Annotated in this window: 48 protein-coding genes (2 of these 48 running past the window's edge); 28 read left to right on the top strand and 20 right to left on the bottom strand. The window is 67.3% G+C overall.

The genetic code is table 11. The features are described 5' to 3' along the window. Nucleotides 1-1,811 carry the 5' portion of an MMPL family transporter gene (locus AAFP35_RS00835; protein ID WP_419219945.1) on the bottom strand. The gene continues 415 nt to the left of window position 1, outside the view, so 1,811 of the gene's 2,226 nt are visible here — the first part of the coding sequence; its start codon is at nucleotides 1,809-1,811; the stop codon falls past the left edge of the window. A 158-nt stretch (nucleotides 1,812-1,969) separates the two neighbouring features. Between AAFP35_RS00835 and AAFP35_RS00840 the strand changes: the two genes are divergently transcribed. Then, a complete protein-coding gene (locus tag AAFP35_RS00840; protein WP_419219946.1) occupies nucleotides 1,970-3,250 on the top strand; it encodes an alpha-hydroxy-acid oxidizing protein in 1,281 nt (426 codons plus the stop codon). Between the two features lie 193 nt (nucleotides 3,251-3,443). Here the strand turns inward: AAFP35_RS00840 and AAFP35_RS00845 are convergent, their stop codons facing one another. Beyond that, on the bottom strand, nucleotides 3,444-4,367 hold the full coding sequence (locus tag AAFP35_RS00845) for an oxygenase MpaB family protein (protein ID WP_419219617.1): 924 nt from the start codon (nucleotides 4,365-4,367) through the stop codon (nucleotides 3,444-3,446). 124 nt (nucleotides 4,368-4,491) lie between these two features. Between AAFP35_RS00845 and AAFP35_RS00850 the strand changes: the two genes are divergently transcribed. The 5 genes from AAFP35_RS00850 (at nucleotide 4,492) to AAFP35_RS00870 (ending at nucleotide 8,978) form a co-directional block, all read left to right on the top strand. Continuing rightward, nucleotides 4,492-5,157 (top strand): TetR/AcrR family transcriptional regulator, encoded by a 666-nt coding sequence (locus AAFP35_RS00850; protein ID WP_419219618.1) that lies wholly within the window; start codon nucleotides 4,492-4,494, stop codon nucleotides 5,155-5,157. Nucleotides 5,158-5,235: 78 nt separating this feature from the next. Beyond that, nucleotides 5,236-5,874 carry a TetR/AcrR family transcriptional regulator gene (locus AAFP35_RS00855; protein WP_419219619.1) on the top strand — a complete coding sequence of 213 codons (639 nt, stop codon included), beginning with the start codon at nucleotides 5,236-5,238 and terminating at the stop codon, nucleotides 5,872-5,874. 114 nt (nucleotides 5,875-5,988) lie between these two features. Next, on the top strand, nucleotides 5,989-7,206 hold the full coding sequence (locus tag AAFP35_RS00860; RefSeq protein WP_419219620.1) for an acyl-CoA dehydrogenase family protein: 1,218 nt from the start codon (nucleotides 5,989-5,991) through the stop codon (nucleotides 7,204-7,206). Further along, nucleotides 7,203-8,237 (top strand): phosphotransferase family protein, encoded by a 1,035-nt coding sequence (locus AAFP35_RS00865; RefSeq protein ID WP_419219621.1) that lies wholly within the window; start codon nucleotides 7,203-7,205, stop codon nucleotides 8,235-8,237. Before AAFP35_RS00860 ends, AAFP35_RS00865 begins: the two co-directional genes overlap by 4 nt. A gap of 3 nt (nucleotides 8,238-8,240) precedes the next feature. Beyond that, entirely contained in the window at nucleotides 8,241-8,978 is a 738-nt protein-coding gene (locus AAFP35_RS00870) for an SDR family NAD(P)-dependent oxidoreductase (RefSeq protein WP_419219622.1), read from the top strand. Between the two features lie 95 nt (nucleotides 8,979-9,073). Here AAFP35_RS00870 and AAFP35_RS00875 read toward each other — a convergent pair whose 3' ends face one another. Beyond that, nucleotides 9,074-9,760 carry a histidine phosphatase family protein gene (locus AAFP35_RS00875; protein ID WP_419219623.1) on the bottom strand — a complete coding sequence of 229 codons (687 nt, stop codon included), beginning with the start codon at nucleotides 9,758-9,760 and terminating at the stop codon, nucleotides 9,074-9,076. Between the two features lie 64 nt (nucleotides 9,761-9,824). On the opposite strand from AAFP35_RS00875, the gene AAFP35_RS00880 reads away from it, so the two are divergent. Beyond that, a complete protein-coding gene (locus AAFP35_RS00880; protein WP_419219624.1) occupies nucleotides 9,825-10,265 on the top strand; it encodes a VOC family protein in 441 nt (146 codons plus the stop codon). A 15-nt stretch (nucleotides 10,266-10,280) separates the two neighbouring features. On the opposite strand, the gene AAFP35_RS00885 is transcribed toward AAFP35_RS00880, so the two are convergent. After that, a complete protein-coding gene (locus tag AAFP35_RS00885) occupies nucleotides 10,281-11,312 on the bottom strand; it encodes a sigma-70 family RNA polymerase sigma factor (protein ID WP_419219625.1) in 1,032 nt (343 codons plus the stop codon). Between the two features lie 496 nt (nucleotides 11,313-11,808). Here AAFP35_RS00885 and AAFP35_RS00890 point away from each other — a divergent pair, with 496 nt between their 5' ends. Continuing rightward, nucleotides 11,809-13,116: an ROK family transcriptional regulator gene (locus AAFP35_RS00890; protein WP_419219626.1), complete on the top strand. Its 1,308-nt coding sequence runs from the start codon at nucleotides 11,809-11,811 to the stop codon at nucleotides 13,114-13,116. Between the two features lie 136 nt (nucleotides 13,117-13,252). Here the strand turns inward: AAFP35_RS00890 and AAFP35_RS00895 are convergent, their stop codons facing one another. Together AAFP35_RS00895 and AAFP35_RS00900 are read right to left on the bottom strand one after the other, a co-directional pair. Next, the gene (locus tag AAFP35_RS00895) at nucleotides 13,253-14,098 is read right to left on the bottom strand and encodes an ABC transporter permease (RefSeq protein ID WP_419219627.1); all 846 of its coding nucleotides are present in this window, start codon (nucleotides 14,096-14,098) and stop codon (nucleotides 13,253-13,255) included. After that, nucleotides 14,095-15,114, bottom strand: a complete 1,020-nt coding sequence (locus AAFP35_RS00900) for an ATP-binding cassette domain-containing protein (protein WP_419219628.1) — start codon at nucleotides 15,112-15,114, stop codon at nucleotides 14,095-14,097. The genes AAFP35_RS00895 and AAFP35_RS00900 overlap by 4 nt, the downstream gene beginning before the upstream one ends. Before the next feature lie 245 nt (nucleotides 15,115-15,359). On the opposite strand from AAFP35_RS00900, the gene AAFP35_RS00905 reads away from it, so the two are divergent. The 4 genes from AAFP35_RS00905 to AAFP35_RS00920 are packed head-to-tail and all read left to right on the top strand — an operon-like array spanning nucleotide 15,360 to nucleotide 18,454. Then, nucleotides 15,360-15,755, top strand: a complete 396-nt coding sequence (locus AAFP35_RS00905) for a TOBE domain-containing protein (protein WP_419219629.1) — start codon at nucleotides 15,360-15,362, stop codon at nucleotides 15,753-15,755. 37 nt (nucleotides 15,756-15,792) lie between these two features. Then, on the top strand, nucleotides 15,793-16,569 hold the full coding sequence (gene modA / locus AAFP35_RS00910) for a molybdate ABC transporter substrate-binding protein (protein ID WP_419219630.1): 777 nt from the start codon (nucleotides 15,793-15,795) through the stop codon (nucleotides 16,567-16,569). Between the two features lie 8 nt (nucleotides 16,570-16,577). Next, a complete protein-coding gene (locus AAFP35_RS00915) occupies nucleotides 16,578-17,396 on the top strand; it encodes an ABC transporter permease (protein WP_419219631.1) in 819 nt (272 codons plus the stop codon). Beyond that, the gene (locus tag AAFP35_RS00920) at nucleotides 17,393-18,454 is read left to right on the top strand and encodes a sulfate/molybdate ABC transporter ATP-binding protein (protein ID WP_419219632.1); all 1,062 of its coding nucleotides are present in this window, start codon (nucleotides 17,393-17,395) and stop codon (nucleotides 18,452-18,454) included. The genes AAFP35_RS00915 and AAFP35_RS00920 overlap by 4 nt, the downstream gene beginning before the upstream one ends. Before the next feature lie 2 nt (nucleotides 18,455-18,456). On the opposite strand, the gene AAFP35_RS00925 is transcribed toward AAFP35_RS00920, so the two are convergent. Continuing rightward, nucleotides 18,457-19,380, bottom strand: a complete 924-nt coding sequence (locus AAFP35_RS00925) for an adenylate/guanylate cyclase domain-containing protein (protein WP_419219633.1) — start codon at nucleotides 19,378-19,380, stop codon at nucleotides 18,457-18,459. A gap of 95 nt (nucleotides 19,381-19,475) precedes the next feature. Next, nucleotides 19,476-20,651 (bottom strand): TetR/AcrR family transcriptional regulator, encoded by a 1,176-nt coding sequence (locus AAFP35_RS00930; RefSeq protein ID WP_419219634.1) that lies wholly within the window; start codon nucleotides 20,649-20,651, stop codon nucleotides 19,476-19,478. Between the two features lie 130 nt (nucleotides 20,652-20,781). On the opposite strand from AAFP35_RS00930, the gene AAFP35_RS00935 reads away from it, so the two are divergent. The 4 genes from AAFP35_RS00935 (at nucleotide 20,782) to AAFP35_RS00950 (ending at nucleotide 26,390) form a co-directional block, all read left to right on the top strand. Beyond that, nucleotides 20,782-21,993 (top strand): acetyl-CoA C-acetyltransferase, encoded by a 1,212-nt coding sequence (locus AAFP35_RS00935; RefSeq protein ID WP_419219635.1) that lies wholly within the window; start codon nucleotides 20,782-20,784, stop codon nucleotides 21,991-21,993. 36 nt (nucleotides 21,994-22,029) lie between these two features. Beyond that, nucleotides 22,030-24,204, top strand: coding sequence for a 3-hydroxyacyl-CoA dehydrogenase NAD-binding domain-containing protein (locus tag AAFP35_RS00940; protein ID WP_419219636.1), 2,175 nt, complete (start codon nucleotides 22,030-22,032; stop codon nucleotides 24,202-24,204). Between the two features lie 381 nt (nucleotides 24,205-24,585). Then, nucleotides 24,586-25,152 (top strand): SPFH domain-containing protein, encoded by a 567-nt coding sequence (locus tag AAFP35_RS00945; RefSeq protein ID WP_419219637.1) that lies wholly within the window; start codon nucleotides 24,586-24,588, stop codon nucleotides 25,150-25,152. Nucleotides 25,153-25,697: 545 nt separating this feature from the next. Further along, on the top strand, nucleotides 25,698-26,390 hold the full coding sequence (locus AAFP35_RS00950; protein ID WP_419219638.1) for a slipin family protein: 693 nt from the start codon (nucleotides 25,698-25,700) through the stop codon (nucleotides 26,388-26,390). A gap of 159 nt (nucleotides 26,391-26,549) precedes the next feature. Here the strand turns inward: AAFP35_RS00950 and AAFP35_RS00955 are convergent, their stop codons facing one another. The 3 genes from AAFP35_RS00955 to AAFP35_RS00965 form a co-directional block, all read right to left on the bottom strand. Beyond that, the gene (locus tag AAFP35_RS00955; RefSeq protein ID WP_419219639.1) at nucleotides 26,550-27,407 is read right to left on the bottom strand and encodes an alpha/beta fold hydrolase; all 858 of its coding nucleotides are present in this window, start codon (nucleotides 27,405-27,407) and stop codon (nucleotides 26,550-26,552) included. Between the two features lie 328 nt (nucleotides 27,408-27,735). Continuing rightward, nucleotides 27,736-28,692 carry a R2-like ligand-binding oxidase gene (locus tag AAFP35_RS00960; RefSeq protein ID WP_419219640.1) on the bottom strand — a complete coding sequence of 319 codons (957 nt, stop codon included), beginning with the start codon at nucleotides 28,690-28,692 and terminating at the stop codon, nucleotides 27,736-27,738. 159 nt (nucleotides 28,693-28,851) lie between these two features. Then, nucleotides 28,852-30,906 carry an MMPL family transporter gene (locus AAFP35_RS00965; RefSeq protein ID WP_419219641.1) on the bottom strand — a complete coding sequence of 685 codons (2,055 nt, stop codon included), beginning with the start codon at nucleotides 30,904-30,906 and terminating at the stop codon, nucleotides 28,852-28,854. 164 nt (nucleotides 30,907-31,070) lie between these two features. On the opposite strand from AAFP35_RS00965, the gene AAFP35_RS00970 reads away from it, so the two are divergent. Then, entirely contained in the window at nucleotides 31,071-32,198 is a 1,128-nt protein-coding gene (locus AAFP35_RS00970; RefSeq protein ID WP_419219642.1) for an NDMA-dependent alcohol dehydrogenase, read from the top strand. 73 nt (nucleotides 32,199-32,271) lie between these two features. On the opposite strand, the gene AAFP35_RS00975 is transcribed toward AAFP35_RS00970, so the two are convergent. Both AAFP35_RS00975 and AAFP35_RS00980 read right to left on the bottom strand, forming a co-directional pair. After that, nucleotides 32,272-32,739: an ion channel gene (locus AAFP35_RS00975; protein WP_419219947.1), complete on the bottom strand. Its 468-nt coding sequence runs from the start codon at nucleotides 32,737-32,739 to the stop codon at nucleotides 32,272-32,274. A gap of 78 nt (nucleotides 32,740-32,817) precedes the next feature. Continuing rightward, the gene (locus AAFP35_RS00980; RefSeq protein WP_419219644.1) at nucleotides 32,818-34,905 is read right to left on the bottom strand and encodes a M13 family metallopeptidase; all 2,088 of its coding nucleotides are present in this window, start codon (nucleotides 34,903-34,905) and stop codon (nucleotides 32,818-32,820) included. 61 nt (nucleotides 34,906-34,966) lie between these two features. Here AAFP35_RS00980 and AAFP35_RS00985 point away from each other — a divergent pair, with 61 nt between their 5' ends. Continuing rightward, nucleotides 34,967-36,418 carry a dihydrolipoyl dehydrogenase family protein gene (locus AAFP35_RS00985; RefSeq protein WP_419219645.1) on the top strand — a complete coding sequence of 484 codons (1,452 nt, stop codon included), beginning with the start codon at nucleotides 34,967-34,969 and terminating at the stop codon, nucleotides 36,416-36,418. Between the two features lie 160 nt (nucleotides 36,419-36,578). On the opposite strand, the gene AAFP35_RS00990 is transcribed toward AAFP35_RS00985, so the two are convergent. After that, the gene (locus AAFP35_RS00990) at nucleotides 36,579-37,355 is read right to left on the bottom strand and encodes a pirin family protein (RefSeq protein WP_419219646.1); all 777 of its coding nucleotides are present in this window, start codon (nucleotides 37,353-37,355) and stop codon (nucleotides 36,579-36,581) included. 150 nt (nucleotides 37,356-37,505) lie between these two features. Here AAFP35_RS00990 and AAFP35_RS00995 point away from each other — a divergent pair, with 150 nt between their 5' ends. After that, nucleotides 37,506-39,152, top strand: coding sequence for an NTF2-like N-terminal transpeptidase domain-containing protein (locus AAFP35_RS00995; RefSeq protein ID WP_419219647.1), 1,647 nt, complete (start codon nucleotides 37,506-37,508; stop codon nucleotides 39,150-39,152). Between the two features lie 18 nt (nucleotides 39,153-39,170). Here AAFP35_RS00995 and AAFP35_RS01000 read toward each other — a convergent pair whose 3' ends face one another. Next, nucleotides 39,171-39,632, bottom strand: coding sequence for a DUF3054 domain-containing protein (locus tag AAFP35_RS01000; RefSeq protein ID WP_419219648.1), 462 nt, complete (start codon nucleotides 39,630-39,632; stop codon nucleotides 39,171-39,173). Nucleotides 39,633-39,637: 5 nt separating this feature from the next. Continuing rightward, nucleotides 39,638-40,813, bottom strand: a complete 1,176-nt coding sequence (locus AAFP35_RS01005) for a lysylphosphatidylglycerol synthase transmembrane domain-containing protein (protein WP_419219649.1) — start codon at nucleotides 40,811-40,813, stop codon at nucleotides 39,638-39,640. 113 nt (nucleotides 40,814-40,926) lie between these two features. Between AAFP35_RS01005 and AAFP35_RS01010 the strand changes: the two genes are divergently transcribed. Genes AAFP35_RS01010 through AAFP35_RS01020 form a run of 3 tightly spaced genes read left to right on the top strand, consistent with a single transcriptional unit; the run spans nucleotide 40,927 to nucleotide 44,176 of the window. Beyond that, nucleotides 40,927-42,309: an AI-2E family transporter gene (locus AAFP35_RS01010; RefSeq protein ID WP_419219650.1), complete on the top strand. Its 1,383-nt coding sequence runs from the start codon at nucleotides 40,927-40,929 to the stop codon at nucleotides 42,307-42,309. After that, the gene (gene macS, locus AAFP35_RS01015) at nucleotides 42,306-43,499 is read left to right on the top strand and encodes a MacS family sensor histidine kinase (RefSeq protein WP_419219651.1); all 1,194 of its coding nucleotides are present in this window, start codon (nucleotides 42,306-42,308) and stop codon (nucleotides 43,497-43,499) included. The genes AAFP35_RS01010 and macS overlap by 4 nt, the downstream gene beginning before the upstream one ends. Continuing rightward, entirely contained in the window at nucleotides 43,496-44,176 is a 681-nt protein-coding gene (locus tag AAFP35_RS01020; protein WP_419219652.1) for a response regulator, read from the top strand. Before macS ends, AAFP35_RS01020 begins: the two co-directional genes overlap by 4 nt. A gap of 90 nt (nucleotides 44,177-44,266) precedes the next feature. Here the strand turns inward: AAFP35_RS01020 and AAFP35_RS01025 are convergent, their stop codons facing one another. The 4 genes from AAFP35_RS01025 to trmB form a co-directional block, all read right to left on the bottom strand. Further along, nucleotides 44,267-45,625, bottom strand: a complete 1,359-nt coding sequence (locus tag AAFP35_RS01025; RefSeq protein ID WP_419219653.1) for an MFS transporter — start codon at nucleotides 45,623-45,625, stop codon at nucleotides 44,267-44,269. Nucleotides 45,626-45,780: 155 nt separating this feature from the next. Then, nucleotides 45,781-49,068 carry an MMPL family transporter gene (locus AAFP35_RS01030; RefSeq protein ID WP_419219654.1) on the bottom strand — a complete coding sequence of 1,096 codons (3,288 nt, stop codon included), beginning with the start codon at nucleotides 49,066-49,068 and terminating at the stop codon, nucleotides 45,781-45,783. Between the two features lie 149 nt (nucleotides 49,069-49,217). After that, nucleotides 49,218-49,898: an NYN domain-containing protein gene (locus tag AAFP35_RS01035; protein ID WP_419219655.1), complete on the bottom strand. Its 681-nt coding sequence runs from the start codon at nucleotides 49,896-49,898 to the stop codon at nucleotides 49,218-49,220. Then, entirely contained in the window at nucleotides 49,895-50,674 is a 780-nt protein-coding gene (gene trmB, locus AAFP35_RS01040; protein ID WP_419219656.1) for a tRNA (guanosine(46)-N7)-methyltransferase TrmB, read from the bottom strand. The genes AAFP35_RS01035 and trmB overlap by 4 nt, the downstream gene beginning before the upstream one ends. A gap of 128 nt (nucleotides 50,675-50,802) precedes the next feature. Here trmB and AAFP35_RS01045 point away from each other — a divergent pair, with 128 nt between their 5' ends. The 6 genes from AAFP35_RS01045 to AAFP35_RS01070 all read left to right on the top strand — a co-directional run. Continuing rightward, nucleotides 50,803-51,693 (top strand): hypothetical protein, encoded by an 891-nt coding sequence (locus AAFP35_RS01045; RefSeq protein ID WP_419219657.1) that lies wholly within the window; start codon nucleotides 50,803-50,805, stop codon nucleotides 51,691-51,693. After that, nucleotides 51,690-53,156 (top strand): hypothetical protein, encoded by a 1,467-nt coding sequence (locus tag AAFP35_RS01050; RefSeq protein WP_419219658.1) that lies wholly within the window; start codon nucleotides 51,690-51,692, stop codon nucleotides 53,154-53,156. The genes AAFP35_RS01045 and AAFP35_RS01050 overlap by 4 nt, the downstream gene beginning before the upstream one ends. A gap of 160 nt (nucleotides 53,157-53,316) precedes the next feature. Then, complete coding sequence (locus AAFP35_RS01055) at nucleotides 53,317-53,763, top strand: DUF6802 family protein (protein WP_419219659.1); 447 nt, start codon at nucleotides 53,317-53,319, stop codon at nucleotides 53,761-53,763. Between the two features lie 167 nt (nucleotides 53,764-53,930). Then, the gene (locus tag AAFP35_RS01060) at nucleotides 53,931-55,760 is read left to right on the top strand and encodes a phosphoenolpyruvate carboxykinase (GTP) (protein ID WP_419219660.1); all 1,830 of its coding nucleotides are present in this window, start codon (nucleotides 53,931-53,933) and stop codon (nucleotides 55,758-55,760) included. A 30-nt stretch (nucleotides 55,761-55,790) separates the two neighbouring features. After that, nucleotides 55,791-56,813: an esterase-like activity of phytase family protein gene (locus AAFP35_RS01065; protein WP_419219661.1), complete on the top strand. Its 1,023-nt coding sequence runs from the start codon at nucleotides 55,791-55,793 to the stop codon at nucleotides 56,811-56,813. Nucleotides 56,814-56,882: 69 nt separating this feature from the next. Next, nucleotides 56,883-57,671 carry the 5' portion of an ABC transporter ATP-binding protein gene (locus tag AAFP35_RS01070; RefSeq protein WP_419219662.1) on the top strand. 69 nt of this gene lie beyond the right edge of the window, so 789 of the gene's 858 nt are visible here — the first part of the coding sequence; its start codon is at nucleotides 56,883-56,885; its stop codon lies beyond the right edge, outside the window.

Below are 57,671 nucleotides of genomic sequence, written 5' to 3' on the forward strand. Positions count from 1 at the left end.
AGGAAGATCGGCAGGAACGAGATGATCGGTTTGGTGTGTTCGATCAGGCCCAGGTGGCCCAGCTGGAAGATCGCGACCGTCGCGCCGAAGGTGGCGCAGACCGAGAACAGGAACCCGACCGTGGCGATCAGCGGCACCAGGATCGATCGGAACACGATCATCAGGATGATGAACGCCAGTCCCACCACGACCACGAGGAACGGGATCAGCGCCGAACTGAGCTTGGCGGAGATGTCCGACATGATCGCCGTCTGCCCACCGACGTTGATCGTCGTGCCGTCGGGTGCGCGGGCGGCGTAGTCGCGGATCTGCTCCATCAGGCGATGGGTCTCGGGGCCACTCGGCGACAGTTCCGGCGTGACCGAGATCAGCGCGGCATCGGCGCCCGCCTGTGGGTTCGCCGGGTCCGACCCGTTGCCGATCCAGACGATCTGGTTCGGGTTCGCGATGTTGTCGAGGGTCTTGACGTAGGTCACCACATCATTCGCGGCCCCCGACACGTCACCGCCGTCCGGTGCCTTGACGGTGACGAGCAACTGCCCGTTCACGCCCTCACCGAATCCGCGCTGCAGCAATTCGGTGGCGGCGTACTCGCTGTCGGTCGTCGAGGTCATGCCGAGTTCCATCTTGGTCATCGGAATGGCGACGACGGCGAGTACGGCCAGACCGACGATGGCGACGGGCAGTGGGTAGCGGGTCACGAAGCGGGCGAACCGCAAACCGTTGGACGGCTTGGTGTCCGGCTCGTCGCCATGCCGGATCCCGGGGACCCGCGGTTTGAACGCGAACCGGCCGAATGCACCCAACAGGGCGGGGATGAGCGTGATGGCGCCGAGCACGGCGATCAACACGGCCACTGCGGCCGCGACGCCCATCTGGGTGACGAACGGGATACCGACGACGGCCAGTGCCGCGACGGCGATCATCACCGTGAGGCCGGCGAACACGACGGCCGAACCTGCCGTCCCGACCGCGCGCCCGGCGGCCGCTTCGCGACTGCCGCCGAGATTCAATTCGGATCGGTATCGGGACACGATGAACAGGGCGTAGTCGATGGACACTGCGATGCCGAGCATCGTGATGATCGTCGTGGCGCTTTGTTGGACGTCGATGATCTTGGCGCTCAACGTGACCAGCAGCATGGTGATGCCGACGCCGAGGATGCCGGTGATGATCGGGATGAAGGCGGCGATCAGCGCGCCGAACGCCACGATCATGATGATGAAGGCGACCGCGAAGCCCAACAGTTCGGACACGCCACCCTGCTCGAACACCTGCATGAGCGATCCGGTGCCCTCGACCTGCAGGCCGTTGCCACGGAAATCGGCCATCAGGTCCTTGAACTGCTGCATGTCCTCGGCGCTGAGGTCCTGCACCGGGATCTGCTGATGGATCTGGATCAGGCCGACCTTGCCGTCGTCGCCGAGCACGGCAGCGGCCTTGTCGGGGTAGGCCTGCGCCGCGGTGACCGGGTTGGCGATCGTCTGCGGATCGATGACCTCGGGCAGCGTCCGTGCCTTCGCCACCAGGCCGTCGATCTGCTGCATGTGATTGGCGAGCCCGTCGTCGGCGGCCACCAGGATGCTCGTCGACGCCTCGAGCTGCTGCTCGTTGATCGCACTGAAGTCGGTCTTCATCACCGACATCGCACGATCGGAATCGGTGCCGGGCAGCTCGAAGTCGGTCGCGAACTTCGGGGCCAGCGCGCTCGTCAACACCCCGAGGACGATCAGGATGCCGAGCCACAGACTGATGAACCACCACTTGTGTCGGAACGTGAATCGGCCGAGCCGGTACAACCAGAGCGCCACGGTGGACCCTTCCTTCGCGATGTGAGTCAGCGTATCGGCGACAACAGACAGCAGGAGTGTGACGCCGGACACGAACGCCACCGGTCGAACCCTATGATGTGCTCCATGATCGTCGCGACGACCGTGGATTGCAGACCGTGACCGGGCCGGACGAACCCGTGTCACCGGGTGCCGGCCGGGCCCGGCAGAACGAGATCTACACACAGGGTATCCACGGTCGCCGACCGCGTGTGCCCACCGACCATGCCGAGCTGGAACGCCGGGCCCGCCGGGCGATGTCGGAGCGTGCCTGGGCCTACATCGCCGGAGGTGCAGGCGAAGGGCAGACCATGTCGGCCAACCGTGCCGCGCTCGATCGATGGGCGATCGTGCCGCGAGTGCTTCGCGACGTGTCGTCGCGGTCGCTGGAGGTCGAGCTGTTCGGCAGGAGACTCCCGGCGCCCGTTCTCTTTTCGCCGGTCGGGGCCGGGGCGCTGGCGGCGCGCCGCGCGGACGTGTTGATCGGTCGGGCCGCCGCCGAGCTCGGAGTCCCGTACATCTTCTCCAACCAGGGCAGCGCGCCGATGGAAGACGTTGCAGCAGAAATGGATCGGACGCGCCCCGGCGCGCCGCGCTGGTTCCAGCTCTACTGGTCGACCGACGACGACCTCGTCGACAGTCTCCTCGGGCGTGCCGAGGCGATGGGCGCGGATGCGGTCGCGGTCACCCTGGACACCACGATGCTGGGTTGGCGTCCACAGGATCTGAACCTGGGATCGCTGCCGTTCGCCCGTGGGGAAGGGATCGACCAGTACACCTCGGATCCGCGGTTCGTCGAGATCGTCGCCGAACGGGTACGTGCGGTCGCGGGCGATCGTCCGGAGATCTCGCTCGGCGCGATCCGCACGCTGTTCTCGATCGCCCGGAACGCACCGGGGCATCTGCTCCGGAATCTGGTGGCACCCGAACCGCGCACCGCGGTGCAGACATTCCTGGACATCTATTCGCGGCCGTCGTTGAACTGGGACGACATCGCGGGGCTGCGTGAACGCACGTCGCTGCCGATCGTGCTCAAGGGCGTACTGCACCCCGACGATGCGCGCCGAGCGGTCGACGTCGGGGTGGACGGCATCATCGTGTCCAACCACGGCGGACGTCAGGTCGACGGTGCCATCGCCTCGATCGATGCGCTGGCCGCGATCGCGCCCGTCGTCGACGGCCGGATGAAGGTCCTCGTGGACTCAGGACTGCACACCGGTGCCGACGTCTTCAAGGCGTTGGCCCTCGGCGCCGACGCCGCGTGTATCGGACGCCCGCACATGTACGGCCTGGCCCTCGCCGGTGCCGACGGTGCCCGCGACGTCGTCGCGAACATCATCGCCGAACTCGACCTCACCCTGGGGCTGGCCGGCCACACCCGAGTCGAGGACCTGGATCGCGACGCTCTGCAGCGCATCTGAGATGTGTGCGGATCTCGATACGCCCTCGGCCTTGCGCCTCGGGCTACTCGATCGGCAGTTGGGTGTCGCGGGGTTTCCGGTCGGGTACGCGAGGTCGGCAGTTGGGTGTCGCCGGGTTTCCGGTCGGGTAGGCGGGGTCGGCGACGAGACCTCTGTACGGGTGGGATCTCGACAAGCCTGACGGGTGTGGTCGTCAGACCAACGGTCGGCCGGTCCGGATACGCCAGCGGGTATCGGCGAGTAGCAGGTTGAAGGGGAACTCGCGCAAGGGTTTCGGCAGCCGGACCAGGATCGCGCGAGCGACCTTGTTGTGCGTGTCGAACACGCGCCGCTGCCACGGCTTGAACTCCAGCCCCATCTTGTCGCGGAAGTTCTCCGGCAGGAATCCGATGGTGAGCAGTTCGAACCACCAACCGACCGCGAGACTGAACCAGCGCGGCATGAACTCGGCACGCACGATGCTCATCAGGTGCTCACGGATGATCGGGTCGATCTCGAGTGACTCGACGGTCTCGTTCCAGTAGGTCTCGAAGTCCGCGCGGGTCGCAGGCCACATCTCGCGGGGCACCTGCAGTGTGGTGCCCAGGACCGCGCCGTGCTGGTAGGCCTCTTCGGTGATGTCGGCAGGGTCGCCGTAGATCCGCTGCATGTCCTCCCACCCCTTGTAGAGGCACGCAGCGACCCAGAGCTGCAGCTTGGGGTCGAACGCGTTGTACTTCACCGGGCTCGACTCGGTGGACCGGACCTTGGCGTGCGCCTTGCCGACCGCCTTGCGATAGGCCTTCCGGTCCTTGGGGGTGCCCATCGTCGCCACCGAGAGGTACGCGAGGGTGGTGCGGGTGCGTTTGATCGGATGCTTGAACAGGTTGCCGCTGTCGACCGTGCTCTCGTAGACGCCGTAGCCGACCGCGGGCAGCGCGAGCTGCATGATCACGTTCGCCGGACCGGCGAGCGCCGAGATGCCCTTCATCTCGTTCACCCGGCTGGGCAGGGCGTCGAGCTCGCCGCGGGTCATCCGCGCGACCTTCGGCAGGTACTCGGTGTCCGGCGCCGTTTTGGCGATGGCCCGCTCGAGTTCGTCGATCCCGTCGGGTTCGATGATCGGTTCGGTGCTCACGTGCGCCCCCTGGTCGTGAATCGGCGTCAAATCTGACAACGTGCGTTTCCGCTTACATTGAACGTTGGCACGGTAAGGGATGTCAAGTGGTCGAGCCGGGGCGGGTCGGTGCCAAGATGGACACGTGGCAGGAGCATCGGGTGACACCAGGGCGGGCGGGTCCGCCGGCGACGGTCTGCGGGCCTACGGCGGCGAAGACGGCGACATCCGTGTGGCCAGACGCCGGGCCACGCTCGTCGATGCCGCACTCGAGTTGCTCGGGGCGTCCGACGGTGGATCGGTGACGGTCCGTGGGGTGTGCCGCGAAGCCGGTCTGACAACACGCTATTTCTACGAGAGTTTCGACTCGATCGAAGCCCTCGTCAGCGCGACGTTCGACGAGGTGATCGCCGAGATCTCCGAGGACGCACTGGTCGCCTTCGCCGACGGTGACGACGTGGAGGCCAAGGTGACCGGGGCCATCCGCGCCATTGTCGGCGTCATCGACGAGGATCGACGCAAGGGTCGGCTGCTGTTCTCGCAGTCGCTGCTCAGCCCCACCATCGCGGCGAAACGGACGGAGTCGACCGATCTGTTCGCCGGACTCACGCTGCAGACAGCATCGGGTGTCATCGACGTGCAGAACCGTCCCAACGCCCTCGCGGCTGCCAACTTCCAGGTCGGCGGCTTGGCGCGGGTGCTGGCCGCCTGGCTCGACGGGCACCTCGAGCTCGATCGGGACGGGGTGGTCGAGGTCAGTGTCGGCCTGATGATGGCACTCGCCGACGGCGTGGCTCGATTCGACGTGTGAGAGGTCGCAGCCCCGCGTGAACGACAGGTCGGCCCCGCTTGAACGATCGGTCGGGACGGTGCGGCTATGTTGGAACCCATGAGCAGCGGGACCGACGAGGCGGATGTGCGCCCTGACTCCATCGGTCAATGGCGCGACTACGGGGCGTCGGAGTTGCCGGTGCCCCTCGCTGCGGCGCTGGCCGCATTTGCCGAGCATGGCTATCACGGGACGTCGGTGCGCGAGATCGCCGCGCGGGCCAACCTGTCGGTTCCCGGGCTGTATCACCACTATCCGTCCAAGCAGTCTCTGCTGCAGGGGCTGCTCGAACGGACGATGACCGATCTGCTGCATCGCTCCGAGCTTGCCATCGCCGAGGCGGGCGAGAAGCCTGTCGACCAGTTCGACGCGGTCGTGGAGTCGCTGCTGCGGTTCCACATGTACAGGCGTGAGCAGGCCTTTGTGGGCTCGACCGAGATCCGCAGCCTCGACGACACCTACAAGCAGACCTACGTCGGTCACCGGGACCGACAGCAACACATGGTCGACGAGATCGTCTTCGCCGGGGTCGAGGCGGGCGATTTCGGCACCGAGTATCCGAAAGATGCCGCCCGCGCGGTGGCCACCATGTGTGTCGGGGTCTCGACGTGGTTCAACGAGGACGGGGAGTTGGGGGCCGACGAACTCATCGCTCGGAACCTGCAACTGGCCCGCGCCCTGGTGGGGTATCGGTCGTAGTTCGTCCCCGCGCTTCGTCTCCTCGAATGGCGTGACTTGACCAGGTGATCGGTAGCTGGCAAGGTGACGGTCGCCGAACGATCGCTCGGTCGGCATTGTCGATGAGGAGATGCGATGCCTGTGGATCTGAGCTACGCCCCGGATGTCTCGGAGATCGTCGAGAAGACGACCCGATTCGTACGTGACCACGTCCTGCCGATCGAGAACCGCAACGGCGGCGACATCAACGCGGCGGGCGGCGACGATCTGCGCCGCGAGATGAACGCCGAGGCCAAGGCCGCAGGCGTGTTCGCGCCCCATGCGCCGGTCGAGTTCGGCGGACTCGGGCTGAACATGTCCGATCGTGTCCCGGTGTTCGCGGCCGCCGGCTATTCGACGTTCGGTCCGATCGCCCTGCACATCGGTGCCCCCGACGAGGGCAACGTGCACATGCTGTCCCACATCGCGAGCGTCGAGCAGAAGCAGAAGTATCTGGCCCCGCTCGCCGCAGGCGACGTCCGGTCGGCCTTCGCGATGACCGAACCGTCACCTGGCGCCGGATCGGACCCGAATGCGCTGAACACCATGGCCGTCAAGGTCGATGGTGGGTGGAAGATCAACGGGCAGAAGCGATTCATCACCGGCGCCGACGGCGCGGGCTTCTTCATCATCATGGCGCGCACGGCAGGCGAGCCGGGAGACCGAGGCGGCGCGACGATGTTCCTCGCGCCGGCAGGCACTCCGGGTATCTCCGTCGACCGGCACATCCACACCACCGATCGCGCGATGATCGGTGGTCACTGCGAGGTGAGTTTCACCGACGTCTTCGTCCCCGACGAGGACATCCTCGGTGAGGTCGACGAAGGGTATCGGTATGCCCAGGTTCGTCTCGGCCCGGCTCGGATGACCCATGTGATGCGCTGGTTCGGATCCGCCCAGCGATGCCACGATGTCGCCGTCGACTACGTGTCGAAGCGAGAAGGCTTCGGCGGCAAGCTCGGAGATCTCGGCATGATCCAGCAGATGGTCGCCGACAACGAGATCGACCTGGCCGCCAGCATGGCCCTGCTGGTCAAGGCCTGCCATGAACTGGACCAGGGCAACCATGCGTCGAACGAGACGTCGATCGCGAAGACCTTTGCGGCCGAGGCCTACACGCGGATCGCGGATCGCTCGATCCAGATGTGCGGTGGGCTCGGTGTCTCCGAAGATCTGCCGCTCGCACGTCTGCAGAACGAACTCCGCCCGTTCCGTATCTACGACGGTCCGTCCGAGGTGCATCGCTGGGCGATTGCTCGGCGCGCCATCGGTCGAGCGAAGAAGGCTGCGGCACAAGCGGAGTCGGCCCGGTGACCGAACATCGAGCCCTCCCGTCCGAGCAGCTGCGAGAATTCCTGATCGGACGTGGCGTCGCCGTCGTCGGCGACCTGCGGGTCGAGCTGATCAGCGGCGGCAAGTCCAACCTGACGTTCAGCGTGCGTGACGACGAATCGCACTGGGTGGTACGTCGTCCGCCGACCAGCGGATTGACCCCGTCGGCGCATGACATGAACCGAGAGTGGGCGGTCACGAGTGCGCTGCAGCCGACCGACGTCCCGGTGGCCCCGACGGTGGCGATCGACTCCGACGGCGCTCTGCTCGGTGCCCCGTTCACCGTCGTCGAGTTCGTCGACGGCCCCGTCATCAGGACGTCCGACGACCTGAATGCGTTGTCCGACAACGATGTCGAGCGCAACCTCGACGGCCTGGTGGAGACTCTCGCGCGACTGCATGCGGTCGACTACACCGCGGTCGGACTCGGCGAGTTCGGTCGGCCGGAAGGTTTTGCAGCGCGTCAGGTCAAGCTCTGGGCACGGCAGTGGGGTCACGTGAAGACGCGGGAACTCGACGACGTGGACCGTTTGGTCACGGCGTTGGCCAAGCGGATTCCGTCCACGGCAGAGGCCACCATCGTGCACGGTGACTACCGCGTCGACAACACCATCGTCGATGCCGACGATCCCGGAGTGATTCGGGCCGTGGTGGATTGGGAGTTGTCGACACTGGGTGATCCGCTGACCGATGCCGCGTTGATGTGTGTCTACCGTCGGCCGGGCTTCGACCGTGTCGTCGGGTTCTCGGCGGCCTGGACCAGCGATCGTTACCCGTCGGCCGACGAGATCGCGCAGCGCTACACGGTGCGGACGGGCCGCGACCTCGGTGACTGGGACTTCTACCTCGCGCTGGCCAACCTCAAACTCGGAGTGATCGCCGAGGGCATCACGCACCGTGCGTTGTCGGGCGCGGCATCCGACGGTGCCGAACGTGCCGCCGAGGCGACCGCGGAGTTCATCAGCGCCGGGCTGGCGCAGCTGTCCGGATCGAATACCACCTCAGGGAGATAAGTCATGTCGGACAACAGGGTTGCCCTCGTCACGGGTGCGTCGCGTGGCATCGGGGCGGCGATCGCCGCACGATTCGCCGCCGACGGGTGGGACCTCACCATCAGCTCGCGCGGACGAGAAGCGTTGGAGCAGCGGGCCGGAGAACTCCGCGACGCCGGTGCCGGACGTGTCGAGGTCATCCCCGCCGACATGACCGATCAGGACGCGGTGGCCGCGTTGGCGACGACGCACGCCGAGGCGTTCGGTCGCTGCGATGCGCTGGTCATCAACGCCGGGATGGGACAGAAGGGTCCGGTCGCGGACTTGCCGGTGCGACGTTTCGACCGCCTCTACCAGGTGAACGTGCGTGCCGCGTACATACTCTTGCAGACCCTGATCCCGGTGTTGCGATCCACCGCCGATGCTCATCGGGCCGCCAAGGTCATCGCGATCGCCTCGATCACCGGCGTCTATCCGGAACCCGAACTGTCCGCCTACGGTGCCACCAAGGCGGCGCTGATCTCGCTGTGCGAGACGTTCAATCTCGAGGAGTCGGGCAACGGTGTGAGCGCCACGACGATCGCCCCGGGCTACGTCGACACCGACATGTCCGACTGGCTCAAAGACCAGATCCCTGCCGACGAGATGATCACCGTCGACGACGTCGCGACAATGGCGCACGCGGTGACCCAGCTGTCCCGGTTCGCCGTGCTGCCCAACGTCGTCCTCACCCGCCCCGGGGCCAACCTGCACCGCGCCTGAGCGCTGTGTCGATCGCAGTTCCCGCTCACTGTCCTCGTTCCCGCTCACCCAGTTCAGTGAGCGGGAACGAGGACAGTGAGCGGGAACCACCCGCGCTAGCGGTAGGTGGAGATACCACCGTCACGGTCGGCGAGGTGGGCATGCTCGTTGAACGACACCACCGACACCCCACGGCGGCCGACGATCAGCTTGGACACCGACGCGTTGACCATGGTGCGCGACATAGCGGGCCAGCGTTCGGGAGGTACCCCGAGGAGGTCGGCGATCCATCGGGTGATGGTGCCGGCCGACGAGACCGCGACGACGGTCTGTCCGGAACCGGCCAGAGCCTGCGCGCGTGCCGCCGCGTCGGACACCCGATGAGCGAAGCCGACGAAGGTCTCCCCGGCGCCGTGTTCGCCTCCGCCCTCGACCCATTCGAGCAGCCCTTCGTCGAGGCGCCGCTGGTAGGCACGGCCGTCCCGGTACTCCTCGGTGGTGGCGGACCCGACCAGTGCGGGAAGTTCGTACTCGTTCCATCCCGGATCGACGATGGGCTCCGGAGCATCCGTGAATTGTCCGAGCACCCTCGCCAATGTCTGTGTCTGGCGGGGCAGATCGCCGCTGATCGCCGCGGACACCCGATCGGTGAGGCTCGCCAGCAGGGTGCCGGTGAGACGTGCCTGGATGGTGCCGGTATCGGTGAGACCGCCGGGCCCGTTCGGAGCGGGCTCCGAGGCATCGGAGATGCCGTAGGCGTTCGGGTCTGCTTGTCCGTGCCGGACCAGGTAGATGACACCCATGCGCTCAGCCTATTGGGCGTGCACCGGGGGCGATGAGTTCGGGTCGTCGGCCGTGTCTGTCCTGATGGGATCCCATGCAATGGAGGTGTGCGACGTGCCGACGATGCTGTTCGTCAATCTGGCGGTGGCTGATGTGAGCAGATCGCGGGCGTTCTACACCGGGCTGGGTGTCCGGTTCGACGCGTTGTTCTGCGACGAGGGCACACTGTGCTTCGCCGTCAACGACAACTGCCGTGTGCTGCTCCATCGGGAGGAACGTTTCGCCGGCTACGTGGCGGGCGAGATCGCCGATCTCCGTTCCGGTCGGGAAGCGGTGGTGGCGGTGTCCGCCGCGTCGCGCGCGGCCGTCGATCGATGCGCCGACGCCGCGCTCGAGCAGGGCGGCACGTTACTGCGATCGCCCGAGGACCTCGGCTTCATGTACTCCCGCAGCTTCTGCGATCTCGACGGTCACGCCTGGGAGATCGTCTGGATGGACCCCTCGCAGATTCCGTCCGACGACTGACGTCGACGACCGTGGTCAGACGGTGCCGGACTGCCGGTCGTACGGAGTCGCGGGTAGTCCGAACCGGGCGAAATCGTCGGTCATGGTGTCGCTGAAGAACGCGACCACATGGCCGACCGCACCGCTGGAGTCGAAGTCGAGCACCTGGAGGTGGAAAGGACGGTGCACGCCGTCGGCTTCGCGCATGTACAGCCCGAACGCGGGCTGACCGTTGGCGACGGTCGGCAGCATGATCTGGTCACCGTCTTTCTCGGCCGGACAGTTGCGTCGGATGAGCGTGCCGATCTGCTCGGCGCCTTCGTACCAGCCGGTGAAGGGCGGCATCTCCCAGATCGACTTGTCGGTGAACAACTCGACGATGGCGTCCACGTCGTAGCGTTCGAATGCCGAGACGTAGCGGGCCAACAGTTCCCGCTTGGCGTCGTCTTCGAGCTCGCGAGGGGAATCCTCTTGCGGTGCCGCATCCTTCAACTGTTGCCGGGCTCGCTGCAACAGGCTGTTGACGGTGGCGGTGGTGACCCCGATGGTGTCGGCCACCTCGGCCGCCCTCCATTGCAGTACGTCGCGCAAGATCAACACCGCGCGTTGCCGCTCGGGGAGGTGCTGGAGGGCGGCGATGAAGGCCAGCCGGATGGACTCGCGTGCGCCCACCACGAACGCAGGGTCGGCATCGGCGCCGGGGGAGATCTCGTCCACGGTGCCCGCGAACGGTTCGAGCCACGGGACCTCGTGATCTTGGAGCAGATCGTCGGTCGGATCGAACGCGTCGCCACCGATTCCCGACGGCAGCGGGCGGCGCTGCCTGCTCTGCAGGGCGGTGAGGCACGTGTTGGTCGCGATCTTGTGCAGCCAGGTCCGTACGGAGGCACGACGGTCGAACTTGTCGTAGCCACGCCACGCCCGGAGGTACGTCTCCTGCATGAGGTCCTCGGCGTCGTGGTGCGACCCCATCATCCGATAACAGTGCGCGAGGATCTCGCGACGGAAGGGCTCGGCGGCATCGAGGAACTCGGTGTCGGAGGCGGTACCGGTGGTCGTGGTGGACATGTGATCAAGATTACGTCAGGACTCCGACAGACTCATCGCCATGACCGTGACGGATGTGCGGCCTTCGGGGCGTCCGGGTTCGCGCAGGTCCGTGGACACCGACTGCCGAGGGGTTCGGATCAGCGTGCGCAGAACCTCCCGTGCAGGTTGTGGCAGACCTAGAATCGCCGGTGGACGCGTATATCGAGATGCCCCGCGGCACCCTGACCACGGTGTCCCCGGGGTTGCCACGGCAACTTGCGCGTTGGTAGCTTGATCCGCATGACGAGCCCGCAGTCCTACGTCCCAGAGGTCACCTACGTGACAACTGCTCTGGGCTGTCGGCTGCCGCTCGTCCGTGTTCTGTGTTGTCGCCGAATGCGCTGAACCAGCATTCACCCCGGGCCATGGCGGCCCATTCATCTTTTCTGCTCATCCGAGCCGACTGTCGGCGCACACCTCGTGTGCAGCGCGGGTCCCCGCCGGATGTGGCACATTCGACGAGGACACACTCCACATGACCGCAACGCTGGACCACATCACTACCGCACCCGTCCGCCCGCAGGGCCACCGACCCGTCGGTGGCCACGCCCGACGCCCCGGGGGATCGCCCGCCCCCCGCCCGCTTGCCTACGGGTCGCCGCGGAAGGGAGCGCGCAAGATTCACATCGCCACCCCGCATCTACAGTTGTCGTCCAAGCCGTCGGCTCTGGTGCTGCGCGCGGCCCGTCTCGCCGGTCCGGTGTTCCGTGACGATGCCGCCGAATACACCGGGCTGAGCATCTCGACGGTGAACCGTCAGGTCGGCGCACTGCTCAAAGCCGGACTGATCCGTGAGCGTGCCGACCTCGCGCCCGCGGGTGCCATCGGCCGGCCGCGCCTGCCGTTCGAACTCAACGTCACCGACTTCCTCACCCTCGGCATCCACGTCGGCTACAAGGTCACCTCGATCACGACGCACGACCTGTTGCACCGGGTGGTGGGTGCCATCCAGATCCCCACGCCCGTCGCCGAGACTCCCGAGCAGACTCTCGCCGCGATCGGCGTGAGCGCGCGCCGCTTCGTCGAACGGTGGGCGGGACGCCGGGTGCTGTGGGCCGGCGTCGCGGTCGGCGGACGAGTCCTGCCGGGTGGGTTCGTCGATCACCCGCGCCTGGGCTGGTCCGGGGCCCCGGTCGGTCGGGTCATCGCGGAGACGGTCGGCCTCCCGGTGTCGGTGGCCTCGCACGTGGAGGCGATGGCGTCGGCCGAACTGGTCGTCAATCCCGACCAGAAGAAGTCCAGTTTCCTGTATTTCTATGCCCGCGAGATGGTGGGTATCGCGTTCAGCGTCGACGGCATGGTGCACACGCCGACGGCCGGCCCGCCGGTCATCGGGCACTTCCCGACGGGGCCGACGACACTGTTGGACCCGGAGAAGAGCGGACGTCTCGAGGCGGCCGCCAGCGATACCGGTGTGGTGGACGCGGCCCTCGCGCTCGGCCTGAACGTGACCGACGTCGAAGGTGTCCACGAGTTGGCACGCTCGGGGGATGCGACCGCTCGCGCCCTGCTCGAGGAGCGGGCCGAGGTGCTCGGTCGTACCATCGGTCTGATCGCCGACATCTTCAACCCCGACCACATCGTGCTCGGCGGCCAGGCGTTCACCGACTTCCCGGCGACGTTGCCGACCGTGGCCAAGGCCGTGAAGACCACTTCGGTGGTTCCCAATCGCGATGTGCGCGTGTCACATTCGGGTACCACGGTGCAGCAGCAGGCGGCCGGTGCGGTGTCGTTGGACGCGATCTACTCCGATCCCATCGAGGCATTGTCGTTCACTTCGTGACAAGTCCGCGGGGGCCGTCGAGCACATGCGTAACTCCCCGGCACCCGCGGACGCAGCAACACACAGCTTTCCCCGGAACCTCCGCGCCCACACGCCACGGCCTGCGCTGGTGAGGAAGGCCGTGGCGTGAGCGTGTTCAGTCCGAGGTGCGCTTGGTGTAGGCGCGCAACGCGAACGGCGCGAACACGACGGTCAACGCGACGGCCCAGATCAAGGTGGCCACCTCGGGGTGCTGCAGCGGCCACGGCGCATCCGGACCCGCCGCGGGACCGTTGCCCCAGAGCACACGCATCGCCTGGACGAGCGCCGAGATCGGATTCCACTCGGCGATCGCGCGCAGCCACGACGGCATCGGAGCCGTGGGAACGAATGCGTTGGACAGGAACGTCAGTGGGAACAACGTGGTGAACATGAAGCCGTTGACCGCCTCGACGCTCTTCAACCACGACCCGATGAGGATGCCGAACCAGATCATCGCGAACCCGAACAGCAGGACGAGCGCGAACGCCAGGACCGCCTCACCGACCGTGCCATGGATCCGCCACCCGATCGCCAGGCCGGTGATCGCCATGACGACGATGCCGATCGACGAGTGCATGACGGCAGCGATACTTCGGCCGATCAGCACCGACGACCGCCGGATCGGCAGCGACCGGAACCGGTCGATGATGCCCTTCTCGAGGTCACCGGTGATACCGGTGGCGACGATGAACGCGGTGAACACGATGGTCTGGCCCATGATGCCGGGCAGCAGGAACTCCTTGTAGGAGACGCCGCCGGTGTTGGTGATCGAGGCTCCGAAGACGTACGCGAACAGCAGCACGAACATGATCGGCTGGATGGTCACGTCGGAGAGCATCTCCGGCATGCGTTTGGTGTGGATCATGTTGCGTTTCACCATGATCCACGATTGCTGCCAGACCGTGGTCTGGCGGATCTCGGGACGTTGGGTCACCGATTCGACGGTGGGGGTGGTGGTCATGCGGTCTGCTCCTCGTCGGTGTCCGCGGTGTCGTCCTCGGCGCGATGTCCGGTCAGCGACAGGAACACGTCGTCCAGGCTCGGGCGCGCGAGTCCGAGATCGTCGACGGCGATGCCACTCTCGTCGAACCAGGAGACCACCCGGGTGAGGTCGGGTAGGCCGTTCGCGGGTGCGGTGAGTCGGCGGGCGCCGTGGTCGATGAACACGTCAGCTCCGGTCTTGCGGAGCAGGGCCTCGGCTTCCGGGATGTCGTCTGTGTCGGACACGGTCAGCACCAGGCTCGCGGCGCCGGCCTGATGCTTGAGCTGGAGCGGGGTGCCGTGGGCGATGATCGTGCCCTTGTCGATCACGATGATGTCGTCGGCGAGCTGATCGGCCTCGTCGAGGTACTGGGTGGTCAGCAGCAGGGTGGTGCCCTCGGCGACCAGCGAGCGCAACACCTCCCACAACTCGGACCGACTACGCGGATCGAGTCCGGTGGTCGGCTCGTCCAGGAAGAGTACGGGTGGTGCGGCCAGCAGGCTGACCGCGAGGTCGAGCCGACGGCGCATACCACCCGAGTAGGCCTTCACCTGTTTGTTGGCGGCTTCGGTCAGCGAGAACTGTTCGAGCAACTGATCGCCGCGGCGTGCGAGTTCCTTGCGGCCGATGCCGTAGAGTCCGCCGATCATGCGGAGGTTCTCCCGACCGGTCAGGATCTCGTCCACGGTGGCCGCCTGGCCCGTCAAACCCATGCTGCGCCGGACCATTTCGGGTTGGGAGGCGACGTCGTAGCCGGCGATCCGTGCCGAACCGCTGGTGGGCGGGGACAGGGTGGTCATCATTCGGACGATGGTCGTTTTTCCTGCGCCGTTCGGTCCGAGCAGCCCGAGTACGGAACCTTGCGGCACCGTGAAACTCACGCCGTCGACGGCGGTGAAGTCGCCGAACCTCTTGACCAGATCGACGGCCTCGATGGCGACGTCACGTGACGTCGTGATACCCGGTGATACGGCCGGGGCGATGGGTGAGCTCATATTTCTCCACGCTATCGACGGGGTGGGACAACTGGCGAGCGATTATTCTGTTCGACCGACGGGCGCCGGCCTGCCGCAGAGACAGACCGCACGACGTCCCGGTTCTCATCGGTCGGGGCCGAGGGTATGTCGGATTTGCCCGTTCAGGGTAAAAGCTCAAGCCCTGTCGAAGTCAACTCCTTTTCCGTGCCGCTCATGCGGACCTATTTCTGGGATATCTCCGCGGATGCGGATACTCTCAGCCGGTGGCAGAAATTCGGATCAGGGACGCCGCCGAGTTGCTGGGGGTCAGCGACGACACGGTCCGTCGCTGGATCGCATCGGGTCGCCTCGACGCCGCGGGTGACCATCCGGTGATGGTCGACGGAGCGCAGCTCGCGGCGCTCGCCCGAGAGCGGGCAGCCATACAGCCCGACGATCGGTCCGGTGTACTGCGGTCGGCCCGCAACCGGTTCACCGGATTGGTGACCCAGGTGACGATGGACGCAGTGATGGCACAGGTGACTCTGCAGTGCGGTCCGTTCGAGGTCACGTCGCTGATGAGCTCGGAGGCCGCTCGAGAACTGGACCTGCGCCCCGGGGTGGTGGCCACGGCCGTTGTGAAGGCCACCACGGTGATCGTGGAACGACCGGCGCCGTGATCACGGTGCCCGGATGCAGTTGTGACGAGGAGAGCAGATGATCGGGAGTTCGACAGTCCGCCGCGGTGTGGCCGCGGCTTGCGCGGCGCTTGCCGTGACCGCCGGGGTGGCGGCGTGTTCGAGCGGTGACGACAGTGGTGGCAAGACGGTGCTGAACGTCTACGCTGCGGCGTCGCTCAACAAGGTCTTCACCCAGCTCGCGGAGTATTACGAAAAGGCGCACGACGATGTGGACGTCAAGCTGAACTTCGCCGGCTCCTCGGCTCTGGTGAACCAGATCGATCAGGGGGCCGACGCCGACGTCATCGCCACGGCCGACGAGGCGACGATGGCGAAACTCGGTGACGCCGTGGAGAACCCGAAGGTCTTTGCCACCAACACATTGGTCATCGCGACCGCGCCCGGGAATCCGAAGCGCATCGCGAACTTCGCCGGTCTCGCCGATCCCGCGATCAAGACGACGGTCTGCGCAGTGGAGGTTCCGTGTGGGGCGGCCACCGCTGCGGTGGAGAAGAACACCGGAGTCGACATCAAGCCCGTCAGCGAGGAGACATCGGTGAGTGCTGTCCTCGCCAAGGTCACTTCGGGCCAGGCCGATGCCGGCCTGGTGTACGTCACCGACGCGAAAGGCGCGGGCGACAAGGTGGCCACCGTGACCGACCCGGCCTTTGCCGCGGTGGTGAACAAGTATCCGATTGCGCCGCTGAAGGATTCCGAGCACAAGGAGGATGCGGAGATGTTCGTGAGTATGGTCCTCGGTCAGAACGGCGCCGAGGTCCTCGGTGACGCGGGATTCGCGCCGCCGACGTCCTGAGTGCCTCGATGAGTGTGGCGCCGAGGACAGCCCGCGATCGCACCGCGCTGCGTGTCCCGCTGTGGGTTCACCTGCCGGCGGCGATCGGCATCGGGTTCATCCTGATCGGACCGATCGCCATCCTGCTCCGGATGCCGTGGTCGGAGTTCGTGTCGTCGGTGACGGCGGCCGAGTCGCTGGACGCCCTCCGTCTGGCGGTCGTCACCGCCGCGATCAGCACCGGGCTGTGTCTGCTGACGGGTGTCCCGATGGCGATCGTCTTCGCACGGTCGAACGGCATGTTCGTCCGCGTGGTGCGGGCATTGGTGTTGCTGCCCTTGGTGTTACCGCCGGTGGTCGGCGGCCTGGCGTTGATCTACGCGCTCGGGCGCCACGGTGTCGTCGGACAGTATCTGGACCACGCCGGGATCACGATCGCGTTCACCACGACTGCGGTGGTCCTCGCCCAGACCTTCGTGGCACTGCCGTTCCTGGTGCTGAGCGTGGAGGGCGCCCTGCGGTCATCGGACGGTGAGTTCGAGCAGGTGGCCGCCACCCTGGGTGCGAGTCCCACGCGCACGCTCTGGAAAGTGACGTTGCCGCTGGTGGTTCCGGCGCTGACGGCCGGCAGCGTGCTGGCCTTCGCGAGGGCGTTGGGCGAGTTCGGTGCCACCATCACGTTCGCGGGCAACCTGCCCGGGACGACCCAGACCGCACCGCTGCGTATCTATCTCGAGTCCATCAACGATCCGGAACAGGCGCTGCCGCTGGCGTTGATCCTGATGGTCGTCGCGCTCGTCGTGGTGGTCGGCGTTCACCTGCGACGCGATCCGGGAGCTCGTCCATGACCGCGCTGGTGGCGAGTATCCGCAGCGAGAAGCCGTCGCTGGAGGTGGACCTCGAGGTGGTCGGCGGAACGACGTTGGCCATGATGGGCCCCAACGGGGCAGGCAAGAGTACGGCGTTGTCGGTGCTCGCGGGGCTACGGCGCACCGAACGATCCACTGTGCGGGTGGGATCACGGACCTTGCAGGACGGTTCCAGGTTTGTTGCCCCGCATCGCCGTTCGGTGGTTCTGCTCGCGCAGCGACCACGGTTGTTTCCGCACCTGAACGTGCGCCGCAACGCGACATTCGGGCCGGCGTCGGCGGGGTTGGGGCGGACGGAGGCAGCCGCCCGCGCGGATCGGTGGCTCGACGCCGTCGGCGTCGGGGACCTCGTCGACCGGATGCCCCACCAACTCTCCGGCGGACAGGCAGGGCGGGTGGCGCTGGCTCGTGCGCTCGCCACCGAACCCGAGGTGCTGCTGCTCGACGAACCGTTTGCGGCACTGGATGTCTCGGTGGCCCAACAGATCCGTTCCCTGCTCCGCGACCTGCTGGCGGAGCGGACCGGAACCTCCATCCTGGTGACCCACGATCTCATCGACGCGGTGAGCCTGGCCGAGGATCTCGTGGTGATCGAGGACGGGCGTGTGGTGGATCGCGGACCCACACGCGACGTTCTCACCAGTCCGGGCCATCCCTTCACCGCGTCCCTGTCCGGACTGAATCTCTTCGTGGGGAGCTACGACGACGGCGGGGTGACCGACGGCTCGGGGCATCGGGTCATCGGTGAGACGGCCGAACCGCTGAGTGTCGGCGACACCGCGGCCGCGACCTTCTCACCGCGTGCGGTCGCGGTGTATCTCGATGCACCACACGGGAGCCCGCGCAACGCGGTGTCGGCGGTCGTGACCGATCTGCTGCCCCGCGCCGATCACGCCGTGGTCCGTGCCCGCTGTGGGGAGCAGACCGTGGACGCGGAGGTCACGTGGGCCGCCGTGGCCGACCTCGGACTCGTCTCCGGTACGTCGGTCATGTTGGTGATCAAGGCAACCGAGGTACGGATCTACCCGGTGGCGTGACCTCAGGCGCGAGGACGCGACGGATCGTGGTTCCGGTTGGCCTCCAGGGTGCGGGCGCGCAGCCTCCGGTAGCCCCGGACATTCAGCGGCGGAATCGACTTCACGTAGAACCGCTCGTCGTCGGCGAGGCTGTCGGCCATCGGTTCGTCCATGAGGATGGTGCCCGGGCGAGCCGAGCCGGCCAGGCGCGCAGCGATGTTGACCGGCTCGCCGAAGACGTCACCCAACCTGGTCAGGACGTGCCCGCGGGCCAGGCCCACCCGTAGCGTGGGGATGATCCCGGCTTCGGAATGGTTGTCGATCTCGATCGCGGTCGCGGCGGCGGCCACGGGATCGTGGAAGGTGAACATCACGCCGTCGCCGAGGGTCTTCACCACGTGACCGCCGTTGGCGGCGACGAGTTCGAAGGTGTCTTCCTCGAACGTCTCCAGCAGGTTTTCGAGCTCGTCGAGGGCGATCCGGCGCGACAGGCTGGTGTAGCCGACGATGTCGGCGAATCCGACGACGAGGTCGAGACGCTCGTCGGACTCATGGGCGACAGTGTGATTCAGGGCGATCGCGAGGTGCCTGCGCCAGATGAGTTGCTGGATCTGGCCGAGTGCTGCGCTCATCTGGTCGACCGACCACGGCACGCGGGGATCCCTGTCCAGCTCACGGAGCCGGTCCGCCTGCCAATCGGCGAGTCGTGAGGTCGCCTGCCCGATGGCGCGAGCGGTGGCGATCTGCATCTCCCGGGGCATCGTGGTCTCGGTGTCCGAGAACAGGCGCAGCGCCGCGAGATCGTCGGCGGTGAAGATCTTGTCCGGGGTCGAGGTCCGGGCGAAACCGAAAGCGTTCCAGATCTTTTCCGCGAATTCCGGAGAGAGTCCGAGTTCGGCGATCAGTTCGTCGCGGGTGTAGCGGAGCTCCTCGTCGGGGACGGTCACGCGTTCAGCATAGAGAACACGGGCGGCACGTGGTCTCGATATGCCGCGTCGATGGCGCTCGGCTCGGTGGGCGCCCGCCGGATCGCCATGTTGCGTCAGACGTCCAGCACGCCCTTCATCAGATAGGCCATCTGGGCACCGAAGTCGGGTCGACGGATGCCGCGACGCATGCGGACGGCATCGTTGACCACGCTCAGTGCCGCATGCACGGCGATCGTCGCCCGCTGCCGGGACAGGTCGGGGTCGGCCTGCATCAACAGGTCCACCCACCGGGCCACGTAGCGCCGCTGCACGTCCACCAGGTCGATTGCAGTCGGCTGGCCAGAGAGGGCGTAGGAGTTGTTGAACGCCACCGACAGGTCGGGCGTCGAGGTGATCACGGCGACGTAGGAATCGACGAGCAGGGCAAGCAGTTTCGCCGGATCCGCGGTGGACGCGTATGCGGCCATCACTCCGGCCTCGAGTCGGGTGGCGCTGCGCTGGCCGATGCCGAGCAGGATCGCGAGTTTGGAGCTGAAGTGCTTGTAGACGCTCGGGCCGGTGATGCCGACGGCGGCCCCGATCTCGTCGACGCCGACCCCGGAATAGCCGCGGAGGGCGAACAGCGCTGCCGCGGCATCGAGGATCTCGTCGCGTCGTGTCGGCTCGCCTGCGCCCGGGGGCGGGGTCGGCGGTAGCGGCGGCGCGGACGTGGGACGCAAGGCGATCACCCGACGCACGAGGACGTCGATCTCGTCGAGCGTGCGGGTCGTCGACATGCGGGTGGTGTGCACCGACAGGCTGCCCGCGACGCTCAGCACCGCCCAGGCCAGGGTGACGGCTTCGCGTTCGGTCAGATCGGTGCCCTCGGCGAGTGCGCGCGCCCACCGGTGCAGGATCTCGCGGGTGCGCAGCACCACCTCACGGTTCTGGTCGTCGGAGAGGTGCTGGCTCGCCCATCGCCACAGCGAGGTCGACTCGGGGCGCTTGACCCCGAGCGCGCACACGGCGGTGATGAGCTCGGTCGTCGGGGTGTCGGCCCCGGTGTCGAGCGCGCGGTCGGTGCAGGTCTCGAGGTCGTCGACACCGGCGAGTACCGCGGCGGCCAGCAGTGCCTGCTTGTCGTCGAAATGCCGATAGACCGACGGCGCGGTCACCCCGGCTGCGCGAGCGATGTCGGCGACGGAGACCTGCGTGTACCCGCGGTCGGCGAACAGCACCGCTGCGTGGTCGAGGAGCTGCCGCTTACGGTCCGCGGGTCGCGTGCGCCGGGCAGGTTTCGGGGTAGGCATGGTGAATCGACCATAGCGCATTTCTGGGAATTGCAATGAGGTGCTGACCACCCGGTATGGCCAAACAAGTTATTCCGCGTTAGCCTGGTGCGGTAACCACACATGGTTCATGCGAAAGGAAGCACTCAACGTGGCTGATCAAGCATTCATCTACGAGGCGATCCGTACGCCCCGTGGCAAGCAGCGCGGTGGCTCGCTGCACAGCGTCAAGCCGGTCGACCTGGTGTCGGGTCTGATCAACGAGGTCCTGGCCCGTCACGGCAGCCTGGATCCGGCCGAGATCAACGACGTCGTCCTCGGCGTCGTGTCGCCGGTGGGTGAGCAGGGTGCGGTCATCTCCCGCACCGCCGCTCTGAACAGCGGTCTGCCCGAGAGCGTCCCCGGTACGCAGATCAACCGCTTCTGCGCCTCGGGTCTGGAGGCCACCAACCTGGCCGCGGCCAAGGTGGCATCCGGCTTCGACGATCTGGTCCTCGCCGGTGGTGTCGAGTCGATGTCGCGCGTGCCGATGGGCAGCGACGGCGGTGCCCTGTTCACCGACCCCGCAACCGCGTACGACAACTACATCGTCCCGCAGGGCATCGGTGCCGACCTGATCGCCACGATCGAGGGCTTCTCCCGCGAGGACGTCGACGCCTTCGCGGTCGAGTCGCAGAACCGGGCCGAGAAGGCCTGGACCTCCGGCTACTTCGCCAAGTCGGTCGTCCCGGTGCGTGACATCAACGGCGTCATCGTGCTCGACCAGGATGAGCACCGTCGTCCGGGCAGCACCGTCGAGGGCCTCGGCAAGCTGAAGGCCGCCTTCCAGGCGCTGGCCGACATGGCAGGCTTCGACGACGTGGCGCTGCAGAAGTACCACAGCGTGGAGAAGATCAACCACGTGCACACCGGCGGCAACAGCTCGGGCATCGTCGACGGCTCCGGCCTCGTGCTGCTCGGTAGCGAAGAGGCAGGCAAGCGCAACGGCCTGACCCCGCGCGGTCGCGTCGTCACCTTCGCCGAGATCGGCTCCGAGCCGACCATCATGCTTACCGGCCCCACCCCGGCCACCGAGCTGGCACTGAAGAAGGCCGGTCTGACCGTCGACGACATCGACGTCTTCGAGCTCAACGAGGCGTTTGCGTCGGTTGTCATGAAGTGGATGAAGGATCTGAAGATCCCGCACGAGAAGGTCAACGTCAACGGCGGCGCCATCGCCATGGGCCACCCGCTCGGCGCCACCGGCGCGATGATCTTCGGCACCTGCCTCGATGAGCTCGAGCGCACCGGCGGCCGCTACGGCCTGGTGACCCTGTGCATCGGCGGCGGCATGGGTGTCGCGACCATCATCGAGCGTCTCTGATCCCACTTCTCACGACAGAAAGACATTCCAAACACCATGAGTGACAACATGTTCAACTGGGAGAAGGACGCCGACGGAATCGTCGTCCTGACCATGGACGACCCGAACCAGGGTGCCAACACCATGAACGACCTGTTCATGAAGTCGGTCCCCGAGATCGTCGACCGCCTCGAGGCCGAGAAGGACGACATCGCCGGTGTCGTCATCACCTCGGCCAAGAAGACCTTCTTCGCCGGTGGCGACCTGAAGGACATGAGCAGCGACCGCGGCTCGCAGTCCAAGGAAGAGATCGCGACCGCGATCACCGAGAGCACCAACAACATGAAGAAGGTGCTCCGCCGGCTCGAGACGCTCGGCAAGCCGGTCGTCGCGGCGATCAACGGTGCCGCGCTCGGCGGTGGCCTCGAACTGGCCCTGCATACCCACCACCGCATCGCGGCCGACGTCAAGGGCAACCAGATCGGTCTGCCCGAGGCGACCCTCGGTCTGCTCCCCGGCGGCGGTGGCGTGGTCCGTACCGTGCGTCTGCTCGGTATCCAGAACGCCCTGATGGGTGTCCTGCTGCAGGGACAGCGGTTCAACCCGACCAAGGCCAAGGAGACCGGTCTGGTCGACGAGGTCGTCGGCTCGGTCGAGGAACTGCTGCCCGCGGCCAAGGCGTGGATCAAGGCGAACCCCGAGGCGCAGCAGCCGTGGGACGTCAAGGGCTACAAGATCCCGGGCGGTGCCCCCACCAACCCGGCCTTCGCCGCCAACCTCCCGGCTCTTCCGGCCTTGCTGCGCAAGCAGATCAAGGGCGCGAACATGCCGGCTCCGCGTGCCATCCTGGCCGCCGCGGTCGAGGGTGCCTACGTCGACGTCGACACCGCCGACATCATCGAGACCCGCTACTTCGTCTCGCTGGTCACCGGTCAGGTCGCGCAGAACATGATCAAGGCGTTCTTCTTCGATCTGCAGCACATCAACAACGGTGGGTCGCGTCCGGACGGCTACCCGAAGTACACCGCCAAGAAGGTCGGTGTGATCGGTGCGGGCATGATGGGCGCCGCGATCGCGTATGTGTCGGCCAAGGCCGGTATCGAGGTCGTGCTCAAGGACATCGACATCGATGCCGCCAAGCGTGGCAAGGGCTACGCGGAGAAGCTCGAGGAGAAGGCTCTTGCCAAGGGCAAGACCACTCAGGAGAAGAGCGACGCGCTGCTCGCCCGCATCCAGCCGACCGTCGACCCCGCCGACTTCAAGGGCGTCGACCTGGTCATCGAGGCCGCCTTCGAGTCGGTCGAGGTCAAGCACAAGGTGTTCCAGGAGATCGAGGACGTCGTCGAGCCCGACGCCGTGCTCGGTTCAAACACCTCGACCTTGCCGATCACGATCCTCGCCGAGGGTGTGAAGCGGTCCGAGGACTTCATCGGAATCCACTTCTTCTCGCCCGTCGACAAGATGCCGCTGGTGGAGATCATCAAGGGAGAGAAGACCTCCGACGCCGTCTTGGCCAAGGTCATCGACTACACCCTGCAGATCCGCAAGACGCCGATCGTGGTCAACGACAGCCGCGGCTTCTTCACCAGCCGGGTCATCGGCACCTTCGTCAACGAGGCGATCGCGGCCGTCGGCGAGGGTGTGGAGCCGGCCTTCATCGAGCATGCGGGCACCCAGGCCGGTTACCCGGCCGCGCCGCTGCAGCTGATGGACGAGCTGACCCTCACGCTGCCGCAGAAGATCCGCAAGGAGACCGAGGCAGCGCTGGCCGCCGAGGGCAAGGCGATCCCGGAGCACGGCAGCAACGCCGTCGTGGACTGGATGGTCGAGAACGGCCGTACCGCCAAGAAGGACGGCAAGGGCTTCTACGACTACGACGAGAACGGCAAGCGCGCCGGTTTGTGGCCGGGTCTGCGTGATCACTTCAAGTCGGGCAGCACCGAGATCCCGTTCGAGGACATGAAGGAGCGGATGCTCTTTGCCGAGGCTCTCGAGACGGTGAAGTGCTTCGACGAGGGTGTGCTCACCTCGGTCGAGGACGCCAACATCGGTTCGATCTTCGGTATCGGCTTCCCGGCGTGGACCGGTGGTGTCATCCAGTACATCAACCAGTACGAGGGTGGACTGCAGGGCTTCGTCGACCGGGCCAAGGATCTGGCGTCGAAGTACGGCAAGCACTTCGAGCCGCCGCAGTCGCTGGTCGACAAGGCTGCCAAGGGTGAAAAGTTCTAGGGGTGAGAAGTTCTGATCTGAGTTGATCACCGAAGGGGCCCCGATCGGACGTTGTCCGGTCGGGGCCTTTTCGTCGCTTCTCGGCTGTGGGTGCGGTGCTCGAATCGGGGGAGCGAACCCGAAATCGGGGGAGCGAACGGTGCCGGTCGGGTCGGGCTCGGCCGAGGACGCGGTGACCCGTGACCCGGTGTTGATCTTCGAGATTCGGGACGTATGATCTCGTTGTCAGTTTCTGATGCAGGACAACTCCCTGAGGTAAACCTCCCTTGATTCACGCTGCCCCCGGGCGCGCGGAACGGGTCATGTCCTGTGCCGGAAAACTCGGCGATGATGACCCACGTCGATCGACATGTCGTGCGACGCAACGAAAGGAGGCCCGCCATGTCCTGGTTCAGCATCTTCGATCGCACATCGGTCGAACCCGGACACGCCGTTCTCGAGTACCGCGAGGGAAGACCCGCGCGCGTGATCCTGGCCGGAACGTATGTCCGGCGGGCCGACGCGCTGTACGTGGTCGTCGACATGCGAGAACGCACGATGACGGTGGCGTCGCAGGAGATCATGACGGCCGACGCGGTCTCGGTGCGAGCCTCGCTGACGATGCGGGTCGTCGTGGTCGACGCCGTGGTGTTCACCGAGCGGACCGTCGATCCGATGGCGGCGGTCTATCTCGCTTCGCAGACCGCGCTGCGTGACCTGTGCGGTTCGATGCGGTCTGCGGAACTGGCCGACGACAGCGCCCTCGACACCGAAGCGATCCGGGTCGCGGCAGCGCGGGCCGCCGACGCCGTCGGGCTCGACGTCCTGGACGTGGCCGTGCGGGACATGAGCGTCGCGGGCGAGAGTCGGCCCGCGCCGTTGGAGATGATCACCGCGAGGGCGCATGGCCTGGTGGAGTCGGAGGCCCCGGTCGAACCGATGCGGGGCACGACGCCGAGCACCCGGTGACGTTGTCACCCAATCGTTTCCCGACCGTTCGCCTGTCCTCTTCGCTCCCGTTGCTCGACATCTGACCCGACGTCGGCCATGCAGCGAGCTCGAGTGAACCGCTCCCGATCACCTGATCGGGAGCGGTTCTGTTACGTCCGGGCGGCAGCGCGTCATCTCCCGGTGCCGGGCCGGGACACATCCGGTCGAGAGGTTGAGCGGATGACGGCGTGGCCGGTCGAATAATCGGTTGCGTGCCGGGATCGCCGGTGGCAGTGTGATCGCTCGGCAGCGGAAGGGCAGCCGAGGGCGGGGTACCGCAATCATGTTCTGTGCGTTTCACTTCCGTCGCCACTCCATGGCAAAGGACAACAGTCCCGAGGTTCGAGTCCTCACTTCGACGCCGCCCCCGGGAGTACGGGTGCGGTCGGTCCAGCGGGCACCGTCACCGAGTACGACTACGGATGCCCCCATCGGCCGGCCCGCCCGCGGGTGGCGTCTGCCGGAGCACACACAACCGAATATCCATCGACATGTCGTGCGACACAACGGAAAGGAGGCTCGCCATGTCCATACTCACCACGTTTTCCACCCGCCGTTCGGTCGAACCCGGCCACGCAGTGCTCGAGTACCGCGGCGGCAATCCCGCCCGGGTCCACCGCGCAGGCACCTACGTCGAGCGAGCCGACGCCCGCTACGTGGTCGTCGACCTCCGCGAGCGCCTCGTGTCCGTGGCGCCGCAGGAGGTTCTGACCGCCGACACCATGTCGATCCGGATCACGATGACGATCCGCGTCATCGTCGTGGACCCGATCGCCTTCACCGAGCGTGCCGTCGATCCGATGGCGTCCATCTATCTCGCCGCACAGATCGCGCTGCGTGATGTGTGCGCGGCACTCGGTTCGGAGGATGTGATCGGCCGCGGCGACGCGGTGGACGCCGCAACGATTCGGGCCGCGGCCGCGACGGCGGCCGGTCCGGTCGGTGCGGAGGTGCTCGATGTGATCGTCAAGGACGTGATCGTGCCGAGCGAGGTCCGGGCGGCCGCGCTCGAAGTGATCACGGCGAAGGCTCGTGGTCTGGCCACGTTGGAGGCGGCTCGCGCCGAGACGGCCGCGCTGCGGGCACTGGCCAACGCAGGTCGACTGCTCGACAGTCACCCGGCGCTGGCACAGCTGCGGCTGGTGCAGTCCGCGCCGTACGGCTCGCGGATCGTGTTGTCCGTGGGCGGTGCCGAGGTGTCGACCGACGCAGAGTGAGGCCGGGGTGCGTATCGAGGCCGGTGGGTTTGGCCTCGATACGCACGCTCGGCTTGCGCCTCGCGGGCTACTCGGCCGGCAAAGGGGGACGCGTGGCGTGTGTTTTGCGGGTTGCTCTGCCGGGGTTGCTCGGCTGGCGAGTGGGTTAGCTCTGGCGGGTCAGCGGGCGAGGAAGGCGGCGACGGTCGCCTCGAAGGCGTCCTTGGCCTCGATCATCACCCAGTGGCCGCACTTGGGGAAGACGTGCAGCTCGGCGTCTGGAATCAGCCGCATCGGAACCATCGCCATGTCCGGCGGGCTGACCCGGTCGTCGCGTCCCCAGGTCAGCAGGGTGGGGCAGGCGACCTTGTGCATCATCGCCCAATAGGGCGCGATGTCGGCGTCGGCGAGGAACTTCTGCTGCATCTCGAAGGCAGCGGACCCGTACATGGCCTTCCCGGTCGCCAACGCGTCCGGGTTCATCGCGGCTTCCCACCGTTCCTCGATGAGCTGTTCGGTGACGAGTGCACGGTCGTAGACCATGCCGTTGAGCCAGCGGATCAGCTTCTCGCGGTCCGGATCGTCGGCGAACTCCTGCAGCAGTCGCAGGCCCTCGCTGGGGCTGGGACTGAACACATTGGGGCCGACGCCGCCGATGGTGACGAGCTTCTCGACCCGGTCGGGCTTCTTGATGGCCAGGTTCACGCCGACGACGCCGCCCATCGAATTGCCGATCATGGGTGCGGACTCGATGCCGAGCGCATCCATGAAAGCGATGACCGATTTGCCCGCGGTCAGGACCGGCATGCCCTCCCACGGATCGCTGACGCCGAACCCGGGGAACTCGATGATGTAGCAGTGGTGGGTTCGGGCGAAGAACTCCAGGTTGCCGCGGTAGTTGCGCCAGCCGGTCACTCCCGGCCCGGATCCGTGGAGCAGGATCAGCGGCGGGGCATCGGCGGCGCCTGCCTCGTGGTAGTGCAGCGTGCCCTGATCGGTGGTCAGTTCGCGTTTGGTCGCGTCGTAAGTGACATCCACACGATCAGGTTAGAACGTGTTCTAGTTTGTTGTCGACGGGTGGGCTTGATCTCGATACGCTCGCTCGGCTTGCGCCTCGCGGGCTACTCGATCGGCGAGGACGCGGGCTCTTTGATCGGCGAGGAAGTGGGCTCTGCGGTCGGCGAGGAAGTGGGTTCTTTGGTCGGCGAGGAAGTGGGCTCTGCGGTCGGTGGGGGACGGGGCTGTTCGGTCGGCAAGGAAGCGGGCTCTTTGATCGGCGAGGGATAGGGCTACTCGATCGGCGAGCAAGCGGGCTCTTTGATCGGCGAGGGTTCGGGCTGCTCGATCGGCAAGGAAGCGGGCTTGGTCAGGCTCCGAGGGAGTTGAGGTCCTCTTCGCCGAACTGTTCTTCGAGTTCCTCGGGGGAGTAGTCGAGGTCGATCTCGCCGACCGGACGACCTCGTGCCGACTCGATGGCGCCGAGCCGTCGTTGTCCGCGGTCGGCGGCGTATGCGATGAACTCGTTGTTGTCCAGGCCGTAGGGCTGTTCGTCGAACTGGTCGTTGACCCAGTTGATCATGCCCAGGGCCAGCGGCATCAACTCGGCCATCCGTTCGGTGACGACCTCCCACAGGGCGTCGTCGCCGGCGACGTGTCGACGGCAGGTGAACGTGCCCCAGGCCATGTGGCGCCGCTCGTCGTTGCCGATGAACCGGATGAGTTTCTGCATGCCGGGGAAGATCCCGTGACGCGAGCACACCGTCTGCCAGGCGTGGTAGCCGGTCAGGGCCAGGCTGCCCTCGACGACATGGTTGTAGGTGACACTGGCACGGACCTGGTTGGCCGGCGACGGGTCGCGGTCGAGGATCTGTAGCGATGCCGGCAGCTCCTCGTAGAACAGCTGGCGATAGTAGGGATTGTCGGCGACGAACGACTGGAGGTCTCCGCGCAAGCCGACCGCGTCCATCCACATCCGGAAGACCTGCGTGTGCTTGGCCTCCTCGAAGCAGAACTGCGTCAGGTACATCTCGTCACCGAATCGGCCTTCGGCGGCCATGGCCTTCATGAAGGGCTGGATGTCCTGGGTGACGGCTTCCTCGCCCGCGATGAACTGACTCACCAGATAGGTCGTCGACCGTCGTTGCTCATCGGTGATGTCGAGCCAGTCCTGGGCGTCCTGTCGGAAGTCGATGGCGGCCGGATCCCAGAAGCGCGCATTGCCTTTGACGAAGAGCCGCAACGGAAACGAGTCCCAGTTGAAACCCCCGCTGCGCAGTGACGCGAAGTCCTCGCGTGTACCGGCCTTGTGTTCGGCAAGAGTCATCTCGGATCACCAGCTAACGATCTTGGGGCGATGTTCTGACGCTAGCTCGACAACTGCTCAGGCGGGGTTGATTTCACCGAACTCTAAGGATTTCATCACGATACCGTGATGACCGACTTGTCTGTTACCGGCGGGAAGTCGGAATGGATCGCGAAACACTTAGCGCGACAAAGGATTCGGCCACCACACTCGTTTCCCGATGTCGAGGGTCAGTGCGGGCACCAGCAGGGTGCGCACCACGAGCGCGTCGAGGAGGACGCCGAAGGCCACCAGGAACGCGATCTGTGCGAGGAAGAGCAATGGGATCACAGCGAGTGCGGCGAAGGTCGCCGCGAGCACGACGCCTGCGGAGGTGATGACACCGCCGGTCGCGGTGAGTCCGCGGATCATGCCGGACCGTGTGCCGTGTATCGCCGATTCCTCGCGCACCCGGGTCATCAGGAAGATGTTGTAGTCGATGCCGAGCGCGACGAGGAAGACGAACGCGAACAACGGGACGACCGGGTCGGCCCCGGCGAAGTCGAACGGTCCGTTGAACAACAACGCGGCCACACCGAGAGTCGTGGCGAACGACAGGACCGTCGTCGCCAGGAGCAGTATCGGCGCGACGATGCTGCGCAACAGGAGCATCAGGATCGCGAGCACCACCACGAGCACGATCGGGATGATCAGGTTGCGGTCGTGGATGGCTGTGGTCCGGGTGTCCAGATCGATCGCGGTGGCCCCGCCCACCTGGGCATTCGCGCCCTCGATGTCGCCGACCGCGGAGCGGATGTCGCGCACCGTGTCCTGCGCGGCCAGGGATTCGGCGTTGTCGGTCAAGGTTGCCTGCACGGCCACCCGGCCGTCGGCGACCACCGGGCGGCCCGACTCCTCGACGAGGGACGCCGACGCGACCCCGGGTACGTCGCGGACGGTGCCGAGGACGGCGTCGGCCTGGCTGTCGTCGGCGATGACCCAGGTCGGTGAGCCGCTGCCCGCGTCGAAATGTCGCGCCTGGATCTGCGCGCCCTCGACCGACTCGACCGAACCGAGGAAGTAGTCGGTCTGGGCGATGCCGTCGGAGCGGAACGTCGGCGCGAAGGCGGCACCGACCAGGAGCACGATGAGGGTGCCGATCCAGATGACCCGCGGGCGGGCGGCCACCCGATCGGCGATGCCGGCCCAGAATCGGTGGGTGCTGCCGGGTTCGGAACTGTCGACGTGTTTGGGGGCCAGGGGCCAGAACGCGGTACGTCCGAGCAGCGTGAGGGCGGCGGGCAGGAAGGTCATCGAGGCGAGGAACGAGGCGGCGATGCCGATCGCCGCCACCGGGCCGAGGCCACGGTTGGAGTTCAGGTCCGAGAAGAGCAGGCACAACACACCGAGGATCACGGTGCCTGCCGACGCCGCGACCGGTTCGATCGTCGCGCGCCACGCGGCGCGCAGGGCAGCATGTTTGTCGTCGGTTCTGGTCAGCTCCTCGCGGAAGCGGGCCACCAGCAACAGCGCGTAGTCGGTGGCCGCACCGAACACCAGGATGAACAAGATGCCCTGGCTCTGCCCGTTCAACACGAGGATGTCGTTGTCGGCGAGCAGGTAGATGATGCCGGAGGCGAGACTCAGCGCGAACACCGCGGAGATGATCACCACAAACGGCAGGATCGGGCTGCGGTAGACCACGATCAGGATGGCGATCACGACCGCGCCCGCCACCAACAGGAGGAGGCCGTCGATGCCGCTGAACGCTTCGCTGAGATCGGCGATCTGCCCGGCGGGACCGGTGACGGCGACGGTGAGCCCGTCCGGTGGCGAGGCGAGTGCGGAACGTAGCGTCTCGACGGTGTCCCCGGGCTCGCCCGCCGAGGACACGGGGACGAACATCTGCGCGGCCTGACCGTCCGACGACGGGATCGGCGGCGAGAAGGTGGGGCCGAAACCGTCGCTGCCCGCGAGGGGGTCGGTGGCATCGGTGAGGAAGGCGCGGTCGGCCGCGGTGAGCCCGGTGTCACGTTCGGCGATCACGATCGCGGGCACGGTCGAGGTGTCCGAGAAGTCGCCGAGTACGTCGTTCACCTCGGTCGATTCGGCCGACGCGGGCAGAAACGTGCTGTTGTCGTTGCTCGCGACGCCGGCCAACTTGCCGGCGTACGGCCCGGCGACGGCACCGATGGCGATCCACGCCAGGAGTAACAGAGCAGGGATCAGCCAGCGCAGTCGGGGCCTTGTCGCCATGAGGTAATGCTCGCACGTGTCACACCCCGTCGGCGGGTGAGGTGTGCACGCCGGCCAAACACGTACCGCCGCAGTGTGACTCGCGATTTCATATGCACGTGTGCGCATATCCGACAACCATGTGACTCAGATCTCATGAAGCAGTCGAGAAAGGGGTGCGTGAGATGAGGACCAAAGGGGCGATTCTCCGGAATCCGGGCGAGAATTGGCAGATCGAGGAGTTCGATCTCGATGATCCGGTGGCGGGCGAGGTCCAGGTGAAACTGGTCAGTTCGGGGTTGTGCCACTCCGATCACCACCTGCGTACCGGCGACAGTCCGGCACCCATGCCCGTTCTCGGCGGCCACGAGGGTGCCGGCGTGGTGACCAAGGTGGGGCCGGGTGTCACCCGGCTCAAAGAGGGTGACCACGTGGTCACCGCGTTCATCCCCGCGTGTGGCGTGTGCGAACCGTGTTCGCGGGGCGATCAGAACTTCTGCGACGAAGGGGCTCGCCTGCTGAGCGGGCTGGCGATCTCCGACGACACGCACCGCGCGCACACCACCGACGGTGACGGGCTGACCCAGATGTGCCTGTTGGGCACCTTCGCGCCGTACATCACGGTCAACCAGGCGTCACTGGTGAAGATCGAGGACGACATCCCGCTGCAGCAGGCCGCGCTGCTCGGCTGCGGCGTCGCCACCGGCTGGGGTTCGGCGGTGGAGATCGGCGGCACACACGCCGGTGACGTCGTGGTGGTCGTGGGCGTCGGCGGCGTCGGGATCAACGCGGTGCAGGGTGCACGCGCAGCAGGTGCGCGCATCGTCGCCGCGGTGGATCCGGTGCCGTTCAAACTCCAGATGGCGGAGAAACTCGGGGCCACCCACACCTTCGCGTCGATGGAGGACGCGTTGCCGGTCATCGGCGAGATCAGCTGGGGCCGCATGGCCAACACGACCATCCTGACGGTCGGTGAGATCGACGGGTCGATGATCCAACCCGCGCTGAGCCTCACCGGTAAGGGTGGTCAGGTCATCGTCACCGGGATGGGCAACTTCTCCCAGTCCGATGCGCAGATGAACCTCTTCGAGTTGACCCTCCTGCAGAAGCGGGTGCAGGGTGCCATCTTCGGCGGCGCCAGCCCCCGCACACAGGTGCCGACCCTCCTCAACGAATACCGTGCGGGCCGACTGAACCTCGACGATCTCGTCACCCAGACCTACCGGCTGGACCAGATCAACGAGGCCTACGACGACATGTTGGAAGGCAACAACATCCGCGGCATGGTCGTGTACTCCGACGACGATTACTGACGGACACCGCGCCGACGCGCCGGCGGACGACTGTCGTCCGCCGGCGCGACCGTGCCGGGCCGCCACGCGCTGATCAGCGCCGGACCCGGGTACTGACCAGCACGTTCAGGAAGCGGATGCCGAGGCCGAGCAGCACCAGGGTGCTCGCCATCTGGATCGACACCACCACCCGCGCGGCCTGTGACGTCGCGGCGATGTCTCCGAATCCCGTCGTGGTGAACACGGTGAGGCAGAAATACAGTGCGTCGACCCGGGTCAGGCGTTCGTTGAAGCTACTCTGCCCGTAGTCGGACATCAAGAAGTACGCCGTCGCGAACGTCACGATGTAGAAGGCGGCGAGCGCGACGAGCATTTCGACGGCCGTGGCCACCGGGTACGGCGAGCGGATGAAATGCCGTACCTCCCAGAGGCAGAACAAGCCGAGCAGGACGGTCCCGACGATCAGCCCGACCAGGTTGAAATCGCTCGTACGGTTGATCGGCAGCAGGAAATAGCCCACCAACAGGATCACTGCGGCCAGGATCGGCCGCAACAGCGCCATCGCGACCTCACGACGGCCGACACGTCTCGGTAGGTCACCCGGTGTGCCGGCCGTCGCGGCGTCGAACGTCACCGACGTCTACCAGATCCGGACGCGCGCAGACTCGTCGAGATAGAGCTTGTCGCCGGCCGTCACATCGAATGCGTCGTAGAACGCATCGATGTTGCGGACCACGCCATTGCACCGGAACTCCGGTGGCGAGTGCGGATCGATCGAGAGCCGACGGATCGCCTCGGCGTCACGGGTCTTGGTGCGCCAGATCTGCGCCCAGCTGTAGAAGACGCGCTGGACACCGGTCAATCCGTCGATCGTCGGGGGCGCTTCGCTCGCCTCGCTCGCTTGGCTCCCGGCGTCGGTGACATTCGACCCGCTCGCTTCGCTCCCGGCGTCGGTACTGGGATTCGACCCGCTCGCTTCGCTCCCGGCGTCGGTCGCCAGCCGGTAGGCGACCAACGCAATCGACAGACCACCGAGGTCGCCGATGTTCTCGCCGATGGTGAACTCGCCGTTGACCTTGTACTGGGGGTCGAGGCCGTCCGGCGTGAAATCGCTGTACTGGTCGATGAGTTTACGTGTCCGCGTACCGAACTCGGCGCGGTCATCGTCGGTCCACCAGTCCTTGAGGTTGCCGTCGCCGTCGTACTTGGCGCCCTGGTCGTCGAAGCCGTGTCCGATCTCGTGGCCGATCACCGCGCCGATCCCGCCGTAGTTGGCGGCATCGTCGGCGTCCGGGTCGAAGAACGGCGGCTGCAGGATTGCTGCGGGGAAGACGATCTCGTTCATGCCGGGGTTGTAGTAGGCATTGACCGTCTGCGGCGTCATGAACCACTCGTCGTGGTCGACGGGCCCGCCGATCTTGGCGAACTCACGGTCCTGTTCGAACGACGATGCGCGGGCCACGTTGCCGATGAGATCCCCGCGGTCCACGCACAGCGAACCGTAATCCCGCCACTTGGCCGGGAAACCGATCTTCGGGGTGAACTTCTCCAGCTTCACCAACGCCTTCTCCCGGGTGGCCGGTGTCATCCAGTCCAACTCGGAGATGTTGCGGCGGTACGCGGCCACCAGATTGTCGATCAGCTCGTCCATCCGGGCCTTGGCCTCTGGTCCGAAGTGCTTGTCCACGTAGAGCTTTCCGACAGCGAATCCCATCGCGTCCTCGACGAAGGCAACGCCGCGCTTCCACCGGTCCCGGATCGACTCGGCCCCGGTCAGGGTGCGGCCGTAGAACGCGAAGTTCTCGTCGACGAACTCCGACGACAGGTAACCGGCGGCCGAGTGCAGCAGACGCCACGACAACCAGGTCTGCCACTGCGCCAGTGGCCGCGAGGTGATGAGCTCGGCGGCGCCGCTGACGAACGACGGCTGCCCGACGACGATCTCGGCGAAGGTCGAATCCCCGGTCGTGCCCAGTCCACCCAGCCACGCATCGGCGTCGAAACCGGTTGCGGAGTCGGTGAACTCGGCGATGGTCATCAGGTTGTAGGTCAGGTCGGCGTCGCGGCGGCGCACCACGTCCCAGTGGTGGCCTGCGAGTGCGGTCTCCAGTTCGAGGACGATCTGCGCGCGCTCGGCCGCATCGTCGAAACCGGCCAGCGTGAACATCTTCTCCACGTGCTGCTGGTAGCTCGCGCGGGTCTGCGCGTGCTTGTCCTCGCGGTAATACGACTCGTCGGGCAGCCCGATGCCGGACTGGGCGAGATGTACCAGGTACCGGTCGGACTGTTTGGCGTCGGTGTCCACGTAGAACCCGAACAGACCACCGACGCCGTGGCGCTGCAGGCGGCCGATGCGGTGGCTGAGCTCTTCGATCGACGAGATCGCGGCGATCTTGTCGAGTTCGCCTCGGATGGGCCCGATACCGAGGGCGTCGATGTGGTCGGTGTCCATGAACGAGGCGTACAGGTCGCCGATCTTCTGCGCGTCGGTCCCGCTCTGCGGATCGGAGGCCGCACATTCGGTGATGATGTCGCGCACGTTCTCCTCGGCCCGGTCACGCAACACGTGGAACGCGCCGTCGACCGACCGGTCGTCGGGGATCACGTGGCTACGCAGCCACTTGCCGTTCACATGGGCGAACAGGTCGTCCTGGACCCGGATGTCGTCGTCGACCCAGTCCAGATCGATTCCGGAAACTTGCGAGGTGTCAGTCTGTGAAGCGGTCACCCGTCCATCCTGGCACTGCATACGCGATCCGTCAGCCGCGTCCGGATCGTACGGTGGACACATGACCACGGCCACCGGGACGAGTACCTACGATGTCGTCGTGATCGGCGGTGGGCCGGTCGGTGAGAACGTCGCCGACTACGCCATCGCCGGAAGCGATCGCACCGCGGCGATCATCGAGCACGAACTCGTCGGCGGTGAATGTTCGTACTGGGCGTGCATGCCGAGCAAGGCGCTGCTCGGTCCCGGTGCGGCACTCGCAGGAGCCGCCGGCCTGGGTGGTGCGCGCGAACGACTGACCGACGTCCGACCCGACCCGGCCGCCGTGCTGGCCTGGCGCGACGAGGTCACCCACGGACGAGACGACGCCTCGCAGATCGACTGGGCGCGCAACGCCGGTATCGACATCATCCGCGGACACGGGCGGATCGTCGGCGAGCGGGAGGTCGCGGTGGGCGATGCGCGGGTGCACGCGCGGCACGCGGTCGTCATCGCGACCGGCAGCGTCGCGTCCATCCCGCCGATCACAGGTCTGCGTGAAGCCCTGCCCTGGACCTCGCGCGATGCGACCAACGTCATCGACGTCCCGCGACGTCTGGTGATCCTCGGTGGCGGTGTGGTCGCCTGCGAGGCGGCCACCTGGCTGTCGGATCTGGGCGTCACCGACCTGACGATGGTGGTTCGCTCCGACCGGCTGTTGCCGAAGGCCGAACCGTTCGTCTCCGAACGCGTCGCCGCAGGCCTGACCGCCCGCGGCGTCGACATCCGCTTCCGGACACGGATCGATTCGGTCGATCGGCCCGGCGCCGACGACACGGGTCACGGCCGGATCCACGGCGGTCCGGCGCGGATCGTGTTGTCGGGGCCCGGCGGGGACGAGGAGTCGACCGTCGACGAAATTCTCGTCGCTGCCGGAAGGCATCCTGCGACAAGCGATCTGGGCCTCGACACGGTGGGCCTGTCGACGTCCGGGGCGATCGAGGTCGACGACCGGATGATGGTGCCCGGCCACGCGTGGCTCCACGCCGTCGGCGACGTCAACGGCCGGGTCGCCCTCACCCACATGGGCAAGTACCAGGCGCGGGTGGCCGGAGACGTGATCGCGGCCCGTGCCGCGGGCCGACCCGTCGAGGGGCTGCGCTTCACCGTCGCCGCCGATCGCGATGCGATCCCGCAGGTGATCTTCACCCGCCCCGAGGTCGCGTCGGTCGGACGTACCGAAGAGCAGGCACGGGCGGACGGAGTCGAGGTCGTCATCGCGGAGACCGACATCGCGGTGGCCGGGTCGTATCTGGTCTCCCCGGACTACGACGGGCACGCGAAACTGGTGATCGACAGTGCGGACGGGACGGTGGTCGGCGCGACGTTCGTGGGTGCGCAGACCGCGGAACTCGTCCATTCGGCCACCGTGGCCATCGTCGGGAAGGTGCCCGTCGACCTGCTGTGGCATGCCGTGCCTGCGTATCCGACGGTCAGCGAGGTGTGGCTCCGCCTGCTCGAACAGTTGCACTGAGTCAAGCGCGGTCCGGGGCAACGGCAGTCCGGGACATCGCCGATGCTGTGCTCGCGGAACCTGCGCGCAAGGCCGGGTGGAGCTTCGTCCGCGTGTGCCTGGCCGGCCCGCGTGAGCAGGTGCCCGACGTCACGACGTCCCTGTCGGCGAGTCGAGCGGGTCACGACATGAGATCGCGGAGGTCACGCGCCATGGACCACACCAACACCTCCGCGACGACCTCGTCGGCGCCGTCGGTGGCGGCCGGTGCGACACCGGTCACCGTGACGCCGCCGATATCGGTTCCGCGGGCGGCGTCTCCTTCGCCCAGTGTGGCATCGCCGATCTGCACCACGCCGTGGGTCACGAAGATATGTGTGTAGCGCGTGTCGGGCAGCTCGACCGACGACCCACGGTCGAGTCGGGCAGCGTAGAGGGTGGCCGAACGGTTCGCGACGCGAATGGCCGAATCGACTGTGGGGTCGCCGGATGCGACCGGGACCACGCGGTCGGGGAGCAGGTCGTCGGCGATGTCGGACTGTTCATAGGACGGCGGCAGCTCGAGCTCGTCGGGCATGATCCACATCTGCACGAATCGGACGGGGCGGCCACCGGCCTCCGGGCGGGCAGGCCAGGTGTCGTTGCGCTCCGAGTGCAGCACGCCCGTCCCGGCGCTCATCCGTTGTGCCAGTCCGGGATAGACGATTCCCGAGTGGCCTTCCGAATCCTGGTGGACGAGCGAGCCCGACGTGACCCACGTGACGATTTCTGACTCGCGGTGCGGATGAGGGTCAAAGCCTTGTAACGGTGCGACCACATCATCGTTATTCACCAACAGAACGCCGTGATGGGTGTTGGATGGATCGTAGTGATCGCCAAAGGAGAAGGTATGGCGGGACGTGAGCCACTCAGTTGTCGTAACGGCGCGGTCGGCGGCCGGGATCACGAGAATGCCCATGCCCCATTATGGATCGAACGCGGAGGTGACCACCCTGCTATGACGGCCGTCACAGAGTCCGAACCCCGAGACCCTATCGTGACCGCTCGGATCCCCGAATGGAAGCTGTCGCCGTCGAAATCGCGTGTTACAAGAGTGAAAATTGAGATCATGAAGATCTGGGTGAAGCGCGCGCCGAAAGTGGCGTGCGTCGCGGCAGCCTGCAGTGTCGTGGTTGCTCTCGGTGCCTGTGGCATCGGCTCGTCGGACGACAGTGCGGCCGGTGCGGTCCGCGAGTTCGCCGACGCCATCGGTCGCCAAGATGCCGATGCGGCAGCCGAATTCACCACTGCACCCGGTCAAGCGGGTGCCGCCCTCGCCCAGACGCTCCAGGGGATGAACGCCGAACGAGTCGACATGTCCGTCGTCAAGCCCGTCGAGTACAGCGACGGCACGGCGTCGTTCTCACTCCACACCACCTGGCGATGGGCCAAGGATCGGACGTTCCAGGCCACGAGCAGCGGCTCGGCTCGCCATCTGTCCACCGGTTGGAAGATCACCTGGGACCCGGCCGTGATCTATCCGGGCCTGCCGGCCGGCGGGGCGCTGCGTGAGGTCCGCACCGACGCGACCCCCGCGCCGACCGTGCGCAGCAGGTCGGGCAAGACCTTCATGTACCTGCAGCCGGTCAACGAGATCATCCTGGACCCGACCCGCACGCAGGACGTCAATGCCTCGGCCCGCGCTCTGGCCCGGACGCTCGAACCGATCGCGCCGCTGGTCACCGACAAGGTGATCTCGCAGAAGCTCGCCGAGGCGCCGGGAAAGCCGGTCACCACGGTGACGCTGCGCGACCCGGACATGCAGGTGCTGCAATCGGACCCGAAGGCCGTACCGGGGGTCACCATCCGTAAGTCGGGTCGGTTGGTGATGGCGGACCGACGGTTGTCGTCGCCGCTCGAGAGCGGACTGACCAACTACTGGCAGGCGATCCGCGATGCCACCGCGGGGTGGCAGGTACAGATGGTCGGCCCGGGGCTCAAGCCGCTGAAGCTCGCAGGCGATCAGGGGCCGCCCGGACCGAGCGTGCAGACCACCGTCGACCAGAACCTCCAGCTCACCCTCGGTGACGCGGCGGTCGAGGTCGGGCAACCGGCGACCGTGCTGGCCCTCGACGCGATGAGTGGCGCGGTGCTCGGCATGGCCCAGAACAGCTACGCGATCGACCGCGGGATCACCGTGGACGCCGTCTATCCCGTCGGTCGCACCCTGGACCCGGTGCTCGCCGCCGTCGACCGCGGCGCGGCGGGCAAGCAGGACGGCGCCGACGGCGTCCTCGACCGACTGGGCCTGGGTGTCCAGTTCACCGTCGCCGGCGCCAGCGCCCCGAGCCTCGGACAACCGGGGGTGGCCACCGTCGACTTCCACTCGGGTGACTCGGGTACGTCGATGTCGATGATGAACATGGGTGCCCTCGGGGTGGCCATGGCGCGGGCGTCGGCGGGGCAGGCATCGTCGGTGCCGCCCTTCGTCATCCAGGGTGTGCCGACCACGGTCAGCGAGGGACGACTCGGTGAGATCGATCCGGCGGTCACCTCGCCCATCCTGCAGGCGATGTCACAGACCGCCGCGACCGGCGACGCCAGCGACCTCACCGGCGCGCCCGGGCTGAAGGCTCTCGTCGGGACCAACGGCCCGCAGGGGCCCGGCTGGTTCGTCGGTCTGCAGGGCGGGAAGGTGATCGTCATCTACTGCGAGGGCGAGAAGTCCGGTACCGCCGCACTGCAGGTCGCGCAGAAGTACTTCCGGATCAAGTAGGAGAGCCGGTCAGGCGAATCAGGCCGCGCGGAGCGCGGTGCGTCGGCGGGCGATGCCCGCGGCAACCGCGCGCCAGCCGATGAGGAAGGCGCCGAGGACGACGGTCGCGACGATGACGAAGCTGGTGGCGACACCCTGGTGCATCAGATAGCGAAGGATCATCGCGACCACGACCGTGCAGAACCAGATGATCACCCCGGCCGACGCGACCTGCTCGGGGCGGAACTCGCTCGCGAAGAAGTCGCTGGCGCGAACATGTGCGAACACGTAGGCGATGGACCAGCCGGCTGCGGCACCCACGACGAACGGCCACAGCGTTTGCAAGACGCCGATCAGGGCGAAACCCTCCTCGTGGCTGGATCGGCCGATCAGCACGAACACCGTGACCGCGACGAAGTCGATCAGCGCGGTCACGGCCACCGGGAGCGTGGCACGTGACGTCGGGACATCGACTGCGGTGGCAGTGCGGGACCTCGACATGGCCATCACGGTAGCGGGTCGTCCGGACGGCCGGTACCATCGCCACCCGTTTCCGGGGAATCGGGTGGTTGATCCTCCGAGGTCCCGGTTTCCGTCTCGGGCTCGCCTGGCTCGCCGGGCCGGCGATCGCGCGACATCTCCTCCTCGAGTGTGTCGCCCTTCTTGAAGCTGTTGCGGAACATCACCAGGACGACCACCCACCCGACCGCGGCGACCAGCACATAGCTGATCACCCGGTACACCAGGACTGCGGTGATCGCGTCGGCTGCCGGCATGCCGGCACTGGTGAGCGCCGGGACCAGGACCGCGTCGACCACGCCGATGCCACCCGGCAGCAGCGGGATCGCGGTACCGACGGCCTTGCCCGCGGCGTAGGCGACCATCAGGCCCGAGATGCTCGGGTGGGCGCCCACCGCCCAGCAGGCGAAGGCGAGACAGGCGACGTCGGCGACCCAGTTGAACAGGCTCCAGCCGAACGAGACCGCGAGGTCCCGCTGCGTCAACTGCACCGCGCGCAGCTGTTCGAGGGTGTCGAGGACCCGTGCGCGACCGAGGTGATCGGGCTTGCTGCGGATCTGGTTCCACCAGGAAAGCAGTCGCAACGCGGTCGACTGCAGCGATTCCGGATGGCTGGCCAGGTACTGGAACACGACCGCGACCGCGATGAAGCCGACGATCGAGAACACCACCGAGAAGGGGCTGGTCTTGGCGCCCGCGAGTAGCGCGCCGCCGAACCCCAGTACTGCCAGACCGACGCCGGCCAGCAGACCGGACATGACGACCTGCCATGACGCGACGACGGGCGTCGCACCCCATTTGCGCGTCTCGCGATAGACGAAGGCGGGGGACAGCACCGGACCGCCGGGCATGGTCTGGCTCACCGCGTTCGACGCCAGGATCACCGACATGGACTGCCACTGAGTGACCGGCACCGACGCCGAACGCAGCAGAGCTCGCTGTACTTGCGCATAGCTGTGCATCGAGAGCATCGCGGCCAGGATGCTCGCGACGATCCACACCCAGTCGAGGTCGCCGATCCGCTGCCACGCGTCCTCGAGGCTCGGAGCGATGAGCACCACCTCGACGGCGAGGATGGCCACCACGACCGCGAGGACGACCCATCGAAACCACCAGAACCGCGACCGCATGGTCGAGCCCGAGGTGTTCGACTCCGACGACATGGTCCACACCATATCCACAGCAGGGCTGTCAACAGACAATCGCGTCGCACAGCAGCCTCACAGGAACTCGCGCGTCGCCCGGCCAGGTCGCCGTCTGGCACTACCCTGACATCGTGAGCGATGCCGAGACCGCCGATCGGGTGGACCGCGACCGCGCCGGCGACCTGGCCATGCTCGACCGCGGCAAGGTGCATCCACTGGTCCGGGCGACGGCCGAATGGTGTTGGCGGCTGCTGATCATCGTGGCTGCGGTGTATGTGCTGCTGCGGCTGTTCAACGAGTTCGAGGAAGTTCTCGTACCGGTGGCACTGGCCATCCTGGGTGCGGCGATGCTGGTCCCGGTCGTCGACTGGCTGGACCGCAGGAGGATCCCGCGTGCGCTCGCGGTGGTGATCGTGCTCGTCGTGGCCCTCGGACTGCTGTCCGCGGTGATGACGTTCGTGGTCCAGGAGTTCATCCGCGGCTTCCCCGAGCTGACCAAACAGATCACCGTCACCGTCGACCGGTCACGGGACTGGCTCACCAACGGGCCGCTGGACATCGACGACGAACAGGTCGGCAACCTCGGCACCGACATCACCGACTTCCTCCAACACAATCAGGACAAACTGACCAGCGGCGCCCTGGCCACCGCGACCACCGCGACCGAGATCGTCACGGGTGCACTGCTGGCCGTGTTCGTGCTCATCTTCTTCCTCTACGGTGGCGGTCAGATCTGGACCTTCGTCACCAAGGTCGTTCCCCACGGGACCCGAGGCCGGGTGCGTGCGGCGGGCAACGCCGGCTTCGGCACCCTCGTCGGCTACGTCCGGGCAACCGTGGCCGTCGCGTTCGTGGACGCCCTCGGCATCGGTGTCGGACTGGCCATCCTCGGTGTGCCGCTGGCCCTTCCGCTCGCCTCGCTGGTCTTCTTGGGGGCGTTCATCCCCATCGTCGGGGCCCTGGTGACCGGCACGCTGGCGGTGCTCGTCGCACTGGTCACCCAGGGCTGGATCGCCGCGGTCATCGCACTCGCCATCGTCGTGGGCGTCATGCAGTTGGAAAGCCATGTGTTGCAGCCCTTCTTGTTGGGCCGGTCGGTTCGCCTGCATCCGGTGGCGGTGGTGTTGGGCATCGCGGCGGGCATCGTGGCCGCAGGCATCATCGGCGGTCTGCTCGCGGTGCCGATGATCGCGTTCGCCAACACCGCGGTGCGGCATCTGTCGGGAAGCGCCGACAGTGCACGACGACGGGCCTCGGCCCGCGAGGGCATGTACGTGGCCGAGCCGGATGCCCCGCGGTGGGACCGGTTCGAAGCGGTCGAGGACGCCACCGGCTCCCGCCGCGCCTCCGACGCCGGGGGGCCGAACCTGCCTGAAGCGGACGGGAACGATGCAGTCGGACGTGCAGCAGACGGGGCCGACGCAGACGGGGCGGACCGGGATGGTGGCGGCGAGAACGGTGCCGACCGAGGCGACGACGATCCGCCTCCCGCGGGTCCGACGGCGCCGCGATGAGTGATCGGGTCGCGTCGAGCGGTGTGGCCAGGCGGATCTGGCACGTGCCCGATGTGGCCGACTCCGATCCGGTCGGCCCGCTGTGGCGGGCGGCCCAGTTGTTCCGCCTGCTCTCCTATATCTATGCGCTCGGGTTCCGGTTGGGCACCAACGGCGACCTCCACCACGACGGTGTCGCGTGGGTGCTGTTCGGCGTTCTCACGGCCTGGACCCTGGCCTGTGGCATCGCCTACTACGTGGGGTTCGGCCGTAACCGCTACTGGGTGGCCGCCGAGGTCATCGTCGCGTGCGCGATGATGCTGTCCACCTCGTATGTGGCGACCACGTGGTGGGCGATGAACAACCAGACCTGGCCGACCACACTGTGGGCCACCAATGCGGTGATCTCCGTGGCGATCCTGGCCGGACCGGTCGGCGGCATCGTCGCGGGGGTGCTCGTCGGCGGCACGAGTGCATTCGTCAAGAGCACCTTCGATCTGAACTTCGGGCGTAACGCCACCATCATCGTCATCGTGGCCACCGGTATGGCGGTCGGACTCGCCGCCACGATCGCCCGTCGCGCGCACGCGGCCCTGACCGCCGCGGCCGCGATCGCGGCCGCGGCGCAAGAACGCGAACGGCTGTCCCGTGAGGTGCACGACGGTGTGCTGCAGGTACTCGCGTTGATCGCGCGGCGTGGTCGCGAGATCGGCGGTCGGACAGCGGAACTCGCCGAACTCGCCGGCGAGCAGGAGCGCGCGCTGCGTCGGCTCGTCTCCGACGCCGGGACCGGCGTCGGAGCAGACACGACGACCACCGATCTCGGCCCGATGCTGCATGCGTTCGCCGACGATCGGGTGTCGGTCAGTGCGCCGGCGACACCGGTCGTTGTCGACACAACGGTCGCCGACGAGATCCGCGCGGCGGTCCGCAACTGCCTCGACAACGTCGACCATCATGCGGGGACGACGGCGCGTGCCTTTGTCCTCCTCGAGGATCTCGACGATCGGGTGGTGGTCAGTGTCCGCGACGACGGAGTCGGGATCGCGGCCGGACGGTTGGCGCAGGCGCGGGAGGAGGGGCGGATGGGCGTCGCGAAGTCGATCGTCGGCCGAGTCGAATCGCTCGGTGGAACTGCCACAGTCGATTCCGAACCCGGCGTGGGCACAGAATGGGAACTGACGATTCCGGTGCGACGGGAGACATCATGACCGGACAGGGTGACGAGCGGGCCGGGCGATGGCGGGTGATGGTCGTCGACGATCATCCGATGTGGCGTGACGGGGTGGCGCGTGACCTCGACGAGGAGGGCTTCGATGTGGTCGCGACTGCCGACGGTGTGCGCAGCGCCCGAGATCGCGCCGCGGCGGTCACCCCCGACGTGGTGCTGATGGACATGCAACTGTCCGACGGCAGTGGCGCCGACGCGACCGCAGCCGTGTTGTCGGCGTCGCCTGCGACCCGCGTCCTGGTGTTGTCGGCGTCGGGGGAGCGCGACGACGTGCTGGAGGCCGTGAAGGCCGGGGCCAGTGGCTATCTGGTGAAGAGCGCGTCCAAGGGGGAGCTCGTCGCGGCGGTGCACGCGACCGCCGAGGGGCAGGCGGTGTTCACCCCGGGTCTCGCGGGCCTGGTACTCGGCGAGTTTCGTCGGATGTCGTCGGCCCCCGACGCCGCCGACCGCGGTCCCGAGCTGACGGCACGTGAGACCGAGGTGTTGCGCTTCGTGGCGAAAGGGTTGAGCGCCAAGCAGATCGCCAGTCGTCTCACGTTGAGCCACCGCACGGTGGAGAACCACGTGCAGTCGACGCTGCGCAAGCTGCAACTCGGCAACCGGGTGGAGCTGACCAGGTACGCAATCGAACACGGCCTCGACGAGTCCGCGCCGTGAGAAGCGAGGCGCAACCCCTCGGGTGCGCCTCGCTGCTCCTTCTACGGACACCCGTCAGCGGTCATCCGCTCCGGGTCACGTGTCTGCCGGTCACTCGGCCGTGGCGAGGCGGGCAGACGGCGCCGCGACGACCGGCGCGGGCGTGACCTGCGCGCTCTGCGGTACCAGCAGGGTGGCCGCCGCACCGGCGAGGGCGATACCGGCGAAGATGTAGAACGCGGTGTTCGAGGAGATCCCGGCACCGATCAACAGTCCGCCGATCATCGGACCGACGATGCCGCCGAGCCGTCCGAAACCTGCGCACCATGCGACACCCGCGCCTCGCGCAGAGGTCGGATAGTAGTTCGACACGTACCCGTAGATGAGGACCTGCGTGCCGATCGTGCCGACACCGGCGACGGCCACCGCGGCCAGCAGCACCGGGAGCCCGAACCCGAGGGTCAGACCGATCAGCGCAAATGTGGCCAGGCAGAACGAGGTTGCGACAATCCGTTGGGGTCCACGACGATCCGCGAGTCGCGCAGCTATCAGACCGCCGACGATGGCGCCGCCGTTGAGGACCAGCAGAAACGACAGCGATCCCTTGGCGTCGAATCCGGCGGACTTCATGATCTGCGGGAGCCAGGTGTTCAGGCCGTACGTCAGCAACAATCCGGCGAAGCTCATCAGGCCGAGCAGCAGGGTCGGCACCGCGAATCGGCGGGACGCGAGGGCGGCAAAACCCACCTTCTCGGGCTCGTCGGTCGCCAGCGTGGCGTCGGGCAGTGGTGCGATGTGGACGGGGATGCCGGTGCGGGCGCCGATCGCACGAGCCTGGTCGATGCGGCCGCGAGACACCAGCCACTGCGGCGACTCGGGCATCTTCACAAAGGCCAGTGGCAGCAGCGTCACGAGCGGCAGTGCGCCGATCCAGAACAGCCCGCGCCAGCCGACGTGGTCGGAGATCACCAGGGCCAACACGGCGGCGACGACGCCACCTGCGGGGACACCGCTGTAGACGATCGCGTTGTAGACGTTGCGTTTCGACGACGGTGCGAACTCGGCGATCAGGGCACCGGCGGTGGCGACCAGACCGCCGATGCCGATCCCGGTCAGGAACCGCAAGATGCCGAACGTGAGCAGGTTGTGCGCCAACGCCGTGGCGCCCATACCCACCGAGAACCAGACGATGTTCATCAGCATCATCCTGCGGCGACCGACGCGATCCCCGAACGTCCCGGCGATGAAGGCGCCGATCATCACGCCGACCAGTGCGTAGGAGCCGAGCGCACCCGCCGTGCCCGCGGAGAGGTGGCCGAGCTGGGTGGGATCGTCGAGGAGCGTCGGGAGGACGGTCCCGTAGACGACGAGGTCGTACCCGTCGAAGACGATGGCGATGGCTGCCAGGGCGACGACCCAGAGCACGCTGCGGCGATGCTCGGGTCCCGACCAGGTCGATGGTGCACTCATACGGGACTGCCTTCCGGATGTCGGATGTGGTGGAAGACAATCCTGCGTGGTTGTGTGATCGGTCACATCCGCGGTTTGCCCAGTCCTGACCCAGGGCGTGTTTGATCGCGGACGACGCGTGATTGATAAGGGCCGGGGTTCAGGCCCTCATCGACTCACTTCTCGGAGCGGCTGCGGCGCAACAGTTCCTGCACGCTGATCTGCGAACCGTCGGAGTCCGACTCCGAGCGTGCGTGGCGGTCGGAACGACTCCGCTGCTCGGCCTGATCGCTCTGGTCCGCCTGCGGATGGGTCCCGCTGAGCCCACGATCCATCGGAGAGCCTCCGGGTCGGGGGCCTGCCTGGGGCGTCGTCGGGCGCTGGCCCTCCGGTGTCAGCGAGGCGGCCAGGGGACGCTTGCCGGTCGAATCGAGCGACGGACGACGCCCCAGTGGGGAGCGTTGACCTTGTTCGGGACCGGGTCGTTCCGGGGCCGGACGCTGTTGCGGCGGGACACCTCGACGGTCGGGCGTCGGGCCGGCGGGCGCCGGGCCCTGGGGTGGCCGCTGCTGCGGGCCCATCGACGGGTCGGCAGGCCGGGGCTGCTGCGGGGTCGGTCGTGACGGCGGCATCGTCGGCGGTGGTCCACCGACCGCACCCGACGACGGTTGGGGTGCGTCGCCGCCGAGACGGATACCGCCTGCACCGAGCTTCCACTCGCCGGTGTCCGGGCCCGAGGACCGGTCACGCGACAGACGCCCCCGACGACCCGCTCCCGCGGTGGCCGGCTGCTGCTGTGCGTCCGACGGCATCGACGACGGGCCGACCCGGGCGCCTGCGGGCGCCGGCTGCGGCTGCTGTCGAGCCGGTGCCGGCTCGGACTGCGGACGGGGTCGCCGACCCTGCGGTGGACGAGATTGCGCGTCCTGCGGGCCCGCGGATTGCGGAGGTGCGAAGGAGACGTCTTTGCTGACCGCGTTGGCCGCCGCCGTCGCCGGGCGACGTTGCGGAGCGGGTCGCACCGGGACACGACCGGGCCGCTCTGCGGCACCTGCGGCGGTGCGGTCGGCGTCCGCGCGGACCCCGGGACGTGCCGTCGCCGCGGCGGCGGAGACGGTGGTCCGAGGCGCCGCCGACATCTTGGAGGTCGGTGCCTCGGCGACCATGGTCCCGGCCGACCGCGCGCGGTTCGCACCGTCGCGCATCTCGTCGGGCTCGTCGTCGAGGACGGTCTCACCGAGACCGATCTTCTGCTGCATGACACGCATCCACCGCGGTGCCCACCAGCAGTCGTCGCCGAGCAGTTTCATCACCGACGGCACCAGGAGCATACGAATGATGGTGGCGTCCAAGATGAGTGCCGCGATCATGCCGTACGCGATGTACTTCATCATCACGATCTCGGACAGGCCGAACGCACCGGTCACCACCACCAGGATCGCCGCGGCCGCGGTGATGATCCGGCCGGTGTGCGCGGTGCCCACCCGCACCGCCTCGGTGGTGCTCGCGCCCTTCTGTCTGGCCTCGACCATGCGTGACAACAGGAATATCTCGTAGTCGGTGGACAGACCGAAGATGATCGCGATGATCAGCACCAGCACCGCGGCGAACAGCGGTCCCGGGGTGAAGTTGGCCAGCCCGGCGCCGTGACCGTCGACGAAGATCCACGTCAGGATGCCCAGCGTGGCACCGAGACCCAGCGCCGACATCAACACGGCCTTGATCGGGAGCACCACGGAGCCGAACGCCAGGAACATCAGGAGTCCGGTGATGAGGACCAGCATCACGACCATCAGCGGTAGCCGCGACATCAGACCGTCGATCGAGTCCTGGGTGAGCGCGGGTGTTCCGGCCACCCACATCGACAGTCCCTGGGTGTCTATCGCGCGGAGATCCTTGATCGCCTCACCCGCGGTGTCGCGATCGACCAGGCCGGCCGACATCTGCAGGACCTGCGGCCCGTTGTCGCCGTACTGGCCGGTCAGTGCGCCGCCGTCGGACGACGGGCTGAACTGTTTGGTGAAGCCGGGGATCTGGTTGGCCTGATCGGCGATCGAGGTGATCTTGTCGCCGCTCGCGCTGTCATTCGGGTCATACGCGATGACCAGCTTGATCTCTTCGGTGCGCTCCGTCGGGAATTGCTGGTCGAAGTGCTCCTGCGCCACACGGTTCGGGTTGTCCGGCGGCAGGTAGGCCTCGCTGATGCCACCGAACTTGATGCCACCGAACGGGATGGTGAGCAGCAGGAGCAGTGCGACGGTGGGCACCGCGGTGGCCACCGGATGCTCCATCACCCAACCCGACAGCCGGCCCCAGAATCCGTTCTCGATCTCTTCCTTGGTCTTGGTGCGGTTCAGGAAGGGCAGGCCGAGTGCGTCGATGCGTGGGCCGAGGATGGCGAGAATGGCAGGCAAGACCGTGATCGACAGGATCGCCGCCAGCGAGACCGAGGCGATGGCGCCGTAGGCGACCGACTTGAGGAAGCCCTGCGGCATGATCAGCAGACAGGCAAGCGCGGCCACGATGATGGTCGCCGAGAAGACCACCGTCTGACCGGAGGTCATCACGGTTCTTCGGACCGCGGCCTTCGTCGAATATCCTTCGGCGAGTTCCTCGCGGAAGCGACTCACGATGAACAGGCCGTAGTCGATGGCGATGCCCAGGCCGATCAGCGTGACCACCGACTGGGCGAAGATGTTGAGCTCGGTGACCTGGGCCAGGATCTTCATGATGCCCAGCGAGCCCGCGATGGTGAGGCCACCGATCAGGACCGGCAGACACGCGGCGACCACGCCGCCGAAGATGAAGAACAGCATCAACGCCACAAGCGGGAGGGCGATGACCTCGGCGCGGCGGATGTCCTTGTCCATGCCGTCGGCCATACTGCCGGCCACCGGTTGTAGCCCCGCCAGCTCGAAGGTGGTGCCCTGCAGGTTGAATCTGTCGGCGATGTCGTCGAAGAACGGTTCGATCGTCTTGTAATTGGCCAGGACCGTCGTGTCGTCGTCGCCCTTGACGCCGATACTGATGAACGCGTGCGCCCGATCCTGGGTGAAGGTCCGGGCCCGGATCGTCTCCTGCGCGGCCTTCGACGTGGCCGACTGATCGCGGAGATAGAACGGGTCGATGACGCCGGGATCCTCGCGGTTGACGATGTCGCCGTGCTGGTTGATGAGGTCGTCGACGAAGTTCTCCACCTTCGCGCCGAACTCCGGGTCGTCGACCTTGGTGCCGTCGGGAGGTGTGATCAGCAGGATCACGTCGGAGCGGTGATCGCGGCCGAGCGCGGTGTCGGCGACGACCGAGCCCTTCACCGACTGCGAGGTCGGGTCGAACCAGCCGCTCTGGCTCAGATGCTTCCCCAGATCCAGTCCGTAGAGCCCGAATCCGGCCATCAACGCGATGAGTACCCCGATGACGGCGAAGCGCATCCGATATACGAAGGTGCCGATGGCTCCGAACACGCCTGTTTCCTTCCTGGGGGTCGACGGTGAGATGACGGTGATTCTCTCAGCCGGTCCTGAGTTGCCGCTGAGTCGGCTCGGTCGGGTGTGACCTGTTGGTGGGCGTGCCCGCCAGGTGGTGCCAGGTCACCCGTGGCCGCCGGCTCGCGTCAGGGCAGCAGTGCCTGCAGCGGGCGGAACGGCGTGAGCCATGCACCATCGTCGGGCAGCGAGTCGAGGCCGATGCGTGGCAGCGGCTCCCGGAACACGCCCGGAATGTCCTCTAGGTCGACGAACTCCAACTCCTCGGTGGTCAGGGCCCAGCTGGCATGCTCGCGAAACCCGATCACCGTGACCGGCGTTCCGTCGGAGGCCACCTCGAGCAAGGGCTCCCGGAACGCCTGTCCGTCGGCCGAGGCGACGATGAGGCCAGCTAGTCCCACAGTGTGCCTGCGAAGTTCGATGTGGTCGAGCATGTCGGCGTCGACGTCGCTGTCGTCGGCCAGTTTCGGCTTGGCGAACACGGCATAACCGACATTGCGCAATGCGTCCACCCACGGCCGCACCACATCGGCGCTGCCGGGCACGATGTTGGTGAACACGGTGGCCTCCGGTTCCACACCGGGTGGCGCCGTGCCGTCCGAGGAGTTCTCGGCACGCGAGAGGTCCGCCGTGCGGCCGAGAAGCCAGCGGCCGAGGGCGTCGAAACGCGGACGGTAGGCAGCGGTCGGCCGACCGCCGAGGATCGAGCCGAGGCCCATGTCCATGTTCGGGGCGTCCCAGACCAACAGGACACGACGAGACGGGCTCTGGCCGGAGATGCTCTCCGAGAATGAGGGGGACTCGCTCATGATCCGCCGCCTTCGGTCGGTCGAGGTCGGGTGGGTTCGGGCCGCATGTAGACGAACTCGTTGACGCCGCGTCCCTCCTTTTCGGCACGACCCTCGAACTTGGTGGTCGGTCGTTCCAACAGGATGGGCGCGTCGCGGGTCGACTGCACGACGTGCGGGTGGTCCGCGCGCTGGGTGGCGAGTCGCTCGGCGATCCACTCCGCGTACTCGGCGTGATCGGTGGCGATGTGCAGGACACCGCCGGGCTTCAATCGGTCGGCCATCATCTCGATGGTGCCGCTCTGCAGCAGTCTGCGCTTGTGATGACGCGATTTCGGCCATGGATCCGGGAAGAAGACGCGAATCCCGGTCAGGCTCTCCGGGGCCAACAGTTCGGTGAGCACCACCACGGCGTCACCGCGCACCATCCGGACATTCGTGAGTCCGTTGCGGTCGACGAGTCCGAGTAACTGCGCCAGGCCGGGCTTGTAGACCTCGACCGCGATGACGTCCACATCGGGCTCGGCCTGCGCCATCGCCGCCGTCGACACACCCGTACCGCTGCCGATCTCCAACACGACCGGTGCATCCCGTCCGAACAGCGCGGAAAGGTCGAGCGGCGGCTCCGGCAGGTGCTCGCGGGTGGTCTGCAGGTCTCGGCCCAGTTGCGGCCACAGGGTGTCCCAGTTGCGCTGCTGCCCCGGGGTCAGGGTGCCTCGACGGAACCGGAAACTCGTCACCCGCGGATACAGGCGTGACTGATCGGGACTCTCGCTCACCCGACCATCGTTCCTCATAACTGCGCGTCTCCCAATTCCCGACGCCGATCTCGGCGCGGCAGGCGACGCGAATCCGCTCCTTCAACCAGACGACAGCCGACACGGCTGGGCACCGCGCAGAGGGGCGATCGCGCTAGATTCCAGTCATGCCGCACGCCGCGACGATCGCTTCGACGAGCCCGCTGGCCCGGATGGCGGAGTCGGGCCGGCTGGGTGAGTTGGTCGCGCCGTCGTCGCCCGCACGCCCGCACCTCGACGACGCAGCGCGTCGGTACGCGCGGCCACTGCAGGTGCAGATCTGCGGACGGCCCGGCACCGGACGTGACACCCTGGCCCGCGCGCTGCACGAACGATTGTCGGTGACCGCGATCGGACCGGGCGAGACCAGTGCCGTCGAGGTGGCCGACGCGGACCTGTGGATCGAGGTCCTCACCGGCCCGCCACGCCGGGCCGATCACGAGCACTTGTCGGGACTGCCGCCGGACCGCACGATCGTGGTGCTCGGCAAATCGGATACGCACGCCGATCCCGAAGCCGTGGCGCAGGTGTGCGCAGCGCAGACCGGGGTGTCGGTGTATCCGGTGTCGGGGCTGTTGGCCTGCGCCGATCTGGGCGCCGACGAGTTCGACTACCTGCGGCGACTGGCCGCCGCGGGCGAGACGATGCCGCCGATGGCCGGACAGTTCCTGGTCGGGACCGTCCTCGGATGCCCGGAACCGCCGGGGGTCGGCCCCTTTCTCGGAGACGAGCGCAGCCTGCGCGCCGACCTGTTGCGTCGCGTGGACCGCTACGGGATCGAGACGGCGCTGGCCCTGATCATCTCCGAGAGCCGCGGCGCCGTCGACGTCCGGTCGTTGAACGTCGAATTGCGCCGTCACAGCGGTATCGGCAGGCTCTTCGCACCGATCTCCGAGCGTGTGGAGACCGTCCGATTCTGGCGACTCGTGGAACTCCGTGCCCGCCTGGAGATCATCGCCGCGGCCGGGGTCGATCGCGACGCCGTCGAACACCTGCTGCAAAACGAGGCGGACCGGTGACCGGTGCGTCGGGCATCGCCCTGGTACATCAGGTGCACGAACTGACCGGCTTCGACGCGGAGACGGTGGCCGGCACCGGTCTCGTCGTCGGCGTGCGCGGGATCGGGGGCACCGGCGTCAGCACACTCGTCGAGGCCTGTCGGGCGATCGACTCGTCGATCCCGTTGCGCGAGGGACATTGGGGGCCGCGCCCCGACGATGCGGGCGTCGGGATCGCCCTGATGGTCGTGGACCCGACGTCGTCGGTCGGGGACGAGGAGAAGCGGGCCGTCGACGAATTGCGCGGCCGATTCGGCATCGTCGCGCTGGTCTGCACCAAGATCGACGCGTTCTGGGAATGGCCGCGGCGCTTGCGCGAACACCGCGCGCTGCTCGACCCGCGCCAGGAGCTACCCGTCTTCGCGGTGTCGCCCCGGGTCGCACTGGCCGGTGCGGTCGAGGAGTCGGGCGTGCGGGCGGTGCTGGACTGGGTCCGCGAGCATCTCGCGGCCCCCGACGATCTGCGCTGCGCCCGGGCCCGCGTGGCGGCGGCCCTCGGCGCGGTCGAGTACGCCGAGGACGAATTGGTCCGGGCGACCGACCCCCGCGACGCGATGCAGGCCTCGGATGCGCTGACTCGTCGTCGGCGCGTGCTGATCGAATCACGCGACCGCGGTCGCGTCGATCGTCTGGCATCGGCTCGGGCCGGGTTGGCGCGTGCACGCGGCGAGTCGATGGCCGACGTCGCGACCCGCTCGCGGGCCCTGGCAGCAGCGGCGACCGACCGCAGCGACGCGATCACCCCGGGCGCGGTGGACGACTACGTCGGCTGGCTGACCGGGGAGTTGGCGACCTTGCGGGAACGGGTCGATCAGGCCGTGGACGACCGGATCGAGGAAGTGCGGGCGGCCGCGCTGGTCGGCGTCGACGACACCGCAGGCGGCCCCGACCTCGGCGACGCCGATGACCGTGACCCCGACCCGCCGGCGCTGCGTCCGGTACCGACGGGCCGCCGCGGCGGCGAGGACGCACTGCTCGTCCTGCTCGGCGCCTCGACCGGTGTCGGTGTGGGGCGCCTGATCGTGACGCCGATGGCGGCGGTGCACACGCTGCAGTGGATCAGCATGCCGCTCACCCTGCTGTTGGGCGTGGCGGTGGCCACCTGGGTCATCCGAGTGCGGCGGACCACCGCACTGCGTGGCGAGATGCGGTCCTGGAGTTCGGACGCGATCGTCACCGCCCGTGGGCGCCTCGAACACCGCGTCGGCCTGCGGTTGTCGGCCGCCGAACCGCGACTGGTCAGTCAGATCACCCGCCACCACGACCGTCGGGCCCGAAGCGTCACCGCCGAGATCGCCGAGATCGACGAGAACCTGCGCGACCTGCGCTCGGGCGACGCGACGAAGGCGGAGCAGGATCGGTTGCGGCTGGTGCGCACCGCCCGCCGGGACCTGGCCGCGTTCGCCACCGCTCTCGTCATGTGAGGACGACGAACGCGACGGTGCCGACGACATCGATCGAACGAATTCCCGGCCAGCGGGAACCGGTTGACGTTGCCAAACGTCCTACATCATGGTGACGTGTGGACGTCACCATGATGTCGTGGTGACCGGGTCCGCTGTTTCTTGTCGAGGGGAGAACACGATGGACATGTCGTTCCTGGGTGGCTCGTTCCTGGGTGGAGAGGCGCTCGGGGCCGAGCGCTGCGCCGGTGATCCGTTCGACGCCGGAGCATTCGGTCACGATCACGTGTCCGCCGGAGACGGCCTGCACGGCGGTGTGCACGAAGCTGCCTACATCGTCCCCGGAGACGAGGTCGGCGACACCAGTTCACCGGACAGTCACCTCTGGATGCATCAGGACGGACGGGTGTGGGATCTCGGGCCCGCCGACGTCGACACCGACGACGACGGCATCCGTGATTCCCTGACGCGTAACGGGCCGACCGGCGTCACCGTGTACACCGACACCGACCACGACGGTCAGGTGGACCGGATCACCGAGGTCGATGCGCAGGGTATGTTCTCCTCGCGCAGCCTGGACCCGATGAGCGGCTCCTGGGTGCCGACCGACTCCGGTCGGGTGGGTTGACCCAGCTCAGGCCCTCGCCGAGGCGGCTGCGCCGGGGTGAATGTGGGATATCCCGCATCTGTCGAACCCCGGTACCTAGCAGACGCTCGGTCCACGTATCCTGAGGAAACGACGACATTGCCATGACGGCCTTCGGCATCGGGCCGTCACCTCGGAGGAGAGACCCAATGACCGCAGCCACCATTCCCGGACTGGATCCCAACACCGCCCCGACCAAACACGCAGGGCTGCTCGCCTGGGTGGCCGAGGTTGCCGAGTTGACCCAGCCCGACCGGGTCGTGTGGTCCGACGGCAGCGACGATGAGTGGAACCGCCTCACCGAGCATCTGGTGTCCGCGGGCACGCTGGTGAAGCTCAACGAGGAGCGCAAGCCGAACTCGTTCCTCGCCAACTCCGATCCCGCCGACGTTGCGCGCGTCGAATCGCGTACCTACATCTGCTCGAAGACCGAGGCCGACGCGGGCCCCACCAACAACTGGGTCGATCCGGCGGAGATGCGGGCCACCATGACCGGCCTGTACCGCGGATGCATGCGCGGCCGCACCATGTTCGTCATCCCGTTCTGCATGGGCCCGCTCGGCTCCGACGACCCGAAGTTGGGCGTCGAGATCACCGACTCCGAGTACGTCGTTCTGTCCATGAAGATCATGACCCGCGTGGGCCCGAAGGTTCTCGAACTCCTCGGCGACGACGGGTTCTTCGTCAAGGCACTGCATTCGGTCGGTGCGCCGCTGGAGCCGGGACAGGCCGATGTCCCGTGGCCCTGCAACTCCGAGAAGTACATCACCCACTTCCCCGAGGACCGCGAGATCTGGTCGTTCGGTTCCGGGTACGGCGGCAACGCCCTCCTCGGTAAGAAGTGCTACGCCCTGCGCATCGCCTCGGTGCTCGCCCACGACGAGGGCTGGCTCGCCGAGCACATGCTGATCCTCAAGCTCACCAGCCCGGCGAAGAAGGTCTACTACGTGGCGGCCGCCTTCCCGAGCGCGTGTGGCAAGACCAACCTCGCGATGATCCAGCCGACCATCCCGGGCTGGACCGCCGAGACCGTCGGCGACGACATCGCGTGGATGCGTTTCGGCGACGACGGTCGTCTGTACGCGATCAACCCGGAGTTCGGTTTCTTCGGTGTCGCGCCGGGCACCAGCGACGACTCCAACCCGAACGCGATGAAGACCATCGAGGCGGGCAACACGCTCTACACCAACGTTGCGCTCACCGACGATGGCGACGTCTGGTGGGAGGGCATCGGCGGCGAGACCCCGGCGCACCTCACCGACTGGCTCGGCAACGAGTGGACCCCGGAGTCCGATCACAAGGCGGCACACCCGAACTCGCGTTACTGCACCCCGATCTCGCAGTGCCCGTCGCTGGCCGCGGAGTGGGATGACCCGCAGGGCGTGCCGATCTCGGCGATCCTGTTCGGCGGTCGCCGCAAGACCACCGTCCCGCTGGTCACCGAGGCCCGCGACTGGCAGCACGGCGTGTTCATGGGCGCCACGGTCGGCTCCGAGCAGACCGCAGCCGCCGAGGGCAAGGTCGGCACGGTGCGCCGCGACCCGATGGCGATGCTCCCGTTCCTCGGCTACCACGTCGGCGACTACTTCGCCCACTGGATCGACCTCGGCAAGAACGCCGACGCGACCAAGCTGCCGAAGGTCTTCTACGTCAACTGGTTCCGTCGTGGTGACGACGGCCGCTTCCTCTGGCCCGGATTCGGCGAGAACAGCCGCGTGCTGGAGTGGATCGTCGGCCGTATCGAAGGCACCAACGAGGGTGTGGAGACGCCGATCGGTATCGTCGCCAAGCCCGAGGAGATCGACGTCGAGGGTCTCGACGGTGTGCCGGCCGACGACATCGCGGCGGCGCTGGCGGTCAACGCAGACGAATGGCGTCAGGAGATCCCGCTGATCGAGGAGCTGTTCGACTTCGTCGGTGACCGACTCCCGTCGCCGTTGCGTGACGAACTCGATCACCTCAAGCAGCGCTTGAGCTGAGTCGCCACGCGTCGGGTATCGTTGCCGCCTATGAGACTTCGCTTGTGGGGGGCGGCGCTCGTGTCCGCTTGCGCCGTAGGTCTTTCCGCAACCACGATGGGTGCCGCTTCGGCGGCCCCACCGTCCCCGTCGCAGGCGGTGGTGTCGCGCTACGTCGATTCCACCGTCGTCGGCAACGGGGTGCCCACCTTCGGTGGCATCTCCGGGATGGACCGGATCGGCAACGGTCAGTACGTGATGATCTCCACCGACGTCGGTAGGTTCGGGCCCGCCCGCACCTACGGCGCGCGGATCGGATTCGTCTCCTCCAACGGATTCTCCGGCCCGGCCGGGATCAACGCGTTGGGTACGGTCTTCGGGCAGGCCAATCTCCCGATCCTGCCGGGTGGCGCACAGTTCGAGGGCATCCGGCGTCTCGGCGGCGGCTATGTCGTGGCCAGTGGCGGTGTCCAACAATTCGTGCGGGTCGTCGGCCCGATCGGCAACCACGTGCGTGACCTCGCGTTGCCCGCGGCCTACCGGGTGACACCGAAGACGGGCCTCAACGGCCAGCGTGGGCTCACCGGCGTCGCCGTGGGCCCGGGCGACCGGATCAGTGCCATCACCGCCGCCGGACTGCGGCAGGACCCGCGGACCTCTGCACGCCTGATCACCTGGGCGGGGCGCGGTACCTCGGAGTACGTGTACCGCACCGACCGCGACAAGGTCGCCGCCGACGTGCTGTCGGTGAACAACACCGACTTCCTGGTCCTCGAGCGGGGCCAGGGGCGCGTCACGCGCATCTACTGGACGACGACTCGGGGCGCCCAGTCGGTGACGGGCAAGCAGCGCCTCGGTGGTGGCGAGAAGGCGATGCCCAAACGCGAGATCTTCTCGACCGCACCGCTGCCGCGCCTGGCCGCGGGCAACATGTCCGGGCTGGCCTGGGGGAACTGGGTTCCGGACCGGCCGTGGCTCACCTATCGAGCACGCACACTGTTCGTCGTCACCAACAACGCGTTCTCCGGTCCGACCCGGGTACATGCACTCGAGGTGAGGTTCCCGAAGCGCTGAGATGACCCAGGGTCATCTCAGGGGAATACCCGATAGCGGATGGCCGCCGGATTTGGCACCGTTGATGCCATGACATCGGCCCATACGGACAGCCCACACGTCGACACCCGCCCGAGCGCCGCCGGTGCGGCCGATCTGACCAAGGTCTACGGCACGGGTGACACCGTCGTCGAGGCGCTGCGCGGCGTCACCATCGAGTTCCCGGCCGGGGAGTTCACCGCGATCATGGGGCCTTCGGGCTCCGGCAAGTCGACCCTGATGCACTGTCTGGCCGGACTCGACGTGGCCACCGGCGGGCAAGTCCACATCGGCGACATCGACCTCACTGGCCTGTCCGACAAGGCGATGACGACGCTACGTCGTGACCGCATCGGCTTCGTCTTCCAATCGTTCAACCTGGTGCCCACCCTGACCGCGGCGGAGAACATCACGCTGCCCGTCGACATCGCGGGCCGCGAGGTGGACAAGGCGTGGTTCGACACCGTCGTCGAGCGGCTCGGCATCACCGACAGGTTGGGGCATCTGCCCAGCGAACTCTCGGGTGGTCAGCAGCAGCGCGTCGCGTGTGCGCGAGCCCTGGTCGGCAAGCCCGACATCATCTTCGGCGACGAGCCGACCGGCAACCTGGATTCCCGATCGTCGGGGGAGGTGCTGGAGATCCTGCGTGCCGCAACCGACGAGTTCGGCCAGACCGTGGTGATCGTGACACACGACCCGCGCGCCGCCTCCTACGCCGACCGTGTGGTGTTCCTGGCCGACGGCCAGATCGTCCGCGAACTCGCCCGGCCATCGGCCGACGACGTCTTCGAGGTGATGAAGCATCTCGACGAACCCGACGCACAAGCCGCCGCGGCCGAG

Source organism: Gordonia sp. CPCC 206044 (genome assembly GCF_048537895.1).
In the GTDB taxonomy this organism is placed as follows: domain Bacteria; phylum Actinomycetota; class Actinomycetes; order Mycobacteriales; family Mycobacteriaceae; genus Gordonia.

Bases quoted from the DNA above. Each gene is read 5' to 3' on its own strand.
- AAFP35_RS00920 (WP_419219632.1), top strand. From the start codon at position 17,393: ATGACCGCGCTGGTGGCGAGTATCCGCAGCGAGAAGCCGTCGCTGGAG.
- AAFP35_RS00965 (WP_419219641.1), bottom strand. From the start codon at position 30,906: ATGGCGACAAGGCCCCGACTGCGCTGGCTGATCCCTGCTCTGTTACTC.
- AAFP35_RS00895 (WP_419219627.1), bottom strand. From the start codon at position 14,098: ATGACCACCACCCCCACCGTCGAATCGGTGACCCAACGTCCCGAGATC.
- AAFP35_RS01045 (WP_419219657.1), top strand. From the start codon at position 50,803: ATGCCGCACGCCGCGACGATCGCTTCGACGAGCCCGCTGGCCCGGATG.
- AAFP35_RS00975 (WP_419219947.1), bottom strand. From the start codon at position 32,739: ATGGCGCTGTTGCGGCCGATCCTGGCCGCAGTGATCCTGTTGGTGGGC.
- AAFP35_RS00945 (WP_419219637.1), top strand. From the start codon at position 24,586: ATGTCCTGGTTCAGCATCTTCGATCGCACATCGGTCGAACCCGGACAC.
- AAFP35_RS01055 (WP_419219659.1), top strand. From the start codon at position 53,317: ATGGACATGTCGTTCCTGGGTGGCTCGTTCCTGGGTGGAGAGGCGCTC.
- macS (WP_419219651.1), top strand. From the start codon at position 42,306: ATGAGTGATCGGGTCGCGTCGAGCGGTGTGGCCAGGCGGATCTGGCAC.
- AAFP35_RS01065 (WP_419219661.1), top strand. From the start codon at position 55,791: ATGAGACTTCGCTTGTGGGGGGCGGCGCTCGTGTCCGCTTGCGCCGTA.
- AAFP35_RS00860 (WP_419219620.1), top strand. From the start codon at position 5,989: ATGCCTGTGGATCTGAGCTACGCCCCGGATGTCTCGGAGATCGTCGAG.
- AAFP35_RS01035 (WP_419219655.1), bottom strand. From the start codon at position 49,898: ATGAGCGAGTCCCCCTCATTCTCGGAGAGCATCTCCGGCCAGAGCCCG.
- AAFP35_RS00970 (WP_419219642.1), top strand. From the start codon at position 31,071: ATGAGGACCAAAGGGGCGATTCTCCGGAATCCGGGCGAGAATTGGCAG.
- AAFP35_RS01025 (WP_419219653.1), bottom strand. From the start codon at position 45,625: ATGAGTGCACCATCGACCTGGTCGGGACCCGAGCATCGCCGCAGCGTG.
- AAFP35_RS00880 (WP_419219624.1), top strand. From the start codon at position 9,825: ATGGGATCCCATGCAATGGAGGTGTGCGACGTGCCGACGATGCTGTTC.
- AAFP35_RS00950 (WP_419219638.1), top strand. From the start codon at position 25,698: ATGTCCATACTCACCACGTTTTCCACCCGCCGTTCGGTCGAACCCGGC.
- AAFP35_RS00915 (WP_419219631.1), top strand. From the start codon at position 16,578: ATGAGTGTGGCGCCGAGGACAGCCCGCGATCGCACCGCGCTGCGTGTC.
- modA (WP_419219630.1), top strand. From the start codon at position 15,793: ATGATCGGGAGTTCGACAGTCCGCCGCGGTGTGGCCGCGGCTTGCGCG.
- AAFP35_RS00890 (WP_419219626.1), top strand. From the start codon at position 11,809: ATGACCGCAACGCTGGACCACATCACTACCGCACCCGTCCGCCCGCAG.
- AAFP35_RS01060 (WP_419219660.1), top strand. From the start codon at position 53,931: ATGACCGCAGCCACCATTCCCGGACTGGATCCCAACACCGCCCCGACC.
- AAFP35_RS00985 (WP_419219645.1), top strand. From the start codon at position 34,967: ATGACCACGGCCACCGGGACGAGTACCTACGATGTCGTCGTGATCGGC.
- AAFP35_RS00870 (WP_419219622.1), top strand. From the start codon at position 8,241: ATGTCGGACAACAGGGTTGCCCTCGTCACGGGTGCGTCGCGTGGCATC.
- AAFP35_RS01020 (WP_419219652.1), top strand. From the start codon at position 43,496: ATGACCGGACAGGGTGACGAGCGGGCCGGGCGATGGCGGGTGATGGTC.
- AAFP35_RS00995 (WP_419219647.1), top strand. From the start codon at position 37,506: ATGAAGATCTGGGTGAAGCGCGCGCCGAAAGTGGCGTGCGTCGCGGCA.
- AAFP35_RS00990 (WP_419219646.1), bottom strand. From the start codon at position 37,355: ATGGGCATTCTCGTGATCCCGGCCGCCGACCGCGCCGTTACGACAACT.
- AAFP35_RS00940 (WP_419219636.1), top strand. From the start codon at position 22,030: ATGAGTGACAACATGTTCAACTGGGAGAAGGACGCCGACGGAATCGTC.
- AAFP35_RS00875 (WP_419219623.1), bottom strand. From the start codon at position 9,760: ATGGGTGTCATCTACCTGGTCCGGCACGGACAAGCAGACCCGAACGCC.
- trmB (WP_419219656.1), bottom strand. From the start codon at position 50,674: ATGAGGAACGATGGTCGGGTGAGCGAGAGTCCCGATCAGTCACGCCTG.
- AAFP35_RS00960 (WP_419219640.1), bottom strand. From the start codon at position 28,692: ATGACTCTTGCCGAACACAAGGCCGGTACACGCGAGGACTTCGCGTCA.
- AAFP35_RS00885 (WP_419219625.1), bottom strand. From the start codon at position 11,312: ATGTCCACCACGACCACCGGTACCGCCTCCGACACCGAGTTCCTCGAT.
- AAFP35_RS00930 (WP_419219634.1), bottom strand. From the start codon at position 20,651: ATGCCTACCCCGAAACCTGCCCGGCGCACGCGACCCGCGGACCGTAAG.
- AAFP35_RS00855 (WP_419219619.1), top strand. From the start codon at position 5,236: ATGAGCAGCGGGACCGACGAGGCGGATGTGCGCCCTGACTCCATCGGT.
- AAFP35_RS01005 (WP_419219649.1), bottom strand. From the start codon at position 40,813: ATGTCGTCGGAGTCGAACACCTCGGGCTCGACCATGCGGTCGCGGTTC.
- AAFP35_RS00900 (WP_419219628.1), bottom strand. From the start codon at position 15,114: ATGAGCTCACCCATCGCCCCGGCCGTATCACCGGGTATCACGACGTCA.
- AAFP35_RS01000 (WP_419219648.1), bottom strand. From the start codon at position 39,632: ATGTCGAGGTCCCGCACTGCCACCGCAGTCGATGTCCCGACGTCACGT.